The organism is Marinifilum caeruleilacunae (assembly GCF_013141825.1).
GTDB classification, from domain to species: domain Bacteria; phylum Bacteroidota; class Bacteroidia; order Bacteroidales; family Marinifilaceae; genus Marinifilum; species Marinifilum caeruleilacunae.
The window spans coordinates 1-57,671 of sequence record NZ_RZNH01000007.1 but is presented as its reverse complement, the minus strand read 5'-3'; the positions used below and the strand labels follow the sequence as shown (position 1 = coordinate 57,671).

Here is a 57,671-nt window from a genome sequence, read left to right as displayed (position 1 = left end):
TTTGCACTTTCGGTGGTCGCTCTCTATTTTGTCGGCCTTTTGCTGGGATGCAAATTTCTTTACCCAAAAGAATATCTTACAATTAACTCCAGAAAGTTAACCTATAAAACCGGGTGGTACTCAAAAGAACTAAAGGTGTACCTTAAAGATATCAATGAGATTAGAATCCGTAAGCATAAAATGATTCTGAAACTGAAGAACAAGGAGGATTTAATTCTCAAACTGGAACATTTTAACGATCAGTCGATACTGGTACTCAAGAATTACCTGAACATTGAGGAATAAAAAAGGGAAGCTAAGTGCTTCCCTAATTGTTTTATTTTATTGTCATTCTGGCAAAAGGTGCCGTGTCCTGACCAACAAATTCTTCCTTTAAATATTTAAAGTAGCCTGTAATGGCAATCATTGCTGCATTATCCAGCGAGTAGCCCAATTGAGGCACATAAACTTTCCAGTTGAACTTTTCGGCTGCTTCGTGCAAAGCATTTTGCAAACCCGAATTGGCCGATACACCACCTGCAATAGCCACATGCTTAATTCCCGTTTCTCTGGCAGCTCTTTTCACCTTGTTCATTAAAATATCAACAATGGTATATTGTAATGAGGCACAAAGGTCGTTCATATTTTCCTGAATAAAGTTTGGATTCTCTTTTACCTTATCGCGAATAAAATACAGGAATGAAGTTTTTAATCCGCTAAAACTATAATCCAATCCTTGAATTTTTGGTCTGCTAAACTCAAATGCATGCGGATTTCCTTGTTTTGCATTTCTATCAATAATCGGTCCACCAGGATAAGGCAATCCCATCACTTTCGCACATTTGTCGAAAGCCTCTCCGGCAGCATCATCAATGGTTTCACCAATTACCTCCATCTCCAGGTGGTCTTTCACCACAATAATTTGAGAGTTTCCACCAGAAACAAGCAATGCCAAAAATGGGAATTCAGGATGATCGTAAGTGTTTTTTAAATCATCAATAAAATGAGCCAAAATATGGGCTTGCAAGTGGTTGACTTCAATTAACGGGATATTTTTTGCCATGGCAAAGCCTTTTGCAAATGAAGTTCCTACCATCAAAGATCCCAACAATCCAGGTCCACGGGTAAAGGCAACCGCATCAATTTCATCCGCTGTTACACCTGCTTTATCCATTGCCTGGTGCACAACAGGAATGATATTCTGTTGATGAGCACGAGAAGCCAATTCAGGTACTACCCCACCATAATCCATGTGCACAGTTTGGTTCGCAATAATATTGGAATAAATAATTCCATCTTTTAATATTGATGCGGAAGTATCATCACATGATGATTCAATTCCAAGAATAGTTATACTCATCTTTATCGTATTATATCGAGCTTTTATGGAGATTTATAGTATGATTCGTTAAAAAAATCAAAAATCTCTTTAATCGCCCTTTTGCGTTGTTACTTTCTTCTTCTTTTTAGCTAATTTTGTGCAACTCACAAAACGGCAAAATTATTAAAAAATTTTTCAAAATATCAATTTGGACACTGGCAGTTATCATTATGATTCCCTGCATCATGTATTTGCTATTCTTAAGTAGCACTGTCCAAACTCACGTAAGTCGAAAAATTGCCAATTATTTATCCGAGCAAACGCACACTCCCATTAGCATAGAAGGAGTAAACATTTCACCTTTTAAAAGTATTATATTAAAAGGTTTATACATCGAAGATTACAGGAAAGATACCTTAATTTATATTGATCAACTTAAAGCTAAAATTGATTCTTTCAGTATTGGCGAAAAACAACTCTACGTAAACAAAATTACCCTATCTAATACATTTTTTAATCTTTACGAAGATGAAGAACGAGTTTTGAATATCGAGGTGTTTTTGGATTCTATATCAAATGGAGGTGGTTCTGGCAAGGTAGATTCTACTCAAAAATCCTGGGATGTTAATGTAGCCAATGTTGATATGGAAAATTCAAGCTTTGGATACAAAACTGTGAGTTATGTTCCTCAGGATTTTGGAATGAACTATGACGATATCTACGTTAGTGATTTGAACATACAGGCCCGCAATATCAAAGTTGCCGGCGATTCGGTAGGCTTCTTTTTACAACATCTTAGCTGCAAAGAAAAATCGGGTTTTGTTCTAAAAGATTTTAAAGCAAACAATTGGTTCACAAGCCGACAATGGGGGCTTTCCGATGTAAATATTGTTTCGGAACACAGTAAGCTGATTGCAGATCATCTTTATTTCAATTATGAACCCAATCAGGGATATTGGGCACAGTTTACCAAAAAAATGCAGTTGAATTTTCTATTGAAATCATCGCGTGTAAGCTTTCTGGATCTTGCCTATTTTAACGAAGACTTGCTAGGTTTTCGCGAAACGGGTTACTTGTCGGGTAGGTTGTACGGTACGATTTATGATTTAAGAGGTAGAGATATCGATATTGTATATGGAGAAAACACAGCATTGAAAGGCAGATTTTATATGAATGGTTTGCCCTATTTGCGCGACTCGTATCTCGAAGCCGATTTTAAAGAACTTACCACCACAATTTCAGACATCGAGAAGGTATATATTCCTGGCTATTCTAAAGAGCATTTCAAGCTACCCGAATATTTTAACAACCTGGGTCTTATTCAGTACAAAGGAAAATTTAATGGTTTTGTAAACGATTTTGTGTTCTATGGAAACTTCGATACAGACCTGGGAAATATTAAAACCGATATACTTTTCAAACCCAACCAGGGCAACAACAAACTCGATTTTAATGGCGACCTGAGCACGAATAACTTCAACCTGGGCGGATTGGTTGAGCAGGAAAAAGTGGGAGAAATTTCCTTAAATGTTTCGGTGAGTGGTTTCACTTCCCCAAGCACTACTCAAGGTGTTATGAAAGGAAATATCAGTAAAGTAGATTTTTACGATTACGAATACGAGAACCTTACATTGAATGGATTTTTCTCGGAATCGCAATTTGATGGAAAAATTTCGCTGGAAGACCCGAACATTGGATTTGATTTTGCCGGTAAGGTTGATTTTTCGCAAGAAATTCCAACCATGAACTTTAGTTCGCACTTGAAGCATGCTAAACTATTTCCGCTGCACCTAAACACCAAAGATCAGAAAGCAGAACTTAGCCTGTCGGTAAATGCCAACTTTACTGGTAGTGGTTTCGACAATGCCAACGGGATTATTGAAATTAACAACACCAAATACAAAAACAGTTTGGGTGAATTCCTACTGAATAAGTTCACTATTAACTCTTTTACCTCACCAGATTTTAAACGAATTATTTTAAACTCGGATGTTTCCGATCTTAAGGTAGAAGGGAATTACGAAGTGGGTAAATTGGTATCGTCTATTGCAAACCTGGCTTATTACTATTTGCCAGCCTATGCTCCAGATAAAGAGTACACAAAAATTGACAGTACCAATAAATTTAAATTTGAATTAAACTTAAAAGAAACAGAACCAATTACTTCTGTTTTATATCCCGATTATAGTATTGCTCCGAACACAAAGCTGGCAGGAGAAATCTCAGCAATAGATAGAATTCTGAATCTGCATTTCGAAACACCCAAGTTGATTGTTGAAGGAAAATCATTGGACGAATTAAAAATTGATTTAACAACTGATAGCGAAAAACTGACGCTGAAAGGGAGAACCAATAAATTTATTTTCTCCGATAATTTTGGACTGTACAATTTGTCTCAAAAGTTGACAGCCGAAAAAAATAAAGTTCAGCTCGATGTTCTCTGGAACAACTGGGATAAGGTAACCTATAGTGGATTTTTATCGGCAAAAGGAGAAGTTGAAAAATCGAAAGAATCGGGGAATGCAAAATGGGATATCAACTTAATGCCGAGTACGATTATTATGGCCGATAGCATTTGGTCTATTCCCGAATCGCGCATTGTAATTGATAGCACCAGCTATGCCATTCATAATTTTAAAATTGCTCGAGAAAATCAGTTTTTTGGTCTGGATGGTAAAATTTCCTCCAATCCGAATGATAGTGTAAACTTCAGAATTCAAAACATTAGTCTGCAAAATTTAAATGATCTTACCCGAGAGCAAAATATTGGTGTTAACGGCACAGTAAAAGGTTATGTGCAAGTTTCTGATTTCTATGGAGACCGATTATCCAACTCCAATGTAATGATCGAAAACCTGGTTCTGAATAATGATACTTTAGGAAACCTCTTTTTAATTAGCGACTGGGATAAATATCAGAAGAAATTAAGTTTCTCCTCATTTACAGATTTCTCATCTCGCAAAGAACTTGATGTTAAAGGCGATTACTTCCCCGAAACAGATTCCTTACATATGAACATTAACATCGATAAGATGAGAATGGAGCTACTTAATCCTTACCTGCAGGATAACATCTCAGAAATTAAGGGAAGTGCCTCAGGAAGTCTGAATATTCAAGGACATACCGATGATTTACGTTCGGAAGGAAAACTAAAGTTCGAGCAAGCAGAATTTATGGTTGACGCTTTAAAAACCAGCTATTATTGTAACGATAGCATCAGTATTATGCCTGGCGAGCTACGATTCGACAACTTTAAGCTGACTGACAAAAACAATCAAACAGCGGTTCTTTTTGGTGCAATTGCTCATGATCAGTTCAACAATTTTGAGTTGGATCTTTCGGTAAACACTCTGAATTTTAACATACTGGATACCAAAGAATCGGACAATGAACTGTTCTATGGAGAAGCCTATGTTACAGGAATTACACATTTATATGGTCCGGTAAACGATTTGGAGATCGAAATTAGAGCCAAGACCGATAAAAACACAAGAATCTATGTTCCCATCAACAATAGCGGTGACATACAGGAAAGCAATTTTATCACTTTTGTAAATACCAACAGGGCCGAACAAGCCTTTGCCGAAGAGGAGTACAAAATCGATTTATCGGGCATTCGCATGAATTGCGACCTCGAGATTACTCCTGAAACAGATATTCAAATTATTTTTGACTCCCAGATTGGAGATGTTCTAAAAGCCAAAGGGAATGGGAACCTAAAGCTTGAGATTGATACCAAAGGAGAATTTAAAATATTTGGCGATTATACCATTCAAAAAGGAAGTTATCTATTTACCCTTCAGAATGTAATCAATAAGAAGTTCGACCTTGCCAATGGCGGAAATATTAAATGGGCCGGAGATCCATACAATGCAACGGTTGATATTGATGCCATGTACAATGTAAAAACTACCCTGTACGATTTGCTATTGAATACTCCTTACGTTGATATTAGCAGGAAAATTCCGGTTCAGTGTAACATGAATCTAAGCCAGAACCTTGAAAACCCTGTAATCAAATTCAATATTGCATTCCCTACTTTAGATCAGCAAACACAGAGTATATTAGAGGGTTTATTCTCAACCGAAGATGAAACAAATAAACAAATTCTATCACTTTTGGTTTTGAATCGATTTTACACACCAGAATACCTAAGGTCTACCGATCCAAATTTCGAGAACAAAAATTCGAGTTATGCAGTAGGTGTTACAACTAGTGAATTGCTGTCGAACCAGCTTTCGAATTGGTTGAGCCAGATTAGTAACGATTTTGATATCGGTGTAAGTTACCGTCCGGGAGATAATCTTACCAGCGATGAGATTCAATTTGCATTATCGACCCAGGTTTTTGACGATAAAGTTACCATTAACGGAAATGTTGGTACAAGTAATTCCCAGGAAAGAGCAAATGATATTGTTGGTGATGTTGATGTGAATATCAAACTCGATAAAAAAGGGAAATTACAGCTGAAAGCCTTTACCCGATCAAATGAATATTTGGTTTACGAAGAATCGAGAAATACACAAGGAATTGGAATTTTTTACAAGGAAGATTTTAATACTTTTTCGGGTCTGTTTAAAAAGTACTTAAGTTTCCTGAGCGGCAAAAAAGACAAGGAAGAAAAAGAAAAAACAGAAGAGTAGAATCACTTTAAATTCACTGCTCCAATGTTTTGCAGCATTAAATATTCTCGATTTTTTTCTTTAATTGCTAACCGTTTTTGAAAAGCAAATATTAGTATATTAGCAGCTTAAGTATCTAAAAAATTTAAATCACCTAAAATAATCAATTATTATGTTTGTATTAATGGTTGTGGTTTTTGTTCTGGGTTATACAGCAATTGCTCTGGAACATCCACTAAAAATTGACAAAGCAGCATCAGCACTTTTAATCGGTGTGTTGACCTGGACTATTTACGTATTTGGAGGGGTTGATATCCTAACATCAGGAGTAAGTACAGCTTGGAATAAATTTGTTGCGCTTAATCCAGATCAGGATAATGTTGAAGGCATGTTGCATTTCATTACTCACCATGAAGTTCTTCATCACTTGTCTGAAATTTCAACCATCTTGTTCTTCCTTTTGGGAGCAATGACTATTGTTGAGATTGTTGATCAGCACCAAGGTTTTAAAATCATTACCGATAAGATTAAAACCACCAATAAAGTAAAATTACTTTGGGTACTTAGTGTTTTAACATTCTTCATGTCGGCTGCACTTGATAACCTTACAACTACAATTGTAATTGTGGCATTAATTCGTAAGCTGATGGATGATCAGAAAGATCGTTGGTTCTTTGCTTCGATGGTTGTATTAGCTGCAAATGCCGGTGGTGCATGGTCTCCAATCGGTGATGTTACCACAATTATGCTTTGGATTGGTGGACAGGTTACCACAATCAACATTATCACTCGAGTAATCATTCCTAGTTTGTTTACCATGATTGTTCCATTAATCATTGTAACTACTTACCTGAAAGGAAATATTACACGTCCTAAAATGGTTGAAGGCGAAGACAAGGAATATACAACTCACAAAGAAAGAGTATTCATTCTTTGTTTAGGTGTAGCTTCATTACTATTTGTTCCTGTATTTAAAACTACAACACACTTGCCTCCATACCTTGGTATGTTGTTTGGATTAGGTGTAATGTGGGTGGTTACAGAAATTATGCACAGAAACAAAGAACACGAATTCAAGAGCCGTTTGAATGTAACTGGTGTATTGAAAAAAGTTGATGTACCTACAGTACTATTCTTCTTAGGTATTCTTTCTGCTGTTGCAAGTTTACAATCAGCTGGTCACCTTGATATCTTAGCTTCATGGTTGGATAAAAATGTACATGATATCTATGTGATTAACCTGATCATTGGTGTGCTTTCGTCAATTGTTGATAATGTACCATTGGTAGCTGCTGCTATGGGTATGTATCCAATCGAAAGTCCGGATGCTGTTGGTTATGCTGCAAACTTCGTTCAGGATGGTTTATTCTGGGAATTCCTTGCATATTGTGCTGGTACAGGTGGATCTATGTTGATCATTGGTTCGGCAGCCGGTGTTGCTGCAATGGGTATGGAAAAAATCGACTTTATCTGGTATATGAAGAAGATTACTCTTTTAGCATTTGTTGGTTATTTAGCTGGTGCAGGAGTATATTACCTACAAGCAATGATATTGCACTAGAATAAAGATTTAATTTCCCATATTTTCTGTGGGGATTAAAAAACAATAATATTAATTTAGCGAGATATAATATTCCGTATTATATCTCGTTTTTTTATGTATTAGATCAAACTAGAACAAATTGTATATGAATTATCTATCGCTTATTGCAGGTGTACAGGAAATGGCTCAAAATGAATTACCTATAGAAGAACAGGGAGCCGAGGCTACAGAACTGACATTAAATTTTGTTGATTTGGCCTTCAAAGGTGGTTGGATCATGATTCCGATTTTTGCCCTTTCGGTAATTGCCATGTACATTTTCCTGGAACGATATTTTGCCATTCGTAAGGCAACCAAGGAAGATTCAAACTTTATGAATCGTATTCGCGATTACATCCATGAGGGAAAAATTGATTCTGCTCTTGCCCTTTGTCAAACCAACGATACCCCTGTATCTCGCATGATCTCGAAAGGTGTAAAAAGAATTGGACGCCCTTTGAATGATGTTCATGCTGCAATTGAAAACATTGGGAACCTGGAAGTATCTAAACTGGAGAAAAACCTGCCAACACTTGCAACAGTAGCCGGAGCAGCTCCAATGATTGGATTCCTTGGAACCGTAATGGGTATGATTCAGGCGTTTTACGATATGTCCAACGCAGGTAACAATATCGACGTAAGTCTTCTTTCGAGTGGTATTTACCAGGCAATGGTAACAACGGTGGCTGGTCTTACAGTTGGTATTATTGCATACTTTGCCTACAATATTTTAGTGGCCAAGGTTGAGAAAGTGGTTTTCAATATGGAAGCTACCACTACTGAGTTTATGGATTTGTTGAATGAACCGATCAAATAAGACAATATGGCTCTAAAAACAAGAAATAAAGTTAGTGCTGCCTTCAGTATGTCATCCATGACCGATATTGTGTTTTTGTTGCTGATTTTCTTTATGGTAACATCAACCTTAATTAGTCCGAATGCACTGAAATTGCTATTGCCAAAAAGTAGCAACCAAACGGCAGCAAAGCCAATTACAACAGTATCAATCGATAAAAATTTCAACTTTTATCTCGAGACTACGCCTGTACCTTTTTCACAATTGGAACACAAATTGCAGAGAAAACTGGCAAGAGAAGATGATCCTACAATTTCGCTTCACGTAGATAAATCGGTACCGATGGAACAAGTGGTGAAAGTGATGAACATTGCAAAGGATAACAAGTACAAATTGATATTGGCTACACGCGCAAAATAGATATGGAAGAATCCAAAAATAAAAGAATAGGATTTGCTGGCACTTTATTTTTCCACATTGGATTAATAATATTGTTGTATTTTCTGGGGTTTCGAACACCTCTCCCACTTCCCGAGGAAGAAGGGATTCTTGTAAATTTTGGAAATTCGAACCAGGGTGTTGGTAGAAGAGATCCGGCACCTTCAAGATCGCAGAAAAAAATTGCAGCCGTACAAGCTGCTTCTGTACCTAAATCTACTCCTGCAAAATCGGAACCTGAACCAAGTTCGGCACAGCAAAAAGTGCTGACCCAGGATACCGAAGATGCTCCTGAAATGCCATCGGCAGAAGAAATTGCAAAGAAAAAAGCAGCTGATGAAAAAGCCAGGAAGGCAAAGGCAGAAAGAGATCGTTTGGCAAAGATAGAAGCCGAAAAGAAAAGACAGGAAGAGATTAGAAAGCAACAGGAAGCCGAGGCCGAAAGAAAGCGATTGGAAGAAATCGAGAGAAAGAAAAGAGAGGAAGCCGAACGCCAGGCTAAAATCGATGCCATTAACAATCGTGCCAAGAATGTTTTTGGACAAGGAACATCTTCGAATTCTTCGCAGGGTGTGAACAAAGGAACAGGCAACCAGGGAGAACCCACAGGCTCGCCTGATTCTGACAACTACAGTGGCACAGGATTAGGAAGTAAAGGGGTTTCATACGATTTACAGGGACGAAATTCTTTATCGATACCCAAGCCTCAAACCCAGCTGCAAGAAGGTGGAAAAGTGGTTGTAGAAATTACTGTTGACAAGAATGGTAAAGTGGTTAATGCACGACCAGGTATGCCAGGTTCAACTACCAGTAACTCTACCCTGTTCGAACTGGCCAGAAAAGCTGCCTTAAAGGCTAAGTTTAATTCCGACAGTAGTGCTCCAGCCTACCAGAAAGGAACCATTACCTATCATTTTCAATTGAATTAGTAGTAAGCGTTTACGGTGAAGTTTTCACGCTTAAAACCCAAGCATTTCGTATACGCCCAAAAACTTTAAAGACGCGAATACGATTACTCCAAGTAAAATGTAACGAACAAATTTAGCTCCCCAGCTTACGGCGAAATTTGCAGCAATGTATGCACCAATCATATTTCCAGCAGCAAGAATAAATCCGATCTTATAATCGATTTGTCCGTTCATTACAAAAACTCCAATGGCAAATGGTGTATAAAGAAGCACAATAAAAACTTTAATTGCATTGGCTTTTACCAAATCGAAACCGGCACCGAGTACTAATCCGGCCAATAAAAAGAAGCCTACTCCTGCCTGGATAAAACCTCCGTACAAGCCAATAAAAAAGAAGATTACAATTTGCCATATGCTTGGTTTGGATCGAACCAATCCAGCCTGTCCTTTTACCCAGGCATCGGGCTTGTAGAGTACAATAAAAAAGAGAAACACCAATAATCCACCAATGGTTTTCTCCATCATTTCCTCGTTAATTTCAACGGCTAAACCTGCACCTATAACCGATCCTACTATTGCTGGAATGGCCAGCCAAATGCCTTCTTTAAATGTAAATACCTTTTGTTTTTTGAAGCTGCTTACTCCAACGATATTCTGCATTAAAATGGCAATTCTATTGGTTCCATTGGCCACATTTGCAGGCAATCCCATAAACATGAGCATGGCCAAACTAATAATCGATCCACTTCCTGCAAGAGTATTTAAAAATCCGGCAAAAACGCCTACCAATACTACCAATACATAATAATACCATTCCATAACAAAAGATTTTGCGCTAAACTACAGAGAATTATTGAGATTAGACATGCTATAAAGCAAAACGAAAAAAAGTATTCTCATAACAATTAAATATTCTCTAGCCGTAATAAGCTTAAATTGTAAGTTACTGCACAAAAAAAGGGAAGAACCTTAGCTCCTCCCTTTGTATATTTTTGGTATAAATTTACTACCAAGCAAACATCGGACGTTCGCACATCATTTCGTTAACGCGCTTACGTACTGAAGCAATTACCTCTTCGTTTTCGATGTTAGAAATTACCTCATCAATCATTTGAACGATTACAGGCATGTGCTCCTCTTTTAAACCACGAGTTGTAATTGCTGGAGTACCAACACGTAAACCTGAAGTTGAGAATGGAGAACGAGAATCGAAAGGAACCATGTTCTTGTTGATTGTGATATCAGCCTGAACCAAAATGTTCTCTACTTTCTTACCTGTAATTTCCGGGAATTTAGAACGAAGGTCGATCAACATAGAGTGGTTATCAGTACCACCAGAGATTACCTTGTAGCCTAATTTCACGAACTCTTCTGCCATTACCTTAGCATTCTTCTGCATTTGGATTGCGTACTCTTTGTAAGAATCTGTTAATGCTTCACCAAAAGCAACCGCTTTAGCAGCAATTACGTGCTCTAAAGGACCACCTTGCTGACCTGGGAATACTGCGAAATCCAATACTGCCGACATCATTTTGGTTTCTCCTTTAGGAGTTTTAGCTCCAAATGGATTTGGGAAATCTTTTCCTACAATGATCAAACCACCACGAGGTCCACGAAGAGTCTTGTGAGTAGTAGTAGTACAAACATGACAGTGAGGAACTGGATTGCTTAATAAACCCTTTGCAATTAAACCTGCAGGGTGAGCAATATCAGCCATCAAAATCGCACCTACTTTATCAGCGATTTCTCTTAAACGTGGGAAATCCCAATCGCGAGAATAAGCAGAAGCACCAGCAACAATCATTTTAGGATTGTGCTCCAAAGCCAATTTTTCTACCTCATCGTAATCAACCATTCCGGTATCTTCTTTTACGTGGTAAGCAATTGGATTGTATAGGTTACCTGATAAATTTACAGGAGAACCGTGAGATAAGTGACCACCGTGAGCCAAATCTAAACCTAGAAATGTATCACCTGGTTTCATACATGCATAGAATACAGCAGCGTTAGCTTGTGCACCTGAGTGAGGCTGTACGTTAGCATACTCAGCACCAAAAAGCTCGCAAGCTCTGTCGATAGCTAATTGTTCAGTTTGATCTACTACCTGGCAACCACCATAGTAACGCTTTCCTGGGTAACCTTCAGCATATTTATTTGTTAGGCATGATCCCATTGCGTCCATTACTTGCTGGCTCACAAAGTTTTCAGAAGCAATCAACTCGATACCATTTTTCTGACGTAGGTATTCCTGATCAATTAGGTCGAAAATTTGTCTATCTCTTTCCATTGTTGTTTGTCTTTTCCCCGATATACATCGGATTAATTTTAATGTTTTGTTAGTGTTTTAAAGGGCCAAAACTCCCTTATTTACAGAATTTTGTTCCCCCTTGAAAAGATGATGCACCGCAAGATTCATTTCAATTATCCTCTCCCTAAAGTGCAGGTTCAAAATTAGACAAATCGCGATATTAAAAAAATTATTTTTGCCATATTTCATCGGAATTATCCTTTTCTAAAACATACCCTCCAAAAGTCAATAATATTTTGTAATTCATCCCTTTGTATTCGGATATCATGTAAAAGCGGTGACTTAACCCGAAAGAAACCAACAAAATCTAATAACACAGCTTTATTTTTTGTACTTATCAGCTTTATTGTAAATTTATGAATGTGAAATTTTATACCCTAACTCATAAATACAACACAAATGGAAATTGTTGAAACAAACCCCAAACAGAGGCCTGGACTATTAACCGTTTTATGTATCCTTACTTTTATTGGAAGTGGATTTGGCGTATTAAATAATATCATGGGCATGATTATGTCGCCTATAAAGAATTTCCTGGATCCTGAAATTTTCGAAATGGCACTGGAAGAAGTAGATGAAGAGCCAATTAGAAGCTTTATGGAACAAGCCATTGAGATTGGCCAGAAAGCTCTGGAAAACATTTTTGAAATATCATTGGCACAATTCTTACTATACGCTGCAAGTTTAACGGGTGCCATTCTGATGTTCCAAATGAAAAAAGCAGGTTTTTATATCTATACCATTGCCCAGGTATTGTTATTATTCGTTCCTGCCATTTTTGTTGGTTTTAACCTGTTTGTAAATATGGGCATTTTATTCTCGAGCATATTTACAATTCTTTTTATTGCCCTGTATGCAGTCAACCTGAAAAAAATGAACTAATCAATATTACTCATCCTACAAAAAAAGCTTTTTAATTATGGAAGAAAATGTAACAACTATCGAAGTACCTAAAAAAAGACCAACCTTTTTAACTGTTTTGTGTATCCTATCGTTTATTGGTAGTGGATTTTTTGGATTAATTCAGCCAATTTACAATTATGCAACCTTCGAAAGTACCTATGCAGAAAAAATGCAGAAAGCTACTGAAGCATTGGAGCAAATGGAAGAAGCTGGAATGGAATCTGGTTTTTTCTACGATATGGCTGCAAATGGTGTTGTGCAATTAAAGGCAATGTCTGAAAACCTTGAGGCAATTACAGGAGCCAACTGTTTGTTTGCATTACTTAGCTTATTCGGAGTTTTCTTAATGTTTAAATTGAAAAAGAACGGTTTTTATTTGTACACATTTGCCAACGTATTTTGGTTGTTAGTACCACTTGCCTTAATCGATTTCGATTCTATGATTACGTGGACACTTGTTGGTGCAGCAATTACAGCACTTTTTGTGATCATGTACGCAGTGAATTTAAAACACATGAAATAAGTAAAAACATTCAAAATATTTATGATGAAGCTGCTTCCTTTGAGGCAGCTTTTTTAATACTTTTTAAAATATTTTAACTGTCAGTAAATACAGATGTTTTGTAATTTTATGGGGCGAAACCAACAGTCCATTTATCATGAAAGGAATAAACAAACTTTTACTTGCTATTGGTATTTTATTGATTTCAACCACAGCTTTTTGTCAAAACACGGAAAACCATACCATTCCGAAAAAGGACATTAAAGTAAACAAGGAATACGATGAAGACGGAAATTTAATTCGTTACGATTCCACTTACGTTTATTCCTGGTCGTCGGACAGTACACATCACTTTTTTAGCGACTCGGCTTTTTTAAACAAAATGGATATGAGCAGAATGCACAAAAGAATGCAGGAACAGCTAAGCCGCTTCTTTGGACCCGATAGCTTAAGAAAGCAAAACAACAGACATCCTTTTTTCTCGGATGATTTTTTTAAGGATGACTTTTTTGACCGAGATTTTTTTGACTCCTCCATGTTTCCAAGGAACTTTCATCAGCGCGATTCCAGCCAAAATGATTTCTTCAAGGAACTGGAAGAGATGATGAAAAACAGAAGGCAATTCAGACAACAACACAGTAATGAAATGCAACGCGAGTTAGATTCCTTGAGAAGAGATTTTTTAGATCAAAGAAGGAAATATTATCAACAAAGAGATTCGATATACCGCAAACACAGAGGAATGCAAAGCAATACTGTAGATTTATAGTTTGCTGCGCTATCCATATTTTAAATACCATTCAAACACAGCCTGGCAATTTTTATTGCCAGGTTTTTTTATGCCTAATCCGAAGTAATTTTCATTAAATGCTGACGGTAGGCCGAAAATAGTTTCGACTTGGAAACAAAACCAATGTATTTTCCATCGTCGATTACCGGTAAGTTCCAAGCGCCTGTTTCGGTAAATTTCTTTAAAACCACTTCCATGGTATCTTTATACGATATCGAAGCCGGAGGCATAATCATTAAATTACTAATTGGTGTATTGTACATCTCCTTGTTGAACATGATTTCCCGCACATCATCCAGCAGTACCACACCAATCAAATATCCTTCCTCGGTTAATACCGGGTAAATATTTCTTTTCGATTTGGAAATTACATCAATCAAATCCTCCAAACTGGCATTCTCGTTAATGCTCTTCAAATCCTTTTCAATTACCCGCGACAACTGCATAAATGTAAGCACCGCCCTGTCTTTATTGTGGGTAATTAACTCTCCTCTTTTGGCCAATTGCGTGGTTACAATCGACTCTTTTTGTAAACTCTTTACAGTGATAAAGGAAATGGTGGTCGACAACATCAGGGGAACAATCAATTCGTATCCGCTGGTGATTTCGGCAATTAGGAAAATCCCCGTTAAGGGTGCTTGCAATACGCCACCTAAAACACTAGCCATTCCTACCAGGGTAAAGTTGTTGGCATCTAAAGGTTCTCCCAATTGAAAATGATTGTAGAGGTAAACAAAGATAAAACCCAGCATCGCCCCGGTAAATACCGATGGTGCAAAAATTCCACCAATTCCACCTGCGCCAAGGGTAATAGATGTGGCAATTACTTTTAAGAATACCATGGCACCAATAAAAATAACCACCATATACCAAACATCGGTATAATGTTCAAAAAGACTCGACTGAAATACCTCATCCAACCTGCCGCCAATCAAGGCTTTTACCATATTGTATCCCTCTCCGTACAAGGCCGGAAAGTAAAAAATCAGGATTCCCAGTGAAATTCCACCAATTAACAGGCGGTTTCTTAGCAGTTTAACCTGTTCGAACTTGTTCTCGATCCACAAAAACATTCGGGTAAAATAGACCGAAATAAAGCCCGATAAAATACCCAGTAAAATAAAAAACGGAATATCTCTGGCTGCAAAAGGGGTATTAATGGCGAACTCGATCAGGATATCCTCATCTAAAAATAGTTTGGTAGTAATGGCTCCACTCACCGATGCCATTAAAAGCGGAATCAGCGAAAAGCGTGATAAATCGATGAGCAATACTTCCAGTGCAAAAACAATGGCTGCAATGGGTGTATTAAAGATTGCAGCAATGGCACCCGAAGCTCCACAAGCCAGCATTACGGTAATTTCTTTATAGTTCAGGTGAAAATTTCGTGCCATATTGGAACCAATGGCCGCACCCGACGAAATAATGGGTGACTCCAGTCCGATACTCCCTCCAAATCCGGCCGTAATAATCGATCCAATTACCGAAGAGTAGGTTTTATGAAGTTTTACGATACTGTTTCGCTTCGATATGGCTTGCAGAATGGCAGTAATGTTGTGCTTTACAAAATCTCGAATAATAAATTTCTTGAACAGAAGTGTTAGCCCAACACCTATCATTGGATAGAGGAAAAACAGGTAGTTCTGGTAAGCCCAGTCGATTCCATCCAGTAAAAATTCTCGCCCGCGGTACACAGCCGTTTTCAATATTAAGGCGGTCATGCCGGATGCTACTCCAACAAACACACTTAATATCAGCATGAAGTTCTGATTGGTAATATGCCTTAATCTCCAGATTAAAAATCGACGCCAGCGGGTTGTTTTTGCCATAGGATTAAATTGGGTTGTAGCTCCTAATTTAGCAATTTGGCGGGGAATGAAAAAGGTATCAATTAATAAAAACCAATACCTTATTATATTAGTCATTTAACTAGCATATACAATCGGAAGCAGAGCCAAACTCAACCACCGAGTTGATTACGGCAAATACAATGATTGCCGCGAGCTTTGAAGTTCTGTTATCCTCATCGAAACGAGGCGAAACCTCGGCTATATCAAAACTGATTACTTTTCCTGATTGAATGACTGTTTTGATCAGCTTCACGATGATTTCCGGGTGCAAACCAAATGGCTGAGGAGCACTTACACCTGGTGCATAAGCCGACGAAATTACATCAGAACAAAGTGTCATGTATATTTTTCGTTGCTTTTTGGTAAATCGAACAATATCCTGTCCTACCGAGAACATGTTATCATTGGAAATGTCCTTAGCCATAAGGTAATTTACCTTTAAATCGTCTGCTTTTTTAAAAAGGCTCACTGTATTTCCATATTGCTGAATGCCGGCCACCATATATCGAAATTCTTTTCCCTGCTCGCCACACCTGTCTGCAATCTGTGCAAACATGGTTCCTGAACTTGGTCCATTTTTATATGGGCGCATATCGAAATGAGCATCCAGGTTAAAAATTCCCAATTCCTGGTTTTCCTCTTCCGAGAGATATCGCTCAATGCCAAGATAATGACCATAGGCAATCTCATGTCCTCCTCCTAATATCAGTGGAAACAAACCCATTTTCAAAATTCGGTATACAGCCTCGGAAAGTATCTCCTGCACATCTTCCAGTTCTGCTCCATTGCTAACAATATTCCCACAATCGTATATATTGGTTCCCTTGGGAAATGAGCATGGCAAATTGGCCATTTCTTTGCGGATACTGTTGGGTGCCTTCGAAGTTCCTTTTCGCCCCAAATTTCTTTGCACACCTTTATCGCAACAGAATCCCAATAATCCAAAACCCTTTAGCGCTTTCTCCTGCTCTTCTAAAAGATCAATGGGCTGGATAATCTGATGCCATCGAAATGCATCGTAATCCTCTTCGTCATCAATTCGTCCTTTCCAAATTTCAGGATCGATTGTTTTGTAGTGTTTGTTGTTCATGATTAATAGTTTGTTGCTGCAAAGTTAATGATTCTAAGCTGTTCGAATGATGAAACTCAGCATAACTTTCGTGTAATAATTCAAGTGATTTTGCTTGCTCTAACCGATACTAAAAAAGCTTACCCATCTCTGAGTAAGCCTTCATCTAACCTCATAACTAATTCTAAACTACTATTCATCCGAAAAGTGTACCAAAACCCTTCGGTATACATTGAAGATTTTGGCCTTGGATACAAATCCCAAATATTTTTCATCCTGGGTAACCGGAAGGTTCCAGGCTCCTGTTTCTTCGAATCTTCGCATCACCTTTTCCATAGGAGCATTGGCATCCAAAATGGCAGGTGGCATAATCATTAAATTTCTAACGTAAGTATCCTCGTACATGTCTGGATTAAACATGATGTGACGGATATCATCGAGCAAGACAATGCCCAATAACTTGTCGTCCTCATCAACTACAGGGAAGATATTTCGCTGGGAGTGTGAAATGATTCTTACCAACTCGCCCAATGTGGCATTCGGACTCACCTTTTTCAGGTCTGTTTCGATCACCTTGCCCAACTTCATAAGAGTAAGAACTGCCTTATCTTTATTGTGGGTAATCAATTCGCCACGTTTGGCCAAACGTTTGGTGTAAATGGAATGTGGCTCAAAATACATGATGGTAAGGTAAGCAATGGTTGCTGTCACCATAATTGGAATAAACAGTTCGTATCCTCCAGTAATTTCAACAATCAGGAAAATTGCGGTTAATGGAGCATGCATAACTCCAGCCATCATTCCGGCCATCCCTATCAGGGTAAAATTACTTTCCGATAGTTTCACGAAATTAAAACCGTTTATAAACCTTGCTACAAAAAAACCAGAAACCCCACCCAGAAAAAGAGATGGTGCAAAAATACCTCCAACTCCACCACTACCAGTTGTAACGGTTGATGCAATTACTTTAAAACCCAAAATCAGAACAACATAGCCCAATAGCAGCCAGTAATTGTCTTTCAGAAAATAGAATACACTATTGTTCACCAAATGAGAGTGATTGCCATCCAACAAGGTTTGTATGGTAATATATCCTTCCCCATAAAGTGGTGGAAATAAGAAAATCAGTATCCCAAGTAAAATTCCACCTACCATCATTTTTCGATAGCAATTCGTTATGCGATCGAACTGACCTTCGAGGTACATGGAAAATCGGGTAAAATATAAAGAAACCAAACCTGCGAATACACCCAACAGGATGTAATACGGAAAATTGCCAATTACAAAAGGCTCTGTTACATCATAAGAAAGTAATACTCCTTTGCCCATAAAGAAATAGGCAATACTCGCCCCGGTAATCGATGATATCAAAAGTGGAATCAGTGATGCCATTGTCAAGTCAAGCATCAGCACCTCCAGGGTAAATACCATTCCAGCCATAGGAGCTTTAAAAATTCCCCCAATTGCACCAGCCGCACCACAACCAACCATAAGGGTAATAATTTTTTGGTTCATGTGAAACATGCGCCCCAGGTTGGAACCAATAGATGCCCCTGTTAAAACTACTGGTGCCTCGGCTCCTACCGACCCTCCAAAACCAATGGTTAAAGTACTGGCTAGTACCGATGAGTAGTTATTGTGCGATTTAATTAACGAGTTCTTTTTTGAGATGGCATAAAGAATTCTGGATACACCATGCCCGATATTGTCTTTCACAAAGAATTTTACAAACAGAACCGTAAGTAAAATCCCAACTGCAGGATAAGCCAGGTACAGCAAGTTGGCCGACTCAACATGCAATCGATGTGTTAGAAAATGGTGTGTAAAATGAATGGTATTCTTCAGCACAAGTGCAGCCAAGCCACTCACAACTCCAACCAAAAAACTCAAAATTAAAACGAACTGTCGCTCCTTAATGTTTTTTACTCTCCAAATTAAAAATCGAGAAAGCAAACTCTTATTCTTCATCGCTCCGAATCAAGATTATTTTATTCCACATACATAAATTAAAAGGTCGGATGGCTGCAGAAGTCAGGCGGCCTTAGGATAAAATACATAAAACAACCAGGCAGATTGTCGGTCTTTCATGTATTGAATTGATTTTGGCATGTTTATGACTCAAGATCAGTAAACATCTCTCAAAATTCGAGTGCAAAAGTAATAGATAATTGGAAAGGAAAAACTCTTTTTCAAATAATTTTTATTAAAAAAAAATGACTGCCCGAATTGCCAGGAAATAAGGCATCGTATCAAGCAAAAAAATGATATTCAAATAGCCCTGAACCTAACATTATAAACAAGGCTTAAATCAGAATAAGTACTGATTTTTTGAAACTAGAATCAAAATCTGATATGGATTGGAAAACTAATCCTCCGAGAAATGTTTCAGCATACGACGATAGGTAGAAAAGATCTGTGCACGAGATACGCATCCACAATATTTTCCATCTTTTAATACAACCAAATTGAACTTGTCGGAATATTGGTATTTTCTAGCTACATCGGCCATCGATTCATCGTGCTGAATTACCACTTGCGGCACCACCATTAAATCGCGCACAAAAACAGTATCGTATTTTTCCGGTTGGAACATGATTTCACGGATATCATCCATCTTCACGATGCCCTCAAAATTGTTTTCATCATCGATGACAATAAATATATTTCTCTGCGCTTTCGCGATTACTTTTACCAAATCGCCAAGGGTTGCTTCTGAATTTACAGTGTTAAAGTTCTTTTCAATCAATCGGGTCACTCTCATTAGTGAAAGAACATTTTTGTCCTTATCATGAGTCATCAACTCTTTACGTTTGGCCAACTGAATGGTATATACCGAATGAGGTTCGAAAGTTTTCACCGTAGCATAGGAAATTGTTGCGGTAATCATTAGTGGAACAAACAATTGATAACCTCCCGAAATATCAGCAATCAGGAACAATCCTGTTAAAGGAGCATGCAATACCCCGGCTATCATTCCTGCCATCCCAATTAAAGCAAAATTATTAACAGGCAAATCTCTTAGCCCAAAATAACCAACCAGTTTGGCAAATAAAACACCAGAATTTACACCCATAAAAAGCGTTGGTGCAAAAATACCACCAACACCACCTGCTCCAAAGGTGATGGATGCTGCAATTACTTTAAAAAAGATCACCATAGTAATTAAGGCAACAAACACCCAGAAATTATCCTGCAAAGCATAGAAAAATGAGTTGTTATACAGGTAGGAATAATCACCCGACAGACATGCATTTATGGCATGATATCCTTCACCGTAAAGTGAGGGTAGAAAGAAAATAATTACCCCAAGTGCAAGTGCACCAAATATCAGCTTTTTGTACGTATGACCTATTTTTTCGAAAATGGAATGAATAAACATGTATGATTTCGTAAAATAGGTTGCAATCAATCCGGTAAAAATACCTAGAGCAATATAGTAAGGCAAATCTTTCAAAATAAAACCATCTTTCACCTCGAACGGATACAAGACATCCATTCCCAAAAAGAAATAAGAGGTTAGAACAGCAGATGCCGAGGCCAACAGAAGTGGAACCAGCGACCACATGGTTAGATCCAGCATAATTACCTCCATGGCAAAAACAATTGCCGCAATAGGCGCTTTAAAAATGGATGCCATTGCTCCAGCACATGCACAACCCAACAACAAGGTAATTTGTTTGTAATTGAGATGAAACAATCTTCCAATATTCGAACCCAAAGCAGCACCGGTGGCTACAGTTGGTCCCTCTAGCCCTACCGATCCACCAAAACCAACGGTAAAAGCAGAAGTAACGATAGACGAAAACATATTGTGTCGGTTGATCTGTCCGTTTGTTTTCGAAATACTGTGAAGCACATTGGGGATACCATGCCGAACCGGGCGACGAATCACAAACTTAATAAAGAGAACAGCTACCAAAATACCAATGGTAGGATAAATCACATAAAGGATATTCTGATATTGGTCAGACGAATTATCTTGAAGCAACTCACTGATAAAATGTACAGCATTTTTAATAATCACCGCAGCAATACCAGATGTGATCCCAATTAATACCGCCATAAAGGAGATAAACTGACGATCACTTACATGCTTCAAACGCCAAACTAAAAAACGACCTAATAATGATTTTTTCTTCACACTACCTACTTGTAAATACCAACCAAAACTCATTGATTGATAATGGTTAACCCCTTTATTGATTTCGAGCGTAAAAAAAGTAATATTGATCGTAAGAAACAAGAACCTTTGCTTAAATCGACACAAATTTTTTCAACAATTCAATTTTGTTCGTAATTGTGTGAATTTGCAATTGCGTGAATGTGTAATTTTGGAATTGAGATTTTTTTCAACTTCAACTTTTCAGGACTTTTAGAAAAAATGAAAAATAGTTCTTGTTAATGTGGTTTTTGAACAAACTCTCAACCTCCCCAGCCCGATAGCTATGGGAATTACTATAAATTATTCTGCGCATTAGTCGTTTGCTCTTCTAATATCTCCCTGACATCCTTACTATAAAACCACATTCACAAAATCACTCAATCACGAATTCATACTTAAAGATCTTATTCTTATCAAGAATTTTTCTAAATTTGCAATCAAACAAATCATCTAACTAAGGCACAAGAAAAACTCATGGCTCTTGTGTCTTTTTTGCTTGTATACTAATTGAATAAAATATAATGACAAATAGAATTACATCTCTTTTTGGAATAGACATCCCTCTTGTTCAAGGTGGAATGGTTTGGTGTTCGGGTTGGAAATTGGCTTCGGCAGTTAGCAATGCCGGAGGATTAGGACTTATTGGTGCCGGATCGATGCATCCTGAAACCTTTAAGGAACACATTCAAAAAACCAAAGCAGCTACCTCAAAGCCATTTGGTGTAAATGTTCCTTTGCTTTATCCAGAAATGGATAAAATCATGAACATTATTGTGGAAGAGGAAGTAAAAATTGTATTTACCTCTGCTGGAAGTCCAAAAAAATGGACACCATTTCTTAAAGAGCATGGAATTACTGTTGTTCATGTTGTATCGAGTGCATTTTTCGCAAAAAAATGTGAGGATGCAGGAGTAGATGCAATTGTAGCTGAAGGATTCGAAGCCGGTGGTCACAATGGTCGTGAAGAAACCACCACCATGGCACTGATTCCATCGGTTCGAAAAGCCACAAGTTTACCTGTAATTGCTGCTGGTGGAATCGGTTCTGGTGAAAGCATGTTGGCAGCCATGATACTAGGCGCCGACGGTGTTCAAATGGGGACTCGATTTGCTGTTGCCGAAGAATCATCGGCCCATATCGATTTTAAAAAATCGGTTGTTGAACTGGGTGAAGGCGGAACCAAACTGGCACTAAAAAAACTGGCTCCTACCCGACTGATTAAAAACCACTTTTTCGAGCAGGTACACGATGCCGAATGCCGCGGTGCATCTCCTGAAGAGATGAAAGAATTGCTTGGAAAAGGACGTGCAAAAAAAGGCATGTTCGAAGGAAATCTTGATGATGGGGAATTGGAAATTGGACAAGTATCAGCCTTGATATCCAAAATTCAATCGGTAGAAGAGATTGTGAAGGAGATTAAAACAGAATACAAAGAAGCACTTTCGGGGCTGGATAAATTAAAGTTTTAAATGATAGAGTTCGATAAATTTACACTTGACAATGGATTAAGAGTCATTGTTCACAGGGATGAAACTACACCGATGGCTGCAGTAAACCTTTTGTACGATATTGGTGCAAGAGATGAAGATCCCGAAAGAACTGGCTTTGCCCACCTATTCGAGCATTTAATGTTTGGCGGATCGGTAAACATTCCCAATTACGACGAGCCACTTCAAATGGTAGGTGGCGATAACAATGCCTGGACCAGTAACGATGTTACCAATTATTACCTTACGGTACCAAAAGACAACCTGGAAACTGCATTTTGGTTGGAATCGGACAGAATGCTGAGCCTGGCATTTAGCGAGAAGAGTTTGGAAGTACAGCGAAATGTTGTTATCGAAGAGTTCAAACAAAGATATTTTAACCAACCTTACGGTGATGTTTGGTTGCACTTAAGGCCTTTGGCTTACAAGAAACATCCTTACCAATGGTCGACCATTGGCAAATCGATTGAACAAATCGAAACTGTACAATTGGATGAAGTAAAAGAGTTTTTCTTTAAACATTATGCCCCAAACAATGCAGTGCTTGTGGTTTCGGGTAATGTTGAAACCGAGAATGTAAAGCAGTTGGCTGAAAAATGGTTCGGACCAATTGAAAAGCGCGAAATTGCAAAGCGTAATCTTCCAGTTGAACCAAAACAGACCGAATTCAGAAGTCTGCACTTGGAGCGAAATGTGCCTTTCGATGCCATTTATATGGCTTTTCATATGAGTGGAAGAACCGACGATGAGTTTTACTCTACCGATTTGGTTTCTGATGTTTTATCAAACGGCCAATCATCAAGAATTTTTCAAAAACTGATTAAAGAGAAAAATTTATTCTCATCGATTGATGCCTACCTTTCAGGTGAATTTGATCCGGGATTGTTCCTGGTTACCGGCAAACTAAGCGAAGGAGTTTCTTTCGAAGAAGCCGAAGCTGCCATCTGGGAAGAGTTGAATACAATTGCCAGCGAAAAAGTATCTGATTATGAACTTCAGAAGGTGAAAAACAAGATCGAATCCAGTCTTGTGTTTTCAGAAATTAGCTACTTAAATAAAGCAATGAACCTTGCAACACATGAATTGCTGGGCGATGCTAATGATATCAATACTGAGGTTGACAAATATCGCAAAGTGAGTGTTGATGATATACTGAACACATCTGCCAAATTGTTCAGAAAAGAAAATTGTTCAGTTTTATATTATCACGCAAAGAAATAGGAATGGAAAAATTATACAGAAATACGGCTCCAAAATTTAAAACTGTCGATAGTATCGAAATTTTAGGAGACACAAAATATACCTTAAGCAACAACATTCCTGTACACGTAATTAATGGTGGGAGTCAGGAAGTTTTAAAGATCGAATTTATTTTCGATGCAGGAATTTGGTACCAGGAATCGCCCCTTGTAGCTAGCATGGCCAATAGCATGTTAAACGAAGGAACCAGTAGATACAAGGCTGCCGAAATTGCCGAGAAGTTCGATTTTTATGGAGCTTATATTGGATTCTCCGCCGCCAAACACGATGCCAGCGTTTGCTTATATACTTTAAATAAATATTTGCCAGAGACATTAGAGATAACCGAGAACCTAATTAAAGAGTCAACCTTCCCGCAAAAGGAATTTGACACCATATTGCTCAACAAAAAACAGCGTTTTCAGATCGAACACCAGAAAACCAATGTTTTGGCTAAAGATGAGTTTAGTGCTTTGATGTATGGGAAAAAACATCCTTATTCCAATATATTCGATGAATCGGAATTCGATAAATTGGATATCAAAACGGTAAAGGAATTTTATAAATCTCATTACACTGCCAATAATTGTAAAATTATTATTGCCGGAAAGGTAGATCAATCGGTAATTGATCAACTGGAAAAAATGTTCGGTGCAGAGGCATGGCCTCAAAAAAATGAAATCACGAAAGTGAAGCATGAAATCCTTCTATCGGATGAAAATAAAGCATTCGTCTGTAAAGAGGATGCTGTTCAGGCATGCATTAGAATTGGTCGTCCTATTTTTAATAAAACGCATAAAGATTATACCACGCTTCATTTGTTTAACCTGATTCTCGGAGGCTATTTTGGCTCTCGCTTAATGCAAAATATCCGTGAGGATAAGGGATATACCTATGGAATCAACTCCATAATCATCTCGCATTTAAAAGGAGGCCATTTTGTAATTGTTACCGAAGTAGGAAGCGATGTGTGCAAGGATGCGATATCTGAAATATACAAAGAGATTAAAAAATTAAGAGACGAATTGATCTCTGATGAAGAATTGAACCTGGTGAAAAATTACATTTCGGGCGAGATGCTTCGTAACCTGGATAGTCCTTTTGCCCTATCTGAAAGTTTAAAAGGCAACCTGGCTTTCGGATTGGACAACTCTTACTATCAGAGCTTTATTAAAGAACTAAAAACAATTGATGCTGAAAAAATCAAGGCGCTTGCCAATACGTATTTTCAGGAGCAAGATCTTAAACTTGTTGTTTGTGGACCAGAGGAATGCAGAAATTCCATTTAAATTCTTCTGTTTTTAACAAACAGGTAAAATTGGGGGATTAATTATCGTCAAACTCGCTTAAAAGAACTCATAATTAAGATTTACATAAAAAACAATGGTATTTTAAGTTGAGCAAAGCATTAAAAAATAGTTAGATTTCGCTACATTTAAACATTACAACTAAAACGAACAAACAAGAGAACCGAGTTTTTATGAATGTAGAAACCACAAAAGATAAACAACTAGTCCTTGATGCCTACGAAGCTCTTCTAAAAGATTGCAAACGCAGTCATGCCGAAGAAAGTCGTAAGATGATTGAGAAAGCTTTTCAGTTTGCCTGGAAAGCTCACCGAGGTGTGCGAAGAAAATCAGGGGAACCATATATATTACATCCGATCGAAGTTGCACATATTGCTGCAAAAGAGATGGGATTGGGCACAAAATCCATTGTAGCAGCTTTGCTTCACGATGTAGTTGAAGATACCGATTACACTGTAGAAGATATTGAAAACCTATTTGGAGAAAAGGTGGCACAGATTGTAGATGGCCTCACCAAAATTAAAGGTGTGTTCGACCAGAAAACCTCTATGCAAGCCGAAAACTTCCGAAAAATGCTGCTTACCTTATCGGATGATTTACGTGTGATCCTGATTAAAATGGCAGACCGCCTGCACAATATGCGCACGCTAAACTCGATGCCTTTGCGCAAGCAGATGAAAATTGCGGGTGAAACCCTTTTCTTATTTGCTCCCCTGGCACACCGAATGGGTTTGTATACCATTAAAACAGAGCTGGAAAATCTGAGCCTGAAATACGAACATCCAGACGATTATAAAAGCATTGCAGGAAAAATTAAAGAACAAGAAGACAAGCAGAGTGCTCTCATTAGTGAAATTATCGCTCCTATTGAGTTGAAGCTTGCGGAAAATAACATTCAATGTTCCATTAAAAACCGTCCGCGTTCCATCTATTCCATCTGGACCAAGATGCAAACCCAAAATATAAGCGTTGAGGAAATTTACGATTTGGTATCGGTACGAGTGGTTTTTAAACCTGAAGAAGGCATACCTGAAAAAAACCAGTGCTGGAACATTTATTCCCTGATCACCGATATTTACAAACCCAAACCAGAACGCATTCGCGATTGGGTTAGTACACCAAAAGCCAATGGTTACGAAGCATTGCACGTTACTGCAATGGGACCGCAGGGGAATTGGGTGGAATTTCAGATCAGAACAGAAAGAATGGATGATATTGCAGAAAAAGGATTTGCTGTTCATTCGAAATACAATACCAATGGTTCAGGCGATTCTGAATTGGACAAATGGCTTAAGGATGTTCGCGAAATCCTCGACAACCCGGAAGCCGATGCAATGGCATTTCTCGATGAGTTTAAACTGAATTTATTCTCACAGGAAATCCAGGTATTTACACCAAAAGGTCACATTAAGACCTTGCCAAAAAACGCAACAACTCTCGATTTTGCTTATGAAATCCATACCGATATCGGAAATCAGTGTATTGGTGCAAAAGTAAACCACAAACTTGTTCCGCTAAGCCACGTTCTTAAAAGTGGCGACCAGGTAGAAATTCTGACTTCGGAAAAACAATCTCCGAAGCACGAGTGGATGGATTTTGTGGTTACTGCCAAGGCTAAATCGAAAATTAAAGCCGCCTTTAAAAAGGAAAGAAAAGAATACACCAACAAAGGTGCACGTATGGTAGAAGACCGACTGCTTGAAGTGGGGCTTCAGCTCAATGCAAAAGCATATCGTAAAATGCTTGAGCACTATAAATTGTCGGGCAAAGAAGAGCTTTTCTACAAAATTGGTATGGGCAAAATGGATATCAATGAAATTGAGGCTGTTGTCCGTAAAAAATCGAAAAGTAAGTTTATTAAATATTGGCGATTAAACTTCTTTGGCAATAACGAAAAAGAAGAAAAAATTGCAAGTACAGAAAAGGAAGATGACAAGCCAGCCATCGATAAGAAAAAAACGCTAATGCTTAGCGAGATGGCAGCCAATGAATCCTACAAAATTGCAACCTGTTGTAAGCCAATTCCTGGCGACGAAGTTCTTGGACATCTCGATATGGCCAATAATGTGACCATACACAAGCGCAAATGTCCGAATGCATTGAAGCTCATGTCAAGCCAGGGAGATCGTATTCTAGCGGCCGATTGGACCAGCCATCGCCTCATGTCTTTCCTTGCCGTGATAGAACTTTCGGGGATCGATAAAATTGGTATCGTGAACGAAGTAACCAATGTAATCTCGAAAGGTCATGACGTAAATATGCGTTCGCTTCATTTCGAAAGTCACGACGGTATTTTCGAAGGCTTAATTCACCTTTACGTTCACAATACCGAAGACCTTAATAATCTTATCGTGAAATTGATTAAGATCAAAGGCCTTGATAATGTGAAGCGTATCGAAAATATCGAAGAATACTCCTAGTGAAAATTTATTCTAAATAACATTTTATTTCTAAAAAAAATTACTATTTTAGACCCATTATTTTAAATTAGATTAGATAACACCTAGGTTATTTTTAAGATATGAGCAACGAGGACACCAAAGAAATTGTTAAGAAGATGTTTACCGAATATCTTCAGAAGAAAGGGCATAGAAAAACCCCTGAAAGATATGCTATTTTAGACGAGATCTACTCAAGAGAAGGACATTTTGATATCGAGTCTCTATACATATTTATGAAAAACAAAAATTATCGTGTAAGTAGAGCAACTCTTTATAATACCATTGATTTGTTGCTAGACTGCAAGTTGGTAATCAAACATCAATTTGGTAAAAATATTGCTCAATTCGAGAAGGCATACGATAGCAATAAACACGATCACTTGATTTGTACTCGCTGCGGTAAAGTTCTTGAATTCTGTGACACAAGACTTGATGATGTAAGAAGAAACGTATCAGACGATATGGACTTCAAGGTTTCGCACCATTCTTTATACATCTACGGTACTTGCCAGGAATGCAGAAAACTGGAAAGCAACTAGATTTATCAACAATCATATATCTCTGAAAACCTCTTAATACAAGAGGTTTTTTTATGCCCTTACATTTTATCAACAAGCTGAATTTTCTTCAAAGGGATTTCAAAATAATTACTACCTTTGACTGTTAAAACTTGTAACCATCCTTCAAGCTTTAACCTCGAAGCCGAACCGTTTTATAAATCCAAATGAAAAAACAAACCGGTCCGGAAATTAGATTAAACGATTTAAATCAAATTATTAGACAAAATGAAAGTTGATGTGCTTTTAGGCCTCCAGTGGGGAGATGAAGGTAAAGGAAAAGTTGTGGATGTACTGACCCCAAAGTACGATTTAATTACCCGTTTTCAGGGTGGACCAAATGCAGGACATACCTTAGAATTTAACGAGATAAAACACGTATTGCACACCATCCCTTCAGGTATTTTCCGTGACGATAAAATCAATGTTATCGGTAATGGTGTTGTAATCGATCCTGTGATCTTCAAAAAGGAAATTGAGGGAATCAAGAAATTAGGTATCGACTTGTCGAAGTCTTTATTCATTTCAAAGAAAGCACACCTGATTTTGCCATCTCACAGAATTCTTGATGCAGCTTCGGAAGCAGCAAAAGGAAAATCGAAAATTGGTTCTACCCTTAAAGGTATTGGGCCAACTTATATGGACAAAACCGGTAGAAATGGTTTAAGAGTTGGTGATATCAACAGTAATTTTAAAGAAAAATACGAACTTTTGGTTGCCAAGCACCGCCAGATGCTTGACAAATTCTACGAGTTCGATTACGATATTTCAGAGTACGAAGCAGATTGGTTCGAAGGAATTAAAATTCTTAGCGAATTCCAGCATATTGATAGTGAACAATTCTTAAATGATGCTCTTAAAAACGAAAAATCAATTCTTGCTGAAGGTGCTCAAGGTACTTTATTAGATATTGATTTTGGATCATACCCATTCGTTACTTCATCGAACACAGTTTGTGCCGGTGCTTGTACTGGTTTAGGTGTAGCTCCAAACAGAATTGGAAATGTAATCGGTATTTTCAAAGCTTATTGTACACGTGTAGGTATGGGGCCATTCCCAACCGAATTGTTCGACGAAGACGGACAAAGATTAAGAGACAATGGTAACGAGTACGGATCAACTACTGGTCGTCCAAGACGTTGTGGCTGGTTGGATTTGGTATCATTGAAATACTCAATCATGATTAATGGTGTTACCGAATTGACCATGATGAAATCGGATGTGATGGATGATTTCGAAAGCGTGAAAATTTGTACTTCGTACAAAGTAAATGGGAAAGAAGTTGAGCACGTTCCTTACGAAATGACCGATGATATTGAGCCTGTTTATACCGAGTTTAAAGGATGGCAAACAGATATGACTGCCATGACTCATGAAAATGAGTTTCCTGAAGAATTCAACGCTTATATCGATTTTATCGAGAAAGAAACAGGAGTTCCTGTAAAAGTGGTTTCGGTAGGTCCTAACCGTGCACAAACAATCGACAGAATGATCGACTAAGATCTAAATATATCACATAAAAAATCCCGCCTTAAAGCGGGATTTTTTCATGCTACTCGTACAACCTGGAATACCCTTGCACCATTTTTTAAAACAATGCGTTTGTAAAACACCCCATCGACCACATAAAATGTTCTACCCTTTTTCGAAACCAGTTTATAACCATTAGGCAAATCATCCACTTGTATGCCTACCGGGGGAGCAACAACTTCATACCTTTTTCCTACAGCAATGTAATAGGTTCCATAATGGTAAAAGTAATTGCGCCCGTTTAAAACGATTCGAACATGCTTGGCCGGTAACACCTTAACCCTAACTCCTACCGGCGCAGCTACTATTTTGTATCCACGGGTTGATTTTCGATAATAAATGCCATTGGCATGATAAAAAACTCCTTTATGATGCTTGATTCGTTTGCCCGAATTTACATACAAAACGGTAGTTCCTTTAGCAGGATATCTCTTGTATCGCTTATGCTTTACTACAACTTTCTTATAAACTTGCTTTGCCTCTGTACGCTCTGGCATTAGTATTCCACCCGAAATCAGGAACAATACAAGCAAAATCTTCACTAGGTATTTCATTTTCTTGCATTTTTAGTTTTGTTCGATTCGACAGGCTCTTATTTTTCCCGGGTGTTTTGAATGCAAACCTACCTGTTATCGACCAAATAGTTACTTCTTTTAATTTCTTGTTCTTTGCTTAGGTTCACACGAAATGTTCCCTTGCTGATATCTTTGTATTCGCTGGTTTTTACAAACTTGAGCTGTGCAGTTCCTTTAAGGAAAATTCTTCCTTCGAAATTTCCTTTCAACACATTGTTTTCAAATCCTGTAAGCTTTAGTATGATCTTGTCTCTTTTCACATCCCCCTGGTACTCGCAACTTCCTGTAGTGGCACATAATTTTCTCTCTCTCTGCACTTCAGCTTCGTTATACCAGCTCACATATCCCGATTCGTTTAAATCACAGCATATCACGTGTGGGAATTTGATGTTCTTTAAATCAACACCATGAATTCCAATACTAATCTCTTCAGCAGTTCCAATACAATCACTTTTCACCAGTAAGCCTGTAAGGTAAATGCTTTGCTTTTCATGATTCCAGATTCCTTCACAATCTTTCATTTCTACACAGCAATCGTCCTTCCCCTGGAATTGCATGCTTATTTGATTCTTATTGTTTTGATGTTTAATTGTTGCAATACTTGTGGTATTTGATACTGTCGCACAAGAAGCAAAAAGAAACAATAGCATGGCGGCATAAATCAGTCGTAATTTCATAAGGCAATTTTTTATTTTACAGATGCATCATTAATAAAAAGGTTGCGAAGAGTTTTAAGGTTCGTTTACTATTAAAACGCGGAAATTGGTTTTTACCCTACCAAAAAATCATGGTAAACACACCATTTCATTACAAAGCATTAACTTACAGGCACAAAAAAAAAGCTGCCAAAAAAAATTGACAGCTTTATATTTTTAAAAGATTTGAAAACCTATTTGACATTCGAAGGCAATTCCAATCCGTATCCTGATATTTTATCTTCTCTTTTCAATAAAAGAGCAAAAACCAACCCAAATACTCCAAGACAGCCAAACATCAACATTGTGTAGGTGTAATCCAAGGTGCTTGCACCTTCAGGATTTGTTCCATCCAATACCATTCCGGCAAGAATTGGGAATGCCCAAAGTCCAAGATTCTGAACCGAGAACATAAATCCGTATGCTGATCCCAATCGGGCTTCATCAACCATTTTTGCAACCGATGGCCACATGGCAGCAGGAACCAATGAGAAGGCTATTCCTAAAATTACCATCAGCACATAAGGTGTTAATCCTGTTAAAGCAAAAATCAGGTGAACTGTTACCAGGATTAAAGAACCATATATCATTAAAGAAGCTGCTTTACCATATTTGTCTACAATAAAGCCAAAGAGAGGTGTAAAAATCATTGTACCCACTGGCAACAGCGAGGATATAAAACCACTCTCCTTGATGGTCATTCCAAATTTATTCAGGAAAAAATCAGCTGAAAAGCTAAGGAATGGGAACACGGCAGAATAAAATGTCAAACACAATAAAGTAACAAAAATAAATGAACGGTTTGTCAATAATCGGGTAAGGTCAGAGAATTGGAACTCCTCGCTTTTCGAAAGCAAACCATCTTGTTGTACTTGTTTATCCAGCTTCAAATCAAACATCATGTAAATCATGAAAACCAATAGAGCCGAGGTTACAAAGAAGGCAGCAAACCAGGTCGCAACTGTCCAGCCTGCATCAGCTTCAATCAAAATTGGAGATAAGTTAAAAGCTAAAAATGAACCTGTTCGGGCCAAACCTAACTTTACACCAAATGCAAGTGCCAATTCTTTCCCTTTAAACCATTTTACAATGATTTTACTAATGACTACAATACTGGTTTCAGCACCCAAACCAAACAGGAATCGGCCCAATAACATCATTTTTAATTCTGGCGAATATCCAGGCATAAAGGATGACATGAAAGCATATCCTAAACCATTGTTGCGATACATATCGCTGGCACCATAAGCGGTAACTAATGCTCCAAGGGCCATAAATGCGATAAACATGAAACCGGTTCTTCTGATGCCAAGTTTATCCAGGATGATTCCTCCCATTACGGCCATGAGGAAGAATACATTAGGGATGGAATATACCGATACGAAAAGACCAAAATCGGTACTGGTAAATCCAAATTCTTTGGTTAATGTTGACTTTAATGGCGATAAGGCATCGTAGAAATAATAGTTTGCCGCCAGCACAAATCCTACTGTAAGGAGCATTGCCCAACGTGTAAGAGCAGAATCCCGCAAAGAGGTTTTTAAAGCTTCTGTATTCATTCGTTTAGTGTTAGTTATAAGAAGTTCCGAAAATACAAAACTTTTCGATACCGCATAAAAAAAGCTGCCCGTTTGGACAGCTTTTGAAAGTATTTTTCAATTCAATTATTTCTGAATATTTGGCAATTCAAGGCCATAACCTTTTTTCTTGTCTTCAGCTTTTAGTAATAAAGCAATACCAATTGCTAATAAACCAGTAGCCGCAAAAATTGCCATTGGCAAAGTATAATCGTAACTGATCTTACTAACTCCATCAACTACTTCTTGTGAAGTAATACAATATTTTTCAAGAACAAGACCAATTAATAATGGCATTCCCATTAATCCCCAATTTTGTACCCAGAAAATAAGTGCATAGGCTGTCCCTAATTGTTTTTCAGGAATAATTTTTGGTACTGAAGGCCACATTGCAGAAGGAACCAATGAGAAAGTTACTCCCAACAAAATAATTAAAGCAACTGCAATGATATAATGATTTAAAACTGGAATCGTAAATAGTGCATGAACACACAATAACATAATAGAACCAATCAACATGATGGTTGCTCCTTTACCCTTACGATCGTATATACTACCAAATAATGGTGTTAACAAAATTGTCCCGAAAGGTAATAATGATGGAATCGCACCAGCAAAATCCTCACCAACAGCATACTTGTTGATCATTAAGTCGGTTGCGTAGTACAGGAATGGGAAAATACCCGAATAAAAAAGAACACATAATAATGCCAACAACCAAAAACCTTTATTGGAAATAATAACGAATATATCACTTACTTTAAAAGCATCTTCTTCATTAATCTCATCAGAGATACCTTCAGAAGCTTCTAATTTTTTATCCATAAAAGTATACCAGATAAAGGCAATTAAACCAGCAACCAAAAGAGCTAAACCTAACATTACGGGCGCCGAGATATTTGGAATACCACCTGTTCCTAATGCTTTTGCCATAGGAAGCGGAAGAGCAAGTGCCAAAGCTGTACCCATACGGGCTGTTGCCATTTCGAGTCCCATGGCCAGGGCCAACTCCTTTCCTTTAAACCATTTTACAATGATTTTGGAGACCGTTATACCGGCAATTTCCACACCTACCCCAAAAATACCAAAACCAAGGGCTCCAATAGCAATTTGCTTCTTAACACCGAAAATCATTCCTTCCATTGGGAATACACCTTCGATAGCAATATACTGAAGACCAGTACCAATAATCATTGTAATGGCTGCTCCAAGACCTGTAAATCGCACACCAATTTTATCCAGGATAATACCACCAAAAATCAGCATTAGGAAAAATACATTGAACCAGCCGTATGCGGAGTTCCAAAAGCCAAAATCGCCACTATCCCAACCCATATATTGCTCAAGCATTGGTTTTAATGGAGAGATAACATAGTTAATATAGTAACCAGTCAACATTGTAAAAGAGACAATCGCCAGGGCCGACCAACGTGCAGTCTTCGATTCTCTTAATGATTGTGTAATTGCGCTCATAATAACGTAATTATTTTAAGTTAAAATTATAGAGTTTAAGCACTTCATTCTAAAGCCCACTAAATTAAGATTAATGGCTTAAAAAACAAATGACTGATTTCATGTTAAATGAGTGGGCATAAAAAAAGCCGCCAATTTGGCGGCTTTCATAATATATAGGCTTGCTATTATTTTTGAATGTTTGGTAGATCCAATCCGTAACCATTTTTCTTGTCTACTGCTTTTAGCATAAATGCAAAAAACAATGCAAGAACACCACAACCTACCATCAACATCATAGAGTTTGAATAGTCTAAGTTTCCGGTGTTACCCTGGTTTGAAGAATCCAATACAGCACCCAATATCATTGGGAACAACATCAAACCAACGTTCTGAATCATAAAGATCATTGCATAAGCAGATCCCAAACGAGATTCAGGAACAATTTTTGGAATAGATGGCCACATTGCAGCAGGTACAAATGAGAATGCAAATCCCAATACAATCATCGCAATAAATGCGAATGCTTTTTGATCAGGACCAAATGCAAAAATACTGTGAACAATGATTAAAAGGATAGCTCCTAACACCATAACACTTGCACCTTTCCCTTTATTATCAAGAAATGCACCAAATAAAGGAGTCAAAACGATAGTTCCCAATGGCAATAAACCTACCATAGAACCTGCAAAGTTGTCGTTGAACATGTATTTCTGAACCATCAAGTCCGGAGCAAACTTCGAGAATGGGAACACTGCTGAGTAGAACAATACACAAAGAAGTGCAATAAAAATGAAACCCGGATTCTTGAACAACAAGAAAATATCAGAAACTTTAAATTCATCTTCTTCAGCAGCTGCTGCTGTATCATCAGCTACTTCCGCATCCATTTTCTTATCCATCATGTTATGGATAAAGAATGCTAAGAATCCAATCACAAGGAATAAAACTCCGAAAGCCAATGGACGAGAAACAATTTGCTCCTCACCTGCCATCAAACGAGATCCCGAGAATGCCAACAACATACCACCACGTGCTGTAGCCATTTCCAATCCCATTGCCAGGGCAAGCTCTTTTCCTTTAAACCACTTTACAAGAATACGCGAAACCGTAATCCCTGCAATTTCAACACCCACACCAAATAAAGTGTAACCAAGAATGGCAAGCTTAAGTGAAGGTTTGTATTGAGTTAGGAATGAGTTCAAAAAGTCGTAACCCAAACCGCCATTATTGAAAGTATCGGTCATTGCATAGTAGTTGAAAAACGCACCAGCAATCATTACCCCAATAAAGGAAGTACCTGTGAAACGAATTCCCAGTTTATCCAAAATAATACCACCGAAAATCAACATCAGACAGAATACATTCAGGAAAGAGTATGAACCAGCAAACATTCCATATTCTGCGTTCGACCATCCAAAGTTATCGCGCAATGCACCCTGTAAAGGCGACATGATATCAGTAAAGAAGTATCCTGTAAACATCAAGAAGGATACAGTAGCTAAAACAAACCATCTTGCAGACTTAGAGTCTCTAATGGATTGCTTCAAATTTGCAGACATTACCATTTGTAATAAATTTTTGTTGTTTAAGAAATTTTTAAAAGGCCGCTAATTTAGGATTAATGCAGTTAGTAACAAATGGCGATAAACATATTTAACTTATCTATATTGATTCCATATTTCGGGCTTGTATGCCAGATAATCCCTATATTTGAGGTGATTATTATTTTAAATACATCCGATGAATACATTAACGGAAAATGCAGGCTTGTACACAGACTTTTATGAGCTGACCATGGCACAAGGTTACTACCTGAGTGGCAAGGAGAAAGAACAAACAGTTTTCGATTATTATTACCGAACGAACCCTTATAAAGGAGGGTATTTGGTATTTGCAGGTTTGTACGATCTTTTAAAAATCTTGCAAAATTTTAGGTACGACAGCAAAAACATCGAGTTTTTAAGAAAAGCTGGCTTGCGTGAAGAATTTCTGAATTATTTAAAGGATTTTAAATTTAGAGCAACAATTTACAGTGTTCGCGAGGGTGAAATTGTTTTTCCGAATGAACCCATTGTTCGTGTAGAAGGTAACATTATCGAAGCTCAGTTAATCGAAACATTGCTTTTAAACTACCTGAACTTTCAATCGCTAATTGCTACCAAAGCTTGCCGAATCAGAAATGTAATTGGAAACAAGGCTTTCGCTGATTTTGGTCTAAGAAGAGCACAGGGTTTAGGTGGTGTTCACGCTTCACGTGCAGCAGTTATCGGCGGTGCCGATTCTACTTCGAACGTGTACAGCGGATTTAATTATGATATTCCGGTAAGCGGTACTCAAGCACATGCCTGGGTTCAAAGCTTTGAGGATGAATTGGAAGCTTTTAGAAAGTATGCCGAAATTAATCCAGGCAGTACGGTTCTTTTGGTAGATACCTACAATACACTTAAATCGGGGGTGCCAAATGCCATTACCGTGGCAAAAGAATTGGAAGCCCAGGGCAACAAATTGCTTGGCATACGTTTGGATAGTGGCGACTTGGCTTACCTCAGTAAAAAAGCCAGGAAAATGCTCGATGATGCTGGCCTGGACTATGTCGAAATCTTTGCCTCAAATCAGCTTAACGAGTATGTAATAAAAAGTTTGAACGAACAGGGAGCAAGAATTGATGGATATGGCATTGGAACCGAATTGGTAACCGGCAAAGACACCGGAGCTTTGGATGGTGTTTACAAATTGGTAGAAAACAATGGGAATCCTCGATTGAAAATATCCGAGAACATCGAAAAAATTACCATTCCGGGTCGCAAGAAACTGATCAGGTATTTCGATCAGGATGGAATGTTTTTCCGCGATGGGATTTTAACCGCAGACGAAGAGCGTACCGATAAAATTTATCACCCTTTTCACAAAGACAAAAACACCTTAATTTCGCATTGTAAAGCCGAGGAATTAACCGAAAAAGTAATGGAAAATGGTGAAATTTTCATTGATGAGAAAACACCAAAAGAAATCAATCAATACCTAAAAGAAAGATTTAAACAGCTACCCGACGAACACAAACGTTTCATTAGTCCGCACATATACAAAGTGGGAATTTCTGAGAAGTTGCTCGATTTAAGAGACAGCATGTTGAAAGATATCAGGGAGAAAATAAAATAGATGCGAAGTAATTAGCGCCTAAAACAAATTAGCAATGAACACACTCGACAGTCAAATCATCCGTCCGACTTTACTTCTTAACAAACAAAAATGCATTAACAATATTGAGGCAATGATTGCCAGGGCACAAAGAGCAAATGCCCGATTGCGTCCGCATTTCAAAACCCACCAATCTGCCGAAGTGGGAAATTGGTTTAAAGAAAAGGGCATCGATTGCATAGCGGTTTCATCTGTCGAAATGGCTAAATATTTCGCAGATCATGGCTGGAAAGACATCACAGTTGCCATTCCGGTAAATGTTCGTGAAATCGATTTGATTAACGAGTTGGCTTCAAAGATCCAATTAAATCTGGTCATTGAATCGAGAGAAAGCATTCTTTTCCTGGAGTCTGAATTGCAACACAAGCTGGGCATTTTTATTAAAGTAGATACAGGTTATCATCGCTGCGGAATTCCTTCGGAGGCCATTGGTTCCATTCAAATCTTAACGGATTTAATGAAGGAATCTGAAAAACTGGAGTGCCAAGGCTTTCTTGCACATACAGGTCATAACTACAAAGCCAGCGACCAGCAAGAGATTCACAAAAATCATAGCAAAACCTTGCTCGATTTGAATGAACTAAAGGATGTATTCCGCAAAGAAATTCCAAACATCGAACTTTCTCTTGGCGATACGCCTGCCTGCAGCATTAGCGAAGAATTTTATGGTATCGATGAGCTTCGTCCTGGAAATTTTGTATTCTACGATATCATGCAATACGTATTGGGATCCTGCGAAGAAAACGAAATTGCCGTCGCCATGGCATGCCCGGTAATTGCTCGAAACATCGATCGCAATGAGTTGGTAATTCATGGTGGTGGTGTTCATTTCTCGAAAGAATTTATCGAAGCCGACAGCGAAGGAACGAAGCTTTTTGGTAGTTTGGTTCGCATCACCGAAAATGGCTGGAGCGAAATACTAGGAGGCGGTTTTTTGGCAGAACTTTCACAGGAACATGGTATTATCCGCTGTAGCGATGAATTATTCGATGAATTTACCATTGGCGATTTAATTGGCATTTTGCCTGTACATTCGTGCATGACAGCCAACCTCATGCGAAACTATCTTTCTACCGATGGAAACTGGATCTCTACGATGAACAGCTAGCTGTGAAAAGTTCTTAGTAAAGAGTGATTGATTAACAATTTGGTTGAATTCACTATTGCTTTACGAACATTTTTCAATTCGATTTGTTTCTTGGGAAAGAGATTTAGACAGATATGAATTATCAGGCATATATAGAAAAATTTAGACCTTCGAGGATTAAAAAAGCAATTGTTGCTGAGATTACAGCCGCGAACAATACCAATTCGGTAATTGCTCTTTCGCTGGCTTTGGGTGCATTTATTGCTTTTTCTCCAACTTGGGGGTTTCAAACTGCATTGGCTATTTCATTAGCTGTTTTACTACGACTTAACAAGGTCCTGGTATTGGTAACAGTGAACATTAGTAGTATTCCACCGCTAATTCCTTTAATTCTTATTGCTGGTTATCAAACCGGGGCTTTTGTATTAACGGGTCAATTTCAGACCGAAGTTCCCGATTTAATGAACCTAAAAACTTTGGGAGAAAACTATTTGCAATTTGCTTTGGGTTCCTTGATTGTTGCCAGTGGAGTTGGGAGTTTGTTTTATTTGGTGATATTGCTACTGCTGAAAAGATTTAGATGATACCTAAACTTTTAAAGCTTACTTCTTGACTAGTAACAAAAGAACAACCCGTTCGGCTTGAGAACAAATCTAAATTCTCCATAATCACATTAACATTTGCTATCCTCTAGCCGGATAGGCTTTTACTTTTTTCTTGGATAAAAAAGTAAACAAAAAATCATCGCCAAAGTCCTCATCCACCCACTACAGCTCGAATTCTAAACAAAAAGAACTCGCTCCGCTCAAGCAGCTTTTTGTTATTAACGAATTCTTCACTAAGTGGGTCCCGGCTTCCGGACTTAATGTCGAATGTACTGCAAAATTTTATCCTTTGTCGAAAACTTTGTTTTATATCAGTGGTATTCCAAAAAATTATGGCTGCCATTGGGCATCATGTTAAATCAATTTTATAGGGAAGTAAAACCCATAAAAAAAGGACGTACAATGTACGCCCTTTCCTATATCTGATTGCATAATTATTATGCTTCAACAGCTTCTTTTACCGGAACATGCTTCAATGTTTCAATTAAGAAATCATAGAATTTAGCAACCGTATCAACCTTAACTTTCTCGTCTGGAGAGTGAGGGAAACGGATGGTTGGTCCGAATGAAATCATATCCCATTTTGGATAAACAGCTCCTAACAAACCACACTCTAAACCAGCGTGAATTGCCTTAATTTCAGGAATCTTACCATACTTATCGTTATAAACTTTCTGCATGGTTTTCAAAATTGGAGAATCCATATTTGGTTTCCATCCTGGATATTCACCTTCCAATTTTACTTTTCCACCTGCCAATTCAAATGTAGAAGATACCATTTGAGCTAAATCTTCTTTTGCTGAATTCACCGATGAACGAATCAAAGCCTGAATAGTGATTACACCATTTTCGCTGTAAACACGTGCAAGGTTCAATGAAGTTTCAACCAATCCTGGCATATCGTCGCTCATGCGAATTACACCGTTTGGACAAGCGTAAATAGCATTGATTAAATTCTTCTGAGATTTCTTTTTGAATACTTTCTTAGGTACATCAGTTGCTTCTGCGAAGAAAGCTAAATCTGGCTCAACAGCCGATAATTCTGCTTTGAAAGTTGCTTCGAATTCAGCAATAGCAGCTAAGAATTTTTCATTGTATTTTTCTGGTACAGCTACTACAGCGAAAGACTCACGTGGAATAGCATTACGAAGAGAACCACCATCAATTGAAGCCAACTTCAACTTGAAGTTTTTGGTTGCATACTTCATAAAACGGAACAATAACTTGTTAGAGTTACCACGACCTAGAATGATTTCCATTCCTGAGTGACCACCCTTCAAACCTTTCATGTAAAGTTTGTAAGCAAGATGTCCTTTTTCCAACTTCTCTTCTTTGTACTTCATGGTAACATTTGCATCGATACCACCAGCACAACCAACATACAACTCACCTTCATCTTCCGAATCCATGTTCAAAAGGATATCACCATCCAAAACATCGTTCTGAAGACCGAAAGCACCAGTCATACCTGTTTCTTCGTCAGCAGTAAACAAAGCCTCAACCGGACCATGCTCAATATCTGTAGCCTGTAGAACAGCCATTGCCGCAGCAACACCCATACCGTTATCAGCACCTAAAGTGGTACCATCAGCAGTTACCCACTCACCATCAATAATGGCAGTAATCGGATCTTTTTCAAAATCGTGTTCCGTGTCAGCATTTTTCTGTGGAACCATATCCAGGTGACCTTGCAATACAACACCTTGACGATCTTCGTAACCTGGAGTTGCAGGCTTTTTAATGATAATGTTACCAACTGCGTCTTTGATGGTTTCAAGACCCAGGTCCTGACCAAACTTCATCATATAATCCTGAATTGCATCTTCATGCTTCGATGGACGTGGAATCTGAGTTAATGCATAAAAGTTTTCCCAGATTGCTTTAGGCTCGAGGCTTAAAATTTCTTTGCTCATTATATATTTCCTCCGTTTAATTTTAGCGTTAAATTATTTAAGAGCACTAAAGGTAATATTTTTTGAGAAAGGCAAAAAGACTTCTTGCAAAACTAAAGTGGAATTAAGGATTTTTAAGAAACGGATCATGTTCGAATTTTGATTTTTGTCCTGCAGAGCAAGATATATGTTCAATTAATATGAAAAAGTAAAGAGGTCAGCCTATTTTGTTGCAATAAGTCCGGTCACAAATTAATGGTCAAAATGTGCAACAAGTTAATATTTGCTTTATCCCAGGCTGGCAGTCGTTCCACTCCTTTAGCCTGGGCTAGAATAACATTTGCCCTTCAGGCAAAAGCTGATAACTTGATCAATTCACACTAGGCCAATTAATAAAAAAATCGATAATGGCATCAAAAAACCCAGGGTGATAGTGACAACTATCTGTTACCCTGGTTAAAAATTATTTCAAACAACTACACGAGATAAAAAACATGCAGTTTACTATTTACTGATCTGTGAAAACTACTTTGTCACATCTTTAATCGATCCAAGTTCAGGATAGAACTCAATGCTGTAATTCTCATTCAAAAGTACTTCGGCAGGCATTTTTGCAATTTTCCCAAACTGTGCAATTGTCATGCGCTTCTTTAGCAAAACACTTTTTCCATTCGAAATGGATACATCAGCCATTCCAGGTATTCTGTACGATATTAAAGTTTGAGGATTTACTCCAGCACTTGGCAGAATCGCCAACTCGTTGGTTACATTTAAGTTTTTAAAATCGACACGTACCGGACGACCACCCAAATCATTCACGCCAACTGGCCCCATTTGAGGCGACATTCTGAAAATTACTCCTCCATTTTCGCCTTGTTTTGGTGTATATGAGAATTGGTAAGATTTCTGAACGCTTACTTTTTTGCCAACAAACATCGAAATGTAATCTTCCTCTAGTTTTGCCAGTTCTTTCACCAACACTTCGTAAGCTTTTCCATCAGGTGGAAGCACTTCAAAATTCGAGGTCAATATTTTAAACCTTCTTTTTCTCAATTTGAAAATCTGGTGAGCAGCCTCTTCCGCTTTCTCTTCTATGCTTTTGGTCAGTGCCTGCTTCTCCAATACTGGAACTTTAATAAATGCCGTATCGGTTTCAACCACTTTATAGGTCGTATCTTCTCTGTACTTAATAATTGGATCGATCGAAAATTTACCATACTCCATTTTAATTTCTTCCGATGACAGTTCAATCACCTCTTTTTCAACATTCATAAATGCTGATTTCTTCATGTTGAAACCGCGAATTAATCCTTCAGGAGTCAGAGCAATTAAACTAGGCTCATAATCCACCGAAGTGGTAATTTTATGATACTGTTCCGGGTCAACCTCACCCACTCCATTCAGTTCAATCGACTTTATTTTCCAGGCTACACCATCGTTGTTCACCACATCCGAAATGCCAAGGTACTTTTGTGCATAATCGGCGAACGGACCACGTTTCATAATGGTTTTCTCGGCCACAACATCCACCTTTAGAACGGTTTGCGGCAAAGCATAAATTACCGTATTTGGTGTTTCTAAAGTTCTGCGTTTTTGTGCACTTAGATTTCCAATTGTTCCTCCAACAACTAAAATTGCTACCAGTAATTTAAAAATGTTTCTGTTCATTTTATTTCTGTTTTTGGTAGAGAGCAAACTGCTTGCCTCTACAATTCCCTATTTTTTCAATCTCAACCATGCTTTGGGCAGGTAGTTTATCAAATCGCCGGCAGTTAAAGCTTCCATGCCTATTTTTTCTGCTGCCAGATCTCCTGCCAAACCATGCAAGTATACGCCAATAATTGTGGCAACTTTCGATGAATATCCTTGCGAAAGCAAAGATAATATTATTCCTGTAAGCACATCTCCACTTCCGGCAGTTGCCATGCCTGGATTTCCGGTCGGATTAAAATATACACTGCCTTCGGGACATGCAATGGCCGTATAAGCACCTTTCAGCACAAGGGTTACACTGTGTTCTTTGGCAAATTCGCGTTGCATTTTATTTCGGGTAAAACTATCTTCAGCTTTTCCTACCAATCGTTCAAATTCTTTTGGGTGTGGTGTAAAAACCGATCCCATTGGCAAATCATCTTTCAATTCGGGATGTTCCCCTATAATATTAATGGCATCGGCATCGATCACCATGGGTACTTTACTTTCCTTCAGCAGTTCGATCATGGCGCGATAGGAATTCTGTTTTTTATCGATTCCCGGGCCAATGGCTACAGCATTAAACTGGTTTAAATCGGGAAACTCGGTAAAAATAATGTCCGATCGGTCGATACTTACCATTGCTTCAGGCACTGCGGTCTGCATAATTTCATATCCCAAACGGGGAATATGAGAAGTTAGCAAACCCATACCTGCTCTTAAACCTGCACGCGAGGCCAAAATGGCAGCGCCCATTTTTCCATAGCTTCCGCTGATTAACAAACCGTGTCCATAAGTTCCTTTGTGGTCGAATTTTTTACGAGGCATAAGAAGCGATTTCACAAACTCACGACTCAACATTTTGTAAGGCGTTTGCTCCTTTTCAATAATATCAGGATGCAAGCCAATTGGTAAAACCTCCCATTCTCCAACAAACTGAGCATTTTCAGGAAATAAAAAAGCCAGTTTCGGAAACTGAAAACTTAAAGTCAAGTCGGCCTTAATGATTCCATTGTAGTCGTTTTTCGAATTGTCCTCCCCCATTAAGCCAGAAGGAATATCAACAGCAATCACTTTTGCTTCGCTGGCATTTATGGCTTTGATTACTTCCAGCGGCAAGCCTTCAATAGGTCTCGACAAACCTGAACCAAAAATGGCATCAATTACAATGTCATCGGGGAAAAGCCAGGGCATTGCATCTACCGAAGCCATCTCGTATATATCCACTGTTTTGAATATTTTTAATCGTTGCAGATTTTCTTCTGCATCCTTCGAAAGGCAATCGCTAATTTTAATGATAAACACCTCGACCGCATAATTCTTTTCTGCCAGCATGCGGGCAAGCGCCAGGCCATCGCCACCATTGTTTCCCGGGCCAACAAAGATTTTACAGTTTCTTGGTGCAGGAAATTTCTTTACGATTCTTTTGAACAACTTTCTCGAAGCTCGCTCCATTAAATCGATCGATTCTATGGGTTCATGCTCGATGGTATAAGAATCTATTTCGGCAATTTTTGAGGCAGGAAATATTTTCATGGGTCAATCAGTTTGTATTTAGACGTTATAAAGTTCATGATATTGTACCGATATATAATTAGACGTACACTCTTATTCGGATTCCTTTTTAATAACATCTTTTTAACAAGACAGGCCAGTTAGAAAAAAGCGATAAAAGTGCCAAACATACAGCAAAATGGGCTTTCCTATCAAAGATACTAAACTTTTGAAATCTGGGCCTTGTTACGAAAACGATTTAAATTATATCGAAACGCTTACAAATCATTATGGACTTCTGATTTTTTCTATATATTTGTCACTTTCATAACTGAAACGAAACTATTATAAATTAAAACTAACATTTATGTTTAAAGGACATCCTAAAGGACTTATACCTGCGGCTCTTGCTAATATGGGAGAGCGTTTTGGTTTTTACACAATGATGGCCATCTTGGTTTTATTTATTCAAGCTAAATTTGGATTGAATGAAGAAAACTCAGGTATCATTTACGCTACTTTTTATTCTTCAATTTACTTCCTTGCTATCCTTGGTGGTATTATTGCAGATAAAACCAAAAATTACAAAAGAACCATTTTAATTGGTCTTTTATTGATGGCGGTTGGTTATTTACTAATGGCTATCCCAACTAAAACTCCGGTTGCCAATGTAGCATTTGGACTTACTATGACTTGTATTGCATTGTTTGTTATTGCATTTGGTAATGGTTTATTCAAAGGTAACCTTCAGGCGTTGGTTGGTCAAATGTATGATAACCCTGAGCATGGTAAAATGCGTGATTCTGGATTCTCAATCTTCTACGCATTTATCAACATTGGTGCAATTTTCGCTCCTATGATTGCTCCTGCTGTAAGAAGCTGGTGGTTAGGTAAATTTGGATATACTTATAACGCAACTCTTCCTGAATTGTGTCACCAACACTTAAATGGTACCATTTCTGAAAATGCTTCTCAAAGATTCCAGGAATTGGCTGCATCAGTAAGCTCAAATCCTGTATCAGATTTAACAGCTTTCAGTAACGATTATCTAAATGTATTTAATGAAGGTTTCCACTATGCGTTTGGTGTTGCTATTTTTGCAATGTTAATTTCTCTTGGAATTTACCTTAAAAACAAAAACAACTTCCCAGATCCTGCTCTTGCTAAAGCTGGAAGTGATGAAAAAACTACAATTCCAGAAATGGATGCTAAAGAAGTTAAGCAAAGAATTTATGCTTTATTAGCTGTATTTGGCGTTGTAATTTTCTTCTGGTTCTCATTCCACCAAAATGGTTTATCTCTTACATTCTTTGCGAGAGACTATACTGTTTTGAAATTGGGAAGTTTGGAATTATCAGCTGAAATCTTCCAATCTATGAATCCATTCTTTGTTGTATTCTTGACTCCAATTGTAGTTGCTATTTTTGGATGGTTAAGAGCTAGAGGTATTGAACCTTCAACACCAAAGAAAATTGCTATTGGTATGTTCATTGCAGCTATGGCTTTCGTAATCATGGCTGTTGGTTCTCTTGATTTACCTCTATTGAAAGAAGTTAAAGAAATGGGAGGTTTACCAGAAGCTGATAAGGTTACTCCTTGGTTATTGGTAATCACTTATCTAGTATTAACTATCGCTGAGTTATTTATCAGTCCTCTTGGAATTTCTTTTGTATCGAAAGTAGCTCCTCCAAAATATCAAGGTTTAATGCAAGGACTTTGGTTAGGTGCAACTGGTGCTGGTAACCAATTGTTAGTATTTGGTGGTCTTCTTTACGCTGGTGTTCCATTGTGGATTACTTGGTCTGTTTTCGTTGTAGTATGTGTTATCTCAATGTTAACTATGCTATTTATGATCAAATGGTTAGAAAGAGTATCTGCTTAATTGATCAGATCAAAATATACTCTAAACCGCCTCAAATTGAGGCGGTTTTTTTATGCCATAAACTTATTTCCCTATTGAGCAATTCATTATTTAAGACTTAGAAGTGATTTATTTTTTTAATGACATTAGGATTTTGTTTATTATCCTATTTTACATAGTATTAATTTCAAATTAATGCCTCACAAACATAGAAATTAAGCTTAATTTAGAATATATCAAAAAAAGGATGTCCTTCATAAAGGACACCCTTATCTCTCTCCTGAATATTTTAGAATTTTTAGGAGAGATATTACTTTTTCAATGACAATAAGTTATTAAAATTTTCTAATGACAACTTTTGTCTAATAATTGGAGTTAACTTTTACCCATAGTATAACATAATGTACCTACAGCATATCCACACCAATAGGAAAAACTATGATCAAAACTAGTTGGTTTAGTACCAACTCCTACACCATCAGCATTACCTTGACCAAAGTCATCCCAAGACCATCCACCATCAATACACCTTACATCTTGTTCACTCATTTCCTGAACACCATAATTTTCTAAATCCATAATAAAAAATTTTAGTTAATAATACTTATCATTTAGATATTCTAAAATTATCTCAGGATGCTACCATAAAAAAATAGTTCATAATATTTTTACAGAAACCACCTTCTATCTTTTTTAATTCCTTTGTAGATATCACTTTGACAGAGTACATTACTTCCAATTCAAGTTCCTCGCTATAATAGTAGGATGTGCACACTGTACTATAAGCGATTGGCAATCCCATTTCTTTGATTTCACTTAAACACTTGTATAGGTGACTTTCAGAAATTCCTAGTTTCTTGGCAAACTCTTTTGGAGATCCGGTTTTCTGCTCTCTCACTAAATCATTAATTTGTTTTAAACGATCCAAACTTTTCACTTTATACATATAATTACCTATTTTATTTATTCATAATAGGATAAATATAAAAACTATAGCTTACGATATGTAAAATTATGACTACTATTAATTAATAGTAATGTATACATCAATAAAATCAAACAGATTTTTCTCGTGCTATTTCAGACCTATAGGTATTTTATATTATATTTGTTTTATCTGAAATAAATCTAAATAGCACTACTTCATGTTTGAGAAACTTAAAAAGCGCTGGGAAATCGATTCCAACCTGCAACTTGTAATCATTCTTATTGTATTCTCGATTACCGGAAGCTTATCGGTATTGGTTCGAAATCCAATTTTCGAATACTTTTCCATCGATTCTGATACCAACCTATTCTTACGAATTATTCTAAGTATCCTGATTATTACGCCAACCTACCAGGTATTGCTCCTGCTTGTAGGAAGCCTTTTCGGACAGTTCCGTTTCTTTTGGAATTTCGAGAAGAAAATGCTGAGCCGGTTTCAGCGCAAAAACAATAAAACAGCAACAAAATCATACTAAAAACAGACAAAACACTACAGATGCAAAAGGACGAAATCGCTGAAAAATTTAAGCACTTACAAAATCAGATTACAAAAGCATTGGAAAACTGCGATGGCGGAGCAAAATTCCAGGAAGATGTTTGGGAACGGGAAGCTGGCGGTGGCGGAAGAAGTCGCGTAATTAAAAATGGAAATATTATTGAAAAAGGTGGCGTACAGTTTTCTGCTGTGCATGGTGCAATGCCCGCTAAAATTAAAAGCAAATTGAACTTATCTGCCGATGATTTTTTTGCCACTGGTGTTTCTTTAATTATGCATCCCGAAAATCCTCATGTACCCATAATTCATATGAATGTTCGCTATTTTGAATTGAGCGATGGTACCTATTGGTTCGGTGGAGGTATCGACCTTACGCCAATTTATGTGGATAAAAATCAGGCGAAAGCCTTTCACCAGGAACTGAAAAAAGTATGCGACAAACACCATCCTGATTTTTACAGTAAATTCAAGCCCTGGGCCGATGATTATTTCTTTTTGCCATTTAGAAACGAAACGCGAGGAGTTGGAGGCATTTTCTTCGATCATTTGAACGATTCGTCGGGAATGACAAAAGAAGAGCTGTTTGACTTCGTAATGGAGGTTGGTGAGCTCTTTGCGCCTACCTATTGCGAAATCATGAGAACGAATGCTTCCAAATTGTACAGTGAGCAGGAAAAAGACTGGCAATTGCACCGCAGAGGCAGGTATGTTGAATTCAACCTGGTATTGGACAAGGGAACCAAATTTGGCCTGGATACCAATGGCAGAACCGAATCGATACTGGTAAGCATGCCACCAGAAGTAAAATGGACCTACCAATACGAAATAAAAGAAGGTTCGAAAGAGGCCGAAACCTTGCAACTTTTGAAAAAAGATATCAATTGGCTCGAACCAATTTCGGTTTAAATTGTTAGATAAATAGTCGAAAAAAAATATTAATTTCAGAAAGGAAATGTGAATGCATTTCCTTTACTGTTTTGCCTATTACTAACACACTATGCCAAAGAAAACTACCGTTCTGCTTCTGAATTTGGGAACTCCCAAAAGTCCAAATGTATCTGATGTACGCACCTATTTATTCGAGTTTTTGAACGACCGCAGGGTAATTGATATTCCCTGGTTGTTGAGAAAAATTCTGGTGAACCTGATCATTGTTCCATTCAGGGCAAAAGGATCTTCGAAAATTTACAAGCAGTTGTGGACCAAGGATGGATCTCCATTGATGATTTATGCCGAAAAGGTAAAAGAGCTTCTTCAAAAAGAACTGGACGAGAAATTTACGGTAGAATTGGCCATGCGATACCAGCAACCATCGATGAAAAGTGTGTTGGAGAAAATTCGCCAGGATATGCCTGACCAATTGATTATCCTGCCCATGTATCCGCAGTATGCTTCGTCGACAACAGGTTCTACTTTCGAAAAAGCCATGGAAATTATCAGGAGCTGGGAGGTGATTCCTGAACTGAAGTTGGTGAATCAATTTTTCGATCATGAAGGATATTTGGATACCATTGTTGAAAATGCAAAGCAGCATGACTTGAATGATTTTGATCATTTTATCTTCTCCTATCATGGTTTACCATTAAGGCAAGTAAATAAGGTACATCCACAGAAAAACTGTAAAGATTGCGATTGCGATAAGCAGTTCAGGCCCGATACAGATTACTACTGCTACCGCGCCACCTGCTATGAAACCAGTAAGTTGCTGGCAGAAAAATTAAATATCCCAAAAGAAAAATATACAGTAGCCTTTCAGTCGAGACTGGATAAAAACTGGCTGGAACCTTTTTCGGATAAAGTCGTGATTGAGCAAGCCCAAAAAGGAGCGAAAAAACTCATGGTATTTAGTCCGGCATTTGTAGCCGACTGTTTGGAAACCACCATTGAAATTGGCCTGGAATATGGCGAATTGTTTGAAGAAAACGGTGGACAAGAGCTGGTTTTAGTGGAGAGTTTGAACGATCATCCCAAATGGATTGCTACATTGAAAGACCTTGTAACTCGCTAGTCAATAATTAAAATTTGTTGGACAAAAGATGAATACAAACAGAAAACTTTTCTTTTGTTATTTGATAAACCTTTCGTCCGATTTGATATCACGATTCTTCTCCTTCCATTTTTCGTCTAACCAACCCGAAACGGCATCTGGTCGGTTGTCGAATTTCGAGAAGAAAGGTTTGATATCCAGCAATGGTGTACCATCTAGAATATCAACATCTTCTACATGCAGAATATTCCCTTCTATGGAATGGAGTTTTACCGTAGAAATTCCGATTGCATTGGGTCTTCGGGGTGCGCGGGTTGCAAATACACCATGGGTCTGATCATCCATAAATGGCAAGACATCTAAATCGAAACCATCCGATTTGTGCAGGTGAAATATCAGAATAACATGCGAGAATGATTCCAGGTCTCGTAGGCCTGCCGCAAATTCGGGCTTCAGTTCAACCTTTGCCTTTACTCCTTTTGCACTTAAAGGCTGAATGGGCATTTTATCTTGTGTTTTGTGAGGAGTATGTATGGTTCCGATAGATTGAAAGCAAATTTCCGTCATGGCAATTTCAATTGATGATGAAGTAAATGTAACAATTCTTTGCTTATCCAGACCTTTCGACCTTTCGACCTTTCGACTTTTAAACTTTCAGACTTTCAGACTTTCAGACTTTAAAATAAAAGAGGTTGAATCGAAAAACGAATCAACCTCTTTAGTGCGCCAAGAACTCAATGATAGAGTATTATCCAATTTGATTGGATGTTGTTTAAGAAACAAAAAGTTTTAACCTGAATTCGGTTAAAAATTTCAGATTTTAAGCTTCAACAAATTTTTGAGGCTTAATCATTCTTTCCGGAGAAAGAATTTCGTCCAGCTTCTCTTTGCTCAATAATCCCTCTTCAAGGATCAAATCGTAAACGCTTCGGTTTTCGGCCAAAGCTCTTTTAGCGATACGAGAAGAAGCTTCATATCCTAGTGTTGGATTTACAGCAGTAACAATACCGATACTGTTTAGAACCATTTCTTTACAGTGCTCAACATTTGCTGTAATTCCTTCAATACATCTTTCTTTAAGGGTAGCCATTCCGTTCACCAACATTTCCATCGATTCGAAAATAGCACGAACCAAAACCGGCTCCATTACATTCAACTCCAACTGACCCGCTTCAGCAGCGAAAGTTACAGTCAGGTCGTTTCCAATTACCTTGTATGCAATTTGGTTCACCACCTCAGGAATAACCGGGTTTACCTTACCTGGCATAATTGAAGAACCTGGTTGCATTTTTGGCAGGTTGATTTCGTTTAATCCACAACGTGGTCCCGAAGACAATAATCTTAAGTCGTTACAGATTTTAGAAAGTTTAACTGCCAAACGCTTTACAGCCGATGAGTACATTACATATGAACCGGTATCAGGAGTAGCCTCAATAAGGTTACCAGCCAATACAATTGGAAGATTTGTAATTTCGTTTAAGCGAGCAACACATTTGTCAGAATAACCTGGCTCTGAATTGATACCTGTTCCAATTGCAGTTGCACCCATATTCACTTCAAGGAATAATTTTGAGTTTTGGTTCAATCTCTCAATTTCCTCTTCAAGAGTTACAGCCCAGGCTTCGAATTCCTGTCCCAAGGTCATTGGTACAGCATCTTGTAGCTGGGTTCTACCCATTTTCAACACATCCTTAAACTCTTCGCCTTTGGCTCTAAATGCAGTAATCATTGATTTTAAGCCTTCTACCAAAGTTTCATTCATAAAAATCAATGCAATTTTAATTGCTGTTGGATATGCATCGTTGGTAGACTGAGAAAGGTTAATGTGATTGTTTGGATGACAGTGCTCGTACTCTCCTTTTTGATAGCCAAGAATTTCCAAAGCTCTGTTTGCAATTACCTCATTGGCATTCATATTGGTTGATGTTCCAGCACCACCCTGGATCATATCAACTGGAAAATGCTCGTGGTAATTTCCTTCGATAATTTCTTCACAAGATTTACAAATGGCAGTTGTCAACTCATCTGTTAACAAACCAAGATCGTTATTTGCTTTGGCTGCTGCCCATTTTACCATTGCCAAACCTTTAATAAAGTTTGGATAAGCACTTAGTTTAACACCGCAAATGTCAAAGTTTTCAACCGCTCTTAAGGTTTGGATGCCATAGTATGCATCAGCAGGCACCTCTTTGTAGCCAATTAAATCGTGTTCAGTTCTTGTTTTCATGGTGTGATTATACGTTTAAATCAATAAATCTGACTTTTATGATCCCCCAACCCTAAAAGTCAAAAACTTATTTTAGTCTGTTTTTTGTTGTTTGTTTGTGTTGACAAATGTAGTAGAGAAAAGAAATTTCACCACGAAAAACACAAAAAATCAAAAACCCAGTTCACACCACATACTTTTACTTGATCTACTGTTAGTTACATTCATATAATTTTACAGTAGAATCAAGCTATAAGTATGTTTTTCAACAGAAAACAATCGTTTCCGAAAAAAAAAAGATCAGAAATTTCTGATCTATTCAAATTCGTTATCATTCGGCTCAAATTCCGAAACCGGTTTTAAGTTCTCTGGAATTTCTTCGTTCACCTCATCACTGAAAAATGGAAAGATATCCATAATTGGACTTTCGGAAATTGCAGGGATCTCATATGGTACCAACATATCGCTCAAACTCTCTTCCAAAAACTCGTATGCCTGCTTCACATTATTGGCCTGTGTAAGCATATAGTTGTTACTTTTCTTCTCTTTGCCCGAAGCCTCATCAACATCAATAAAAGCAACTTTTGCTTTAAACCATCTATCACCATTATCATTAGGATACAGCTCTGTAATATTTGATTTGCTGATATTGGTAACATTAAACTCACCGCTGATCATTTGTTCCAGCTCTTTATGAATTCTCGCCTCTGCTTCGGTAAACGACATTGCATCTACCAGGTATGGTTCAGAAACCTTCTTTTCTTTTCCTGATACTTCATCTATTTTTACATACTTAACTTTACACTCAAACCAATTGTTCATACGATTACCTTATTTAAGTTTTACAAGCGATAAAATACATGATCGCTTTAGCAATTTGATGTTATATTTTTTTTAAGGAGAACAAAGATAAAAGAATTGAGTAGCTATTGAATCAAATCTGGTAAAAATGGATGAGCTTTTGGTCAAAAAAGAAGATGGTTTTAAGAATAGAACCAACTGTGTTCCTTAGTACAGATTTATTACAATATTTAAAAGAAGCCTGGTGTTTATAATATAACGCATCTGTACATAAAAAATAAGGGCATAAAAAAAGGGAAACAATGAATATTGTTTCCCTTCTCTTGTAGCGAGAGGTGGAGCTTGCCTGTCCCGAATTTATTCGGGGAACCGCCGACCTTTTCTTTTTATATGCAGGATACTCTGAATATATTCCAGACAATTCTAGTTTTATGAGATAAAAAAAGGGAAACAATTTTCATTTTTTCCCTTCTCTAGTAGCGAGAGGCGAGCTTGCCTGTCCCGAATTTATTCGGGGAACCGCCGACCTTTATTTTTTAAATACAGGAAACTCTGAATACACCCCTTACGATTCGAATTTTATGACATCAAAAAAAGGGAAACAATTTTCATTGTTTCCCTTTTCTAGTAGCGAGAGGCGGGCTTGAACCGCCGACCTCGTGATTATGAATCACGCGCTCTAACCAGCTGAGCTACCTCGCCGTTTTGCTTGATTGCGGTGCAAATATAATGGCATTTTATTTCTAAAAAAAATCTTTTTTCTGAAAAATGGGACAATTAAATCATACGAACTATTAAACTAACTGTTTTACAGAAATATTACCATTCAAAAAAAAATCTATTTTTTTTCTGATGATCCCTAAAATGGCGTATTTAAACGAAAAAAGTGGTATGAGAAAAATATTTTTCCTGAAGCATCAGTAATGAATTAGACAAAAAAGAGAGGCGGACTTGCCTGTCCCAAATTTATTCGGGGAACCGCCGACCTTTATTTTTTAAATACAGGAAACTCTGAATACACCCCTTACGATTCGAATTTTATGACATCAAAAAAAAAGGGAAACAATTTTCATTGTTTCCCTTTTCGAGTAGCGAGAGGCGGGCTTGAACCGCCGACCTCGTGATTATGAATCACGCGCTCTAACCAGCTGAGCTACCTCGCCGTTTTTTCTAATGCGGTGCAAATATAAAATCCTTTTTCATTTAAAAAAAATCATTCCCTGTTTTTTTTCAATTCTTAAAATACAAATGAATTAATTTATCGATTTGTAAAATTTTCTTAACTTATATGTTGCAGGTAAAATAAGCAATATGAGAATTAACAATATAAGAAAAAGCTAAAGTTTTAAGAATCAGTTTTTATTAATTGAAATTTCTTAAGTATCTTGCGCGAAATTTGAGTATTGACTTACATTTCACCTTTTTAGTGTGGTAAATTAATACTGGGGAGAAATTTATTAAGACAAACGAAACTCCCGTATTTTATTATCAAAACATTTATGCCCCAACATATGAAACAATTTGAACTGGAATATGTACTTCACGCTTCACAAAAAGTGATTTTCGACAGATTAAGTAGTGCAAGCGGTTTATCAGAGTGGTTTGCCGATGATGTTAATCAGAAAGGCAAAATCTACACTTTCTTTTGGGATGGCTCGGAACAACAAGCAGAATTGGTGACTAAAAAAGACAATCGTTTAATTCGCTTCCACTGGCTCGACAGCGAAGACGAAGACAGCTATTTTGAATTTAAAATTGAAATAGATGCTTTGACCAACGATTTGTCGCTTATTATTACCGATTTCGCCGATGAAGATGAAATTGACGAAAGCATTGAACTTTGGGATACTCAAATCGCCGAACTAAAACATGTATTGGGAATATGATTTTTTAACAAATCATAACACCAATTCCTAAATAATTAGCTTATTTTTGTAAGCTATGTAAGACCAGTTTCTGCAAGTTATTGGTCTTATTTTTTAGGTAACAATGCGAGATCCGACAATTGGTTTTCAGCATCTCGTTTTCAATTAAAATATTTCGGAATGAAACGTTTACATTCATTTATTCTTAAAAGTTTTTTAGGGCCATTAGCCTTCACTTTCTTTATTTGCATGTTTGTTTTGCTCATGCAATTCCTTTGGCGATACATCGACGAATTGGTTGGAAAAGGATTGGAATGGACTGTAATTGCTGAATTTTTATTCTACGTTTCTGCTACTTTGGTTCCAATGGCACTGCCACTGGCAATACTTTTGGCTTCTATTATGACCTTTGGGAATATGGGAGAGAATTACGAGTTAACAGCCATGAAAGCTGCCGGAATATCACTGCAAAGAATTATGCAACCGCTTACTACTTTGGTAATTATCATTAGTATTAGTGCTTTCTTTTTTGCCAACTACGTAATGCCTGTTGCCTCATTAAAAACCACTACACTCCTGGTGGATATCAAAAATCAGAAACCTGAACTAATTTTAAAAGAAGGTATTTTTACCAACGATCTGCCTAATTTTAGCATCAAGGTTGACAATATCGATAAAGAAACCGGGATGATGTACAAGCTGTTGATTTACGATCACAGGGATAAAAGAGGCAATACAAATGTAACTGTTGCCGATTCGGGCACCATGGTTACTTCTCCTGATAAGCAAAATATGACACTTACGCTTTACAGTGGAAATATGTACCAGGATGTAAAGCAAAAATCGAGACGAGATAAAAATCATCCTTCGAGAAGAATTAAGTTCCAGGAATATGAAACCAATGTACCTTTAAGAAGCAGTGAACTAAAACGGAGTAATGAGGATCGATACAGTAAAAACTACAGAATGCTAAACTTGAAACAGTTAGTTCATTCTGAAGATTCGATGCGCAATAGACTGGATGTAGAGAGAGACAGGTTGGTGAATGGTTTATTGGCAAAACATTACTTTAAGAAAGATGCCAAATCGATGCGAAAGGATTCGGTGCGATACGAGGAACTTTTGAAGAAAACCAAAGATGCCGATTCTCTATTTAAGGCAGCGCCTCTTACCAAACAGTTAACCTCGGTAAGTTCGGCATTAAGTTTTGCCAGAAAAGCTCGAGAAAATATCTCGAGAAAAGAAAATGAGATCCTGAGTCAGGAAAAATGGATCATTAAATTTACCAACGAGTGGCACAGAAAATTCACACTGCCTTTTGCCTGTTTAATTTTCTTCTTTATTGGCGCTCCACTGGGTGCTATTATCCGTAAAGGTGGATTGGGAATGCCGGTAATTGTTTCGGTTTTGTTCTTTATTTTCTATTACATTATTTCGATGACAGCCGAACGATTCGCAAAAGAGTTGGTGCTTCCACCAGCGCTTGGAATGTGGATCTCCTCGCTTATTATTCTTCCTTTGGGGATTATTTTAACCTATAAAGCAACAACAGACTCAGCTGTTTTCAATATCGAAAACTATATTGATTTCTTTAAAAAGATAAACCCGGTTAAATTCTTCAAAAAGAAAAATGCGTAAATTATTTCTGATACTATTCATCTTATTCCCAGTCGTATTCATCTCCTGTGAACAGCAGCCAGAATACTCAGAAAAAGAAATTATCAAATTACTGGACAATTGGCACCAGGCAGCAGCCAACGCCAATTTAGAAGGCTATTTTGATTTGATGACCAAAAATGCAACCTATATTGGTACCGATCCTTCGGAAAGGTGGACAAGACAAGAATTCTACGGATTCTGCGAACCTTATTTCGAAAAAGGAACAACCTGGGATTTTAAGGGATTCGATCGAAAAATGTACAGATCGGCAGATGATAAAACCATTTGGTTCGATGAATTGTTGAATACCTGGATGGGCGTTTGCAGAGCTTCAGGTGTACTGGTTTGGGAAAATGGCAAATACAAGATTTCTCATTACCATCTTTCTGTAACCATTAAAAATGAAAGCATAAAAGAGTTTTTACAAATAAAGCAAGACTAATATGTTTGACGATTTAAAACCTGACATCGATTATTATATGCATCCCGATGGATATAGAATCATGACAAAAAAATACCTTACAGAAAGAGGTTATTGCTGCGGCAATGGATGCAAACATTGTCCGTACTTTCCGAAGCACAATAAAGGAAACAGGAATTTAAAGGAATAATATGAGTTTACGAGTAGTATATATGGGAACACCCGATTTTGCGGTGGCTCCCCTTGATGCACTTCTTACTGCAGGAGTGAATGTGGTTGGTGTAATTACCAATCCGGACAAGCCAGCTGGTAGAGGTCAGAAAATCCAGGAAGCAGCAGTAAAAAAATATGCTGTTGAAAAAGGCCTGAAAATTTTGCAACCTGAAAAATTCAGGAATGAAGATTTTCTGGCGGAACTAAAATCACTGGAGGCCGATTTACAGGTAGTCGTTGCCTTTAAAATGTTGCCGGAAGTAGTTTGGAACATGCCTAAATATGGAACTTTAAACCTTCATGCATCATTACTGCCGCAATATCGTGGTGCTGCACCAATCAATTGGTCCATTATTAATGGCGACAAGGAAACCGGTGTTTCTACCTTCCTGCTAAAACATGAAATTGATACTGGTAACATCATCTTCCAGGAAAAAACTGAAATTGGCGAAAACGACAATGCAGAAGTAATCCACGACAAGTTGATGAATATTGGAGCCGGACTTGTAGTAAAAACGGTGAAAGCGATTGAAGCTGGTGATTATCCTCAGATTCCTCAGGAAAGCATTGCAGCCGAAGAATTGAAATCGGCACCTAAAATTTTTAAGGATGATTGCAAAATAGACTGGAGCAAGAATATCGATTCTATTCACAATTTAATTCGCGGATTGAGTCCTTACCCTGCTGCATGGACCGAACTTTGTCCGATTGAAGAAGGAAAAAAGATTGGCCTAAAAGTATTCGCAACAGAAAAGATTGTAGAGGATCACAATCATCAAATCGGTAGTTTACATACCGATGGTAAAAGCCATTTAAAAGTTGCCGTCGAAGGTGGATATTTAGCAATCACAATGCTACAACAAGCAGGTAAAAAAAGAATGAAAGTTGAAGATTTCCTAAGAGGGTTTCAACAGATCAGGCAGTATCATTTATAGAGCCTGTTACAGGTTAAATCAGATTATTTTAATGAGTCGTCCTAAAATAGGTTGACACATTTATAAATTAATTATATGATCCAGTGAGGCTAGCCTCACTGGATTTTTGATGTATAAAATTAGGTGTTTTATAATTCAAACTCAAATGAGGTCTCTTGTTATTATAGATCCAAACAGAT

General features: G+C 37.7%; 47 protein-coding genes and 2 tRNA genes (1 of these 49 running past the window's edge). 27 read left to right on the top strand and 22 right to left on the bottom strand.

Features of this window, described 5'->3' with window-relative positions:
• Nucleotides 1-285 carry the 3' portion of a hypothetical protein gene (locus tag ELS83_RS06220; protein ID WP_171594671.1) on the top strand. 159 nt of this gene lie to the left of the window's left edge, so only the last 285 of its 444 coding nucleotides appear in the window; the start codon falls outside the window, past its left edge; the stop codon is at nucleotides 283-285.
• A 31-nt stretch (nucleotides 286-316) separates the two neighbouring features.
• Here the strand turns inward: ELS83_RS06220 and tsaD are convergent, their stop codons facing one another.
• Complete coding sequence (gene tsaD / locus ELS83_RS06215) at nucleotides 317-1,339, bottom strand: tRNA (adenosine(37)-N6)-threonylcarbamoyltransferase complex transferase subunit TsaD (protein ID WP_171594670.1); 1,023 nt, start codon at nucleotides 1,337-1,339, stop codon at nucleotides 317-319.
• Nucleotides 1,340-1,530: 191 nt separating this feature from the next.
• On the opposite strand from tsaD, the gene ELS83_RS06210 reads away from it, so the two are divergent.
• The 5 genes from ELS83_RS06210 to ELS83_RS06190 all read left to right on the top strand — a co-directional run bounded on the left by ELS83_RS06210 (nucleotide 1,531) and on the right by ELS83_RS06190 (nucleotide 9,667).
• The gene (locus ELS83_RS06210; RefSeq protein WP_171594669.1) at nucleotides 1,531-5,943 is read left to right on the top strand and encodes a translocation/assembly module TamB domain-containing protein; all 4,413 of its coding nucleotides are present in this window, start codon (nucleotides 1,531-1,533) and stop codon (nucleotides 5,941-5,943) included.
• Nucleotides 5,944-6,094: 151 nt separating this feature from the next.
• Nucleotides 6,095-7,483 (top strand): sodium:proton antiporter NhaD, encoded by a 1,389-nt coding sequence (gene nhaD, locus ELS83_RS06205; RefSeq protein ID WP_171594668.1) that lies wholly within the window; start codon nucleotides 6,095-6,097, stop codon nucleotides 7,481-7,483.
• A 127-nt stretch (nucleotides 7,484-7,610) separates the two neighbouring features.
• Nucleotides 7,611-8,321, top strand: coding sequence for a MotA/TolQ/ExbB proton channel family protein (locus ELS83_RS06200; RefSeq protein WP_171594667.1), 711 nt, complete (start codon nucleotides 7,611-7,613; stop codon nucleotides 8,319-8,321).
• Between the two features lie 6 nt (nucleotides 8,322-8,327).
• Nucleotides 8,328-8,720, top strand: coding sequence for an ExbD/TolR family protein (locus tag ELS83_RS06195; protein ID WP_171594666.1), 393 nt, complete (start codon nucleotides 8,328-8,330; stop codon nucleotides 8,718-8,720).
• 2 nt (nucleotides 8,721-8,722) lie between these two features.
• On the top strand, nucleotides 8,723-9,667 hold the full coding sequence (locus ELS83_RS06190; RefSeq protein WP_171594665.1) for a TonB family protein: 945 nt from the start codon (nucleotides 8,723-8,725) through the stop codon (nucleotides 9,665-9,667).
• Nucleotides 9,668-9,697: 30 nt separating this feature from the next.
• Here ELS83_RS06190 and ELS83_RS06185 read toward each other — a convergent pair whose 3' ends face one another.
• Both ELS83_RS06185 and glyA read right to left on the bottom strand, forming a co-directional pair.
• Nucleotides 9,698-10,465 carry a sulfite exporter TauE/SafE family protein gene (locus tag ELS83_RS06185; RefSeq protein ID WP_171594664.1) on the bottom strand — a complete coding sequence of 256 codons (768 nt, stop codon included), beginning with the start codon at nucleotides 10,463-10,465 and terminating at the stop codon, nucleotides 9,698-9,700.
• A gap of 187 nt (nucleotides 10,466-10,652) precedes the next feature.
• Entirely contained in the window at nucleotides 10,653-11,933 is a 1,281-nt protein-coding gene (glyA, locus tag ELS83_RS06180; RefSeq protein WP_171594663.1) for a serine hydroxymethyltransferase, read from the bottom strand.
• Between the two features lie 420 nt (nucleotides 11,934-12,353).
• On the opposite strand from glyA, the gene ELS83_RS06175 reads away from it, so the two are divergent.
• The 3 genes from ELS83_RS06175 (at nucleotide 12,354) to ELS83_RS06165 (ending at nucleotide 14,128) form a co-directional block, all read left to right on the top strand.
• A complete protein-coding gene (locus ELS83_RS06175; protein WP_171594662.1) occupies nucleotides 12,354-12,836 on the top strand; it encodes a hypothetical protein in 483 nt (160 codons plus the stop codon).
• Between the two features lie 37 nt (nucleotides 12,837-12,873).
• Nucleotides 12,874-13,380, top strand: a complete 507-nt coding sequence (locus ELS83_RS06170; RefSeq protein ID WP_171594661.1) for a hypothetical protein — start codon at nucleotides 12,874-12,876, stop codon at nucleotides 13,378-13,380.
• 136 nt (nucleotides 13,381-13,516) lie between these two features.
• Entirely contained in the window at nucleotides 13,517-14,128 is a 612-nt protein-coding gene (locus ELS83_RS06165; protein WP_171594660.1) for a hypothetical protein, read from the top strand.
• A gap of 74 nt (nucleotides 14,129-14,202) precedes the next feature.
• Here the strand turns inward: ELS83_RS06165 and ELS83_RS06160 are convergent, their stop codons facing one another.
• The 4 genes from ELS83_RS06160 to ELS83_RS06145 form a co-directional block, all read right to left on the bottom strand.
• Nucleotides 14,203-16,074: a chloride channel protein gene (locus ELS83_RS06160; protein ID WP_171594659.1), complete on the bottom strand. Its 1,872-nt coding sequence runs from the start codon at nucleotides 16,072-16,074 to the stop codon at nucleotides 14,203-14,205.
• A gap of 4 nt (nucleotides 16,075-16,078) precedes the next feature.
• The gene (hutG, locus tag ELS83_RS06155) at nucleotides 16,079-17,089 is read right to left on the bottom strand and encodes a formimidoylglutamase (protein ID WP_171594658.1); all 1,011 of its coding nucleotides are present in this window, start codon (nucleotides 17,087-17,089) and stop codon (nucleotides 16,079-16,081) included.
• Between the two features lie 171 nt (nucleotides 17,090-17,260).
• On the bottom strand, nucleotides 17,261-19,036 hold the full coding sequence (locus ELS83_RS06150; protein ID WP_171594657.1) for a chloride channel protein: 1,776 nt from the start codon (nucleotides 19,034-19,036) through the stop codon (nucleotides 17,261-17,263).
• Nucleotides 19,037-19,433: 397 nt separating this feature from the next.
• Nucleotides 19,434-21,242 carry a chloride channel protein gene (locus ELS83_RS06145; protein ID WP_171594656.1) on the bottom strand — a complete coding sequence of 603 codons (1,809 nt, stop codon included), beginning with the start codon at nucleotides 21,240-21,242 and terminating at the stop codon, nucleotides 19,434-19,436.
• A 509-nt stretch (nucleotides 21,243-21,751) separates the two neighbouring features.
• Here ELS83_RS06145 and ELS83_RS06140 point away from each other — a divergent pair.
• From ELS83_RS06140 to ELS83_RS06115, 6 genes are all read left to right on the top strand, one after another.
• A complete protein-coding gene (locus tag ELS83_RS06140; protein ID WP_171594655.1) occupies nucleotides 21,752-22,699 on the top strand; it encodes an NAD(P)H-dependent flavin oxidoreductase in 948 nt (315 codons plus the stop codon).
• Entirely contained in the window at nucleotides 22,700-23,938 is a 1,239-nt protein-coding gene (locus tag ELS83_RS06135; RefSeq protein ID WP_171594654.1) for a M16 family metallopeptidase, read from the top strand.
• Nucleotides 23,939-23,940: 2 nt separating this feature from the next.
• Nucleotides 23,941-25,245 carry a M16 family metallopeptidase gene (locus ELS83_RS06130; RefSeq protein ID WP_171594653.1) on the top strand — a complete coding sequence of 435 codons (1,305 nt, stop codon included), beginning with the start codon at nucleotides 23,941-23,943 and terminating at the stop codon, nucleotides 25,243-25,245.
• Between the two features lie 191 nt (nucleotides 25,246-25,436).
• Nucleotides 25,437-27,683 carry a RelA/SpoT family protein gene (locus ELS83_RS06125; protein WP_171594652.1) on the top strand — a complete coding sequence of 749 codons (2,247 nt, stop codon included), beginning with the start codon at nucleotides 25,437-25,439 and terminating at the stop codon, nucleotides 27,681-27,683.
• Nucleotides 27,684-27,784: 101 nt separating this feature from the next.
• A complete protein-coding gene (locus tag ELS83_RS06120; protein WP_171594651.1) occupies nucleotides 27,785-28,243 on the top strand; it encodes a Fur family transcriptional regulator in 459 nt (152 codons plus the stop codon).
• Between the two features lie 246 nt (nucleotides 28,244-28,489).
• Nucleotides 28,490-29,761, top strand: coding sequence for an adenylosuccinate synthase (locus ELS83_RS06115; RefSeq protein ID WP_171594650.1), 1,272 nt, complete (start codon nucleotides 28,490-28,492; stop codon nucleotides 29,759-29,761).
• A 47-nt stretch (nucleotides 29,762-29,808) separates the two neighbouring features.
• Here the strand turns inward: ELS83_RS06115 and ELS83_RS06110 are convergent, their stop codons facing one another.
• The 5 genes from ELS83_RS06110 to ELS83_RS06090 all read right to left on the bottom strand — a co-directional run bounded on the left by ELS83_RS06110 (nucleotide 29,809) and on the right by ELS83_RS06090 (nucleotide 35,658).
• A complete protein-coding gene (locus ELS83_RS06110) occupies nucleotides 29,809-30,345 on the bottom strand; it encodes a DUF6515 family protein (protein WP_171594649.1) in 537 nt (178 codons plus the stop codon).
• A 68-nt stretch (nucleotides 30,346-30,413) separates the two neighbouring features.
• Nucleotides 30,414-31,043 (bottom strand): hypothetical protein, encoded by a 630-nt coding sequence (locus ELS83_RS06105; protein ID WP_171594648.1) that lies wholly within the window; start codon nucleotides 31,041-31,043, stop codon nucleotides 30,414-30,416.
• Between the two features lie 212 nt (nucleotides 31,044-31,255).
• Nucleotides 31,256-32,620 carry an MFS transporter gene (locus tag ELS83_RS06100; RefSeq protein ID WP_171594647.1) on the bottom strand — a complete coding sequence of 455 codons (1,365 nt, stop codon included), beginning with the start codon at nucleotides 32,618-32,620 and terminating at the stop codon, nucleotides 31,256-31,258.
• Nucleotides 32,621-32,725: 105 nt separating this feature from the next.
• Nucleotides 32,726-34,111: an MFS transporter gene (locus ELS83_RS06095; protein ID WP_171594646.1), complete on the bottom strand. Its 1,386-nt coding sequence runs from the start codon at nucleotides 34,109-34,111 to the stop codon at nucleotides 32,726-32,728.
• Between the two features lie 167 nt (nucleotides 34,112-34,278).
• A complete protein-coding gene (locus tag ELS83_RS06090; RefSeq protein ID WP_216616405.1) occupies nucleotides 34,279-35,658 on the bottom strand; it encodes an MFS transporter in 1,380 nt (459 codons plus the stop codon).
• A gap of 175 nt (nucleotides 35,659-35,833) precedes the next feature.
• Here ELS83_RS06090 and ELS83_RS06085 point away from each other — a divergent pair, with 175 nt between their 5' ends.
• The 3 genes from ELS83_RS06085 (at nucleotide 35,834) to ELS83_RS06075 (ending at nucleotide 38,962) form a co-directional block, all read left to right on the top strand.
• Nucleotides 35,834-37,252 carry a nicotinate phosphoribosyltransferase gene (locus ELS83_RS06085; protein ID WP_171594645.1) on the top strand — a complete coding sequence of 473 codons (1,419 nt, stop codon included), beginning with the start codon at nucleotides 35,834-35,836 and terminating at the stop codon, nucleotides 37,250-37,252.
• 34 nt (nucleotides 37,253-37,286) lie between these two features.
• Nucleotides 37,287-38,399 carry an alanine racemase gene (locus ELS83_RS06080; protein ID WP_171594644.1) on the top strand — a complete coding sequence of 371 codons (1,113 nt, stop codon included), beginning with the start codon at nucleotides 37,287-37,289 and terminating at the stop codon, nucleotides 38,397-38,399.
• A 113-nt stretch (nucleotides 38,400-38,512) separates the two neighbouring features.
• Nucleotides 38,513-38,962 (top strand): DUF2062 domain-containing protein, encoded by a 450-nt coding sequence (locus ELS83_RS06075; protein ID WP_171594643.1) that lies wholly within the window; start codon nucleotides 38,513-38,515, stop codon nucleotides 38,960-38,962.
• Between the two features lie 458 nt (nucleotides 38,963-39,420).
• Here ELS83_RS06075 and ELS83_RS06070 read toward each other — a convergent pair whose 3' ends face one another.
• The 3 genes from ELS83_RS06070 to ELS83_RS06060 form a co-directional block, all read right to left on the bottom strand.
• Nucleotides 39,421-40,896: an aminoacyl-histidine dipeptidase gene (locus tag ELS83_RS06070; protein WP_171594642.1), complete on the bottom strand. Its 1,476-nt coding sequence runs from the start codon at nucleotides 40,894-40,896 to the stop codon at nucleotides 39,421-39,423.
• A gap of 504 nt (nucleotides 40,897-41,400) precedes the next feature.
• Complete coding sequence (locus tag ELS83_RS06065; protein ID WP_171594641.1) at nucleotides 41,401-42,543, bottom strand: DUF4831 family protein; 1,143 nt, start codon at nucleotides 42,541-42,543, stop codon at nucleotides 41,401-41,403.
• Nucleotides 42,544-42,591: 48 nt separating this feature from the next.
• Complete coding sequence (locus ELS83_RS06060) at nucleotides 42,592-44,103, bottom strand: NAD(P)H-hydrate dehydratase (protein ID WP_171594640.1); 1,512 nt, start codon at nucleotides 44,101-44,103, stop codon at nucleotides 42,592-42,594.
• 325 nt (nucleotides 44,104-44,428) lie between these two features.
• On the opposite strand from ELS83_RS06060, the gene ELS83_RS06055 reads away from it, so the two are divergent.
• Nucleotides 44,429-45,943 carry a peptide MFS transporter gene (locus ELS83_RS06055; RefSeq protein ID WP_171594639.1) on the top strand — a complete coding sequence of 505 codons (1,515 nt, stop codon included), beginning with the start codon at nucleotides 44,429-44,431 and terminating at the stop codon, nucleotides 45,941-45,943.
• 354 nt (nucleotides 45,944-46,297) lie between these two features.
• Here the strand turns inward: ELS83_RS06055 and ELS83_RS06050 are convergent, their stop codons facing one another.
• A complete protein-coding gene (locus ELS83_RS06050) occupies nucleotides 46,298-46,501 on the bottom strand; it encodes a hypothetical protein (RefSeq protein WP_171594638.1) in 204 nt (67 codons plus the stop codon).
• Nucleotides 46,502-46,553: 52 nt separating this feature from the next.
• Nucleotides 46,554-46,868: a bacteriocin gene (locus ELS83_RS06045; RefSeq protein ID WP_171594637.1), complete on the bottom strand. Its 315-nt coding sequence runs from the start codon at nucleotides 46,866-46,868 to the stop codon at nucleotides 46,554-46,556.
• Nucleotides 46,869-47,067: 199 nt separating this feature from the next.
• On the opposite strand from ELS83_RS06045, the gene ELS83_RS06040 reads away from it, so the two are divergent.
• The 3 genes from ELS83_RS06040 (at nucleotide 47,068) to hemH (ending at nucleotide 49,413) form a co-directional block, all read left to right on the top strand.
• Nucleotides 47,068-47,385, top strand: a complete 318-nt coding sequence (locus tag ELS83_RS06040; protein WP_171594636.1) for a DUF6787 family protein — start codon at nucleotides 47,068-47,070, stop codon at nucleotides 47,383-47,385.
• A gap of 20 nt (nucleotides 47,386-47,405) precedes the next feature.
• Complete coding sequence (gene hemF, locus ELS83_RS06035) at nucleotides 47,406-48,311, top strand: oxygen-dependent coproporphyrinogen oxidase (protein ID WP_171594635.1); 906 nt, start codon at nucleotides 47,406-47,408, stop codon at nucleotides 48,309-48,311.
• 91 nt (nucleotides 48,312-48,402) lie between these two features.
• Nucleotides 48,403-49,413 carry a ferrochelatase gene (gene hemH / locus ELS83_RS06030; RefSeq protein ID WP_171594634.1) on the top strand — a complete coding sequence of 337 codons (1,011 nt, stop codon included), beginning with the start codon at nucleotides 48,403-48,405 and terminating at the stop codon, nucleotides 49,411-49,413.
• Between the two features lie 57 nt (nucleotides 49,414-49,470).
• Here hemH and tsaA read toward each other — a convergent pair whose 3' ends face one another.
• The 5 genes from tsaA to ELS83_RS06005 all read right to left on the bottom strand — a co-directional run bounded on the left by tsaA (nucleotide 49,471) and on the right by ELS83_RS06005 (nucleotide 53,562).
• Entirely contained in the window at nucleotides 49,471-49,959 is a 489-nt protein-coding gene (gene tsaA / locus ELS83_RS06025) for a tRNA (N6-threonylcarbamoyladenosine(37)-N6)-methyltransferase TrmO (RefSeq protein WP_171594633.1), read from the bottom strand.
• A gap of 253 nt (nucleotides 49,960-50,212) precedes the next feature.
• Nucleotides 50,213-51,619 (bottom strand): aspartate ammonia-lyase, encoded by a 1,407-nt coding sequence (gene aspA, locus ELS83_RS06020; protein WP_171594632.1) that lies wholly within the window; start codon nucleotides 51,617-51,619, stop codon nucleotides 50,213-50,215.
• 294 nt (nucleotides 51,620-51,913) lie between these two features.
• Nucleotides 51,914-52,420 (bottom strand): DUF4494 domain-containing protein, encoded by a 507-nt coding sequence (locus ELS83_RS06015; protein ID WP_171594631.1) that lies wholly within the window; start codon nucleotides 52,418-52,420, stop codon nucleotides 51,914-51,916.
• Between the two features lie 607 nt (nucleotides 52,421-53,027).
• Nucleotides 53,028-53,101 (bottom strand) — tRNA-Met (locus ELS83_RS06010).
• A gap of 387 nt (nucleotides 53,102-53,488) precedes the next feature.
• Nucleotides 53,489-53,562, bottom strand: a tRNA-Met gene (locus tag ELS83_RS06005).
• 348 nt (nucleotides 53,563-53,910) lie between these two features.
• Here ELS83_RS06005 and ELS83_RS06000 point away from each other — a divergent pair.
• The 5 genes from ELS83_RS06000 (at nucleotide 53,911) to fmt (ending at nucleotide 57,492) form a co-directional block, all read left to right on the top strand.
• Nucleotides 53,911-54,285 carry an START-like domain-containing protein gene (locus ELS83_RS06000; RefSeq protein ID WP_249414414.1) on the top strand — a complete coding sequence of 125 codons (375 nt, stop codon included), beginning with the start codon at nucleotides 53,911-53,913 and terminating at the stop codon, nucleotides 54,283-54,285.
• A 159-nt stretch (nucleotides 54,286-54,444) separates the two neighbouring features.
• A complete protein-coding gene (locus ELS83_RS05995; protein WP_171594629.1) occupies nucleotides 54,445-55,902 on the top strand; it encodes an LptF/LptG family permease in 1,458 nt (485 codons plus the stop codon).
• On the top strand, nucleotides 55,895-56,365 hold the full coding sequence (locus tag ELS83_RS05990; protein WP_171594628.1) for a nuclear transport factor 2 family protein: 471 nt from the start codon (nucleotides 55,895-55,897) through the stop codon (nucleotides 56,363-56,365). The genes ELS83_RS05995 and ELS83_RS05990 overlap by 8 nt, the downstream gene beginning before the upstream one ends.
• A 1-nt stretch (nucleotide 56,366) precedes the next feature.
• Complete coding sequence (locus ELS83_RS05985; RefSeq protein ID WP_165836038.1) at nucleotides 56,367-56,534, top strand: DUF5522 domain-containing protein; 168 nt, start codon at nucleotides 56,367-56,369, stop codon at nucleotides 56,532-56,534.
• A 1-nt stretch (nucleotide 56,535) separates the two neighbouring features.
• Nucleotides 56,536-57,492 carry a methionyl-tRNA formyltransferase gene (gene fmt / locus ELS83_RS05980; RefSeq protein WP_249414413.1) on the top strand — a complete coding sequence of 319 codons (957 nt, stop codon included), beginning with the start codon at nucleotides 56,536-56,538 and terminating at the stop codon, nucleotides 57,490-57,492.
• The last annotated feature ends 179 nt before the right edge of the window (nucleotides 57,493-57,671 follow it).

Bases quoted from the DNA above. Each gene is read 5' to 3' on its own strand.
- tsaD (WP_171594670.1), bottom strand. From the start codon at position 1,339: ATGAGTATAACTATTCTTGGAATTGAATCATCATGTGATGATACTTCC.
- ELS83_RS06210 (WP_171594669.1), top strand. From the start codon at position 1,531: ATGATTCCCTGCATCATGTATTTGCTATTCTTAAGTAGCACTGTCCAA.
- nhaD (WP_171594668.1), top strand. From the start codon at position 6,095: ATGTTTGTATTAATGGTTGTGGTTTTTGTTCTGGGTTATACAGCAATT.
- ELS83_RS06200 (WP_171594667.1), top strand. From the start codon at position 7,611: ATGAATTATCTATCGCTTATTGCAGGTGTACAGGAAATGGCTCAAAAT.
- ELS83_RS06195 (WP_171594666.1), top strand. From the start codon at position 8,328: ATGGCTCTAAAAACAAGAAATAAAGTTAGTGCTGCCTTCAGTATGTCA.
- ELS83_RS06190 (WP_171594665.1), top strand. From the start codon at position 8,723: ATGGAAGAATCCAAAAATAAAAGAATAGGATTTGCTGGCACTTTATTT.
- ELS83_RS06185 (WP_171594664.1), bottom strand. From the start codon at position 10,465: ATGGAATGGTATTATTATGTATTGGTAGTATTGGTAGGCGTTTTTGCC.
- glyA (WP_171594663.1), bottom strand. From the start codon at position 11,933: ATGGAAAGAGATAGACAAATTTTCGACCTAATTGATCAGGAATACCTA.
- ELS83_RS06175 (WP_171594662.1), top strand. From the start codon at position 12,354: ATGGAAATTGTTGAAACAAACCCCAAACAGAGGCCTGGACTATTAACC.
- ELS83_RS06170 (WP_171594661.1), top strand. From the start codon at position 12,874: ATGGAAGAAAATGTAACAACTATCGAAGTACCTAAAAAAAGACCAACC.
- ELS83_RS06165 (WP_171594660.1), top strand. From the start codon at position 13,517: ATGAAAGGAATAAACAAACTTTTACTTGCTATTGGTATTTTATTGATT.
- ELS83_RS06160 (WP_171594659.1), bottom strand. From the start codon at position 16,074: ATGACTAATATAATAAGGTATTGGTTTTTATTAATTGATACCTTTTTC.
- hutG (WP_171594658.1), bottom strand. From the start codon at position 17,089: ATGAACAACAAACACTACAAAACAATCGATCCTGAAATTTGGAAAGGA.
- ELS83_RS06150 (WP_171594657.1), bottom strand. From the start codon at position 19,036: ATGAAGAATAAGAGTTTGCTTTCTCGATTTTTAATTTGGAGAGTAAAA.
- ELS83_RS06145 (WP_171594656.1), bottom strand. From the start codon at position 21,242: ATGAGTTTTGGTTGGTATTTACAAGTAGGTAGTGTGAAGAAAAAATCA.
- ELS83_RS06140 (WP_171594655.1), top strand. From the start codon at position 21,752: ATGACAAATAGAATTACATCTCTTTTTGGAATAGACATCCCTCTTGTT.
- ELS83_RS06135 (WP_171594654.1), top strand. From the start codon at position 22,700: ATGATAGAGTTCGATAAATTTACACTTGACAATGGATTAAGAGTCATT.
- ELS83_RS06130 (WP_171594653.1), top strand. From the start codon at position 23,941: ATGGAAAAATTATACAGAAATACGGCTCCAAAATTTAAAACTGTCGAT.
- ELS83_RS06125 (WP_171594652.1), top strand. From the start codon at position 25,437: ATGAATGTAGAAACCACAAAAGATAAACAACTAGTCCTTGATGCCTAC.
- ELS83_RS06120 (WP_171594651.1), top strand. From the start codon at position 27,785: ATGAGCAACGAGGACACCAAAGAAATTGTTAAGAAGATGTTTACCGAA.
- ELS83_RS06115 (WP_171594650.1), top strand. From the start codon at position 28,490: ATGAAAGTTGATGTGCTTTTAGGCCTCCAGTGGGGAGATGAAGGTAAA.
- ELS83_RS06110 (WP_171594649.1), bottom strand. From the start codon at position 30,345: ATGAAATACCTAGTGAAGATTTTGCTTGTATTGTTCCTGATTTCGGGT.
- ELS83_RS06105 (WP_171594648.1), bottom strand. From the start codon at position 31,043: ATGAAATTACGACTGATTTATGCCGCCATGCTATTGTTTCTTTTTGCT.
- ELS83_RS06100 (WP_171594647.1), bottom strand. From the start codon at position 32,620: ATGAATACAGAAGCTTTAAAAACCTCTTTGCGGGATTCTGCTCTTACA.
- ELS83_RS06095 (WP_171594646.1), bottom strand. From the start codon at position 34,111: ATGAGCGCAATTACACAATCATTAAGAGAATCGAAGACTGCACGTTGG.
- ELS83_RS06090 (WP_216616405.1), bottom strand. From the start codon at position 35,658: ATGGTAATGTCTGCAAATTTGAAGCAATCCATTAGAGACTCTAAGTCT.
- ELS83_RS06085 (WP_171594645.1), top strand. From the start codon at position 35,834: ATGAATACATTAACGGAAAATGCAGGCTTGTACACAGACTTTTATGAG.
- ELS83_RS06080 (WP_171594644.1), top strand. From the start codon at position 37,287: ATGAACACACTCGACAGTCAAATCATCCGTCCGACTTTACTTCTTAAC.
- ELS83_RS06075 (WP_171594643.1), top strand. From the start codon at position 38,513: ATGAATTATCAGGCATATATAGAAAAATTTAGACCTTCGAGGATTAAA.
- ELS83_RS06070 (WP_171594642.1), bottom strand. From the start codon at position 40,896: ATGAGCAAAGAAATTTTAAGCCTCGAGCCTAAAGCAATCTGGGAAAAC.
- ELS83_RS06065 (WP_171594641.1), bottom strand. From the start codon at position 42,543: ATGAACAGAAACATTTTTAAATTACTGGTAGCAATTTTAGTTGTTGGA.
- ELS83_RS06060 (WP_171594640.1), bottom strand. From the start codon at position 44,103: ATGAAAATATTTCCTGCCTCAAAAATTGCCGAAATAGATTCTTATACC.
- ELS83_RS06055 (WP_171594639.1), top strand. From the start codon at position 44,429: ATGTTTAAAGGACATCCTAAAGGACTTATACCTGCGGCTCTTGCTAAT.
- ELS83_RS06050 (WP_171594638.1), bottom strand. From the start codon at position 46,501: ATGGATTTAGAAAATTATGGTGTTCAGGAAATGAGTGAACAAGATGTA.
- ELS83_RS06045 (WP_171594637.1), bottom strand. From the start codon at position 46,868: ATGTATAAAGTGAAAAGTTTGGATCGTTTAAAACAAATTAATGATTTA.
- ELS83_RS06040 (WP_171594636.1), top strand. From the start codon at position 47,068: ATGTTTGAGAAACTTAAAAAGCGCTGGGAAATCGATTCCAACCTGCAA.
- hemF (WP_171594635.1), top strand. From the start codon at position 47,406: ATGCAAAAGGACGAAATCGCTGAAAAATTTAAGCACTTACAAAATCAG.
- hemH (WP_171594634.1), top strand. From the start codon at position 48,403: ATGCCAAAGAAAACTACCGTTCTGCTTCTGAATTTGGGAACTCCCAAA.
- tsaA (WP_171594633.1), bottom strand. From the start codon at position 49,959: ATGACGGAAATTTGCTTTCAATCTATCGGAACCATACATACTCCTCAC.
- aspA (WP_171594632.1), bottom strand. From the start codon at position 51,619: ATGAAAACAAGAACTGAACACGATTTAATTGGCTACAAAGAGGTGCCT.
- ELS83_RS06015 (WP_171594631.1), bottom strand. From the start codon at position 52,420: ATGAACAATTGGTTTGAGTGTAAAGTTAAGTATGTAAAAATAGATGAA.
- ELS83_RS06000 (WP_249414414.1), top strand. From the start codon at position 53,911: ATGAAACAATTTGAACTGGAATATGTACTTCACGCTTCACAAAAAGTG.
- ELS83_RS05995 (WP_171594629.1), top strand. From the start codon at position 54,445: ATGAAACGTTTACATTCATTTATTCTTAAAAGTTTTTTAGGGCCATTA.
- ELS83_RS05990 (WP_171594628.1), top strand. From the start codon at position 55,895: ATGCGTAAATTATTTCTGATACTATTCATCTTATTCCCAGTCGTATTC.
- ELS83_RS05985 (WP_165836038.1), top strand. From the start codon at position 56,367: ATGTTTGACGATTTAAAACCTGACATCGATTATTATATGCATCCCGAT.
- fmt (WP_249414413.1), top strand. From the start codon at position 56,536: ATGAGTTTACGAGTAGTATATATGGGAACACCCGATTTTGCGGTGGCT.